The organism is Homoserinimonas aerilata (genome assembly GCF_006716125.1).
Classification (GTDB): Bacteria; Actinomycetota; Actinomycetes; order Actinomycetales; family Microbacteriaceae; genus Homoserinimonas; species Homoserinimonas aerilata.
In genome coordinates this window covers 1,832,657-1,889,112 of the sequence record NZ_VFOM01000001.1, presented here as the reverse complement: position 1 = coordinate 1,889,112, position 56,456 = coordinate 1,832,657, and the positions used below count along the sequence as shown (strand labels likewise).

52 protein-coding genes (2 of these 52 running past the window's edge) are annotated in these 56,456 nt (G+C 67.4%); 34 read left to right on the top strand and 18 right to left on the bottom strand.

Annotated features, from left to right (window positions below):
- The 7 genes from FB562_RS08850 to FB562_RS08820 form a co-directional block, all read left to right on the top strand.
- A protein-coding gene (locus FB562_RS08850) for an ABC transporter permease (RefSeq protein ID WP_141880772.1) crosses the window boundary here: on the top strand, window positions 1–1,097 show its 3' portion. It extends 172 nt beyond the left edge of the window; only the last 1,097 of its 1,269 coding nucleotides appear in the window; its start codon lies beyond the left edge, outside the window; its stop codon occupies window positions 1,095–1,097.
- Window positions 1,098–1,099: 2 nt separating this feature from the next.
- Entirely contained in the window at window positions 1,100–2,380 is a 1,281-nt protein-coding gene (locus FB562_RS08845) for an ABC transporter permease (protein ID WP_246081449.1), read from the top strand.
- Window positions 2,377–2,802 (top strand): cytidine deaminase, encoded by a 426-nt coding sequence (locus FB562_RS08840; RefSeq protein WP_141880770.1) that lies wholly within the window; start codon window positions 2,377–2,379, stop codon window positions 2,800–2,802. The genes FB562_RS08845 and FB562_RS08840 overlap by 4 nt, the downstream gene beginning before the upstream one ends.
- 23 nt (window positions 2,803–2,825) lie before the next feature.
- The gene (locus FB562_RS08835) at window positions 2,826–4,118 is read left to right on the top strand and encodes a thymidine phosphorylase (RefSeq protein ID WP_141880769.1); all 1,293 of its coding nucleotides are present in this window, start codon (window positions 2,826–2,828) and stop codon (window positions 4,116–4,118) included.
- Between the two features lie 159 nt (window positions 4,119–4,277).
- Entirely contained in the window at window positions 4,278–5,399 is a 1,122-nt protein-coding gene (locus FB562_RS08830) for an adenosine deaminase (protein WP_141880768.1), read from the top strand.
- Window positions 5,400–5,401: 2 nt separating this feature from the next.
- Window positions 5,402–5,848: a PTS sugar transporter subunit IIA gene (locus tag FB562_RS08825; RefSeq protein WP_141880767.1), complete on the top strand. Its 447-nt coding sequence runs from the start codon at window positions 5,402–5,404 to the stop codon at window positions 5,846–5,848.
- Between the two features lie 13 nt (window positions 5,849–5,861).
- Window positions 5,862–6,134: a PTS sugar transporter subunit IIB gene (locus FB562_RS08820; RefSeq protein ID WP_141880766.1), complete on the top strand. Its 273-nt coding sequence runs from the start codon at window positions 5,862–5,864 to the stop codon at window positions 6,132–6,134.
- A gap of 205 nt (window positions 6,135–6,339) precedes the next feature.
- Here the strand turns inward: FB562_RS08820 and FB562_RS08815 are convergent, their stop codons facing one another.
- Both FB562_RS08815 and FB562_RS08810 read right to left on the bottom strand, forming a co-directional pair.
- Window positions 6,340–8,001 (bottom strand): phospho-sugar mutase, encoded by a 1,662-nt coding sequence (locus tag FB562_RS08815; RefSeq protein WP_141880765.1) that lies wholly within the window; start codon window positions 7,999–8,001, stop codon window positions 6,340–6,342.
- Complete coding sequence (locus tag FB562_RS08810) at window positions 7,998–8,825, bottom strand: purine-nucleoside phosphorylase (protein WP_141880764.1); 828 nt, start codon at window positions 8,823–8,825, stop codon at window positions 7,998–8,000. The genes FB562_RS08815 and FB562_RS08810 overlap by 4 nt, the downstream gene beginning before the upstream one ends.
- A 316-nt stretch (window positions 8,826–9,141) precedes the next feature.
- Here FB562_RS08810 and FB562_RS08805 point away from each other — a divergent pair, with 316 nt between their 5' ends.
- Window positions 9,142–10,578, top strand: a complete 1,437-nt coding sequence (locus FB562_RS08805) for an NAD(P)H-quinone dehydrogenase (protein ID WP_141880763.1) — start codon at window positions 9,142–9,144, stop codon at window positions 10,576–10,578.
- Window positions 10,579–10,637: 59 nt separating this feature from the next.
- Complete coding sequence (locus tag FB562_RS08800; RefSeq protein ID WP_141880762.1) at window positions 10,638–11,585, top strand: L-lactate dehydrogenase; 948 nt, start codon at window positions 10,638–10,640, stop codon at window positions 11,583–11,585.
- Window positions 11,586–11,627: 42 nt separating this feature from the next.
- On the opposite strand, the gene FB562_RS08795 is transcribed toward FB562_RS08800, so the two are convergent.
- Entirely contained in the window at window positions 11,628–13,382 is a 1,755-nt protein-coding gene (locus FB562_RS08795; RefSeq protein ID WP_141880761.1) for an acetyl/propionyl/methylcrotonyl-CoA carboxylase subunit alpha, read from the bottom strand.
- Between the two features lie 108 nt (window positions 13,383–13,490).
- Window positions 13,491–14,135, bottom strand: coding sequence for a Maf family protein (locus FB562_RS08790; protein WP_141881167.1), 645 nt, complete (start codon window positions 14,133–14,135; stop codon window positions 13,491–13,493).
- Between the two features lie 65 nt (window positions 14,136–14,200).
- Between FB562_RS08790 and FB562_RS08785 the strand changes: the two genes are divergently transcribed.
- The 6 genes from FB562_RS08785 to FB562_RS08760 all read left to right on the top strand — a co-directional run bounded on the left by FB562_RS08785 (window position 14,201) and on the right by FB562_RS08760 (window position 20,134).
- Complete coding sequence (locus FB562_RS08785) at window positions 14,201–15,433, top strand: class I SAM-dependent RNA methyltransferase (RefSeq protein ID WP_141880760.1); 1,233 nt, start codon at window positions 14,201–14,203, stop codon at window positions 15,431–15,433.
- A gap of 156 nt (window positions 15,434–15,589) precedes the next feature.
- Window positions 15,590–16,267, top strand: a complete 678-nt coding sequence (locus tag FB562_RS08780) for a response regulator transcription factor (protein ID WP_141880759.1) — start codon at window positions 15,590–15,592, stop codon at window positions 16,265–16,267.
- The gene (locus FB562_RS08775; RefSeq protein WP_141880758.1) at window positions 16,257–17,561 is read left to right on the top strand and encodes a sensor histidine kinase; all 1,305 of its coding nucleotides are present in this window, start codon (window positions 16,257–16,259) and stop codon (window positions 17,559–17,561) included. Before FB562_RS08780 ends, FB562_RS08775 begins: the two co-directional genes overlap by 11 nt.
- Window positions 17,558–18,595, top strand: a complete 1,038-nt coding sequence (locus tag FB562_RS08770; RefSeq protein WP_141880757.1) for a hypothetical protein — start codon at window positions 17,558–17,560, stop codon at window positions 18,593–18,595. The genes FB562_RS08775 and FB562_RS08770 overlap by 4 nt, the downstream gene beginning before the upstream one ends.
- A gap of 112 nt (window positions 18,596–18,707) precedes the next feature.
- Window positions 18,708–19,289: a hypothetical protein gene (locus tag FB562_RS08765; protein WP_141880756.1), complete on the top strand. Its 582-nt coding sequence runs from the start codon at window positions 18,708–18,710 to the stop codon at window positions 19,287–19,289.
- Window positions 19,283–20,134, top strand: coding sequence for a hypothetical protein (locus FB562_RS08760; protein ID WP_221625370.1), 852 nt, complete (start codon window positions 19,283–19,285; stop codon window positions 20,132–20,134). The genes FB562_RS08765 and FB562_RS08760 overlap by 7 nt, the downstream gene beginning before the upstream one ends.
- 339 nt (window positions 20,135–20,473) lie before the next feature.
- On the opposite strand, the gene FB562_RS08755 is transcribed toward FB562_RS08760, so the two are convergent.
- Genes FB562_RS08755 through FB562_RS08745 form a run of 3 tightly spaced genes read right to left on the bottom strand, consistent with a single transcriptional unit; the run spans window position 20,474 to window position 23,223 of the window.
- The gene (locus FB562_RS08755) at window positions 20,474–20,791 is read right to left on the bottom strand and encodes an acyl-CoA carboxylase epsilon subunit (RefSeq protein WP_246081408.1); all 318 of its coding nucleotides are present in this window, start codon (window positions 20,789–20,791) and stop codon (window positions 20,474–20,476) included.
- Window positions 20,788–22,407 (bottom strand): acyl-CoA carboxylase subunit beta, encoded by a 1,620-nt coding sequence (locus FB562_RS08750; protein WP_246081407.1) that lies wholly within the window; start codon window positions 22,405–22,407, stop codon window positions 20,788–20,790. Before FB562_RS08750 ends, FB562_RS08755 begins: the two co-directional genes overlap by 4 nt.
- 45 nt (window positions 22,408–22,452) lie before the next feature.
- Window positions 22,453–23,223 carry an FkbM family methyltransferase gene (locus FB562_RS08745; RefSeq protein ID WP_141880753.1) on the bottom strand — a complete coding sequence of 257 codons (771 nt, stop codon included), beginning with the start codon at window positions 23,221–23,223 and terminating at the stop codon, window positions 22,453–22,455.
- A 129-nt stretch (window positions 23,224–23,352) separates the two neighbouring features.
- Between FB562_RS08745 and FB562_RS08735 the strand changes: the two genes are divergently transcribed.
- The 3 genes from FB562_RS08735 to FB562_RS08725 all read left to right on the top strand — a co-directional run bounded on the left by FB562_RS08735 (window position 23,353) and on the right by FB562_RS08725 (window position 26,231).
- The gene (locus FB562_RS08735; protein WP_246081406.1) at window positions 23,353–24,318 is read left to right on the top strand and encodes a biotin--[acetyl-CoA-carboxylase] ligase; all 966 of its coding nucleotides are present in this window, start codon (window positions 23,353–23,355) and stop codon (window positions 24,316–24,318) included.
- 3 nt (window positions 24,319–24,321) lie between these two features.
- Window positions 24,322–24,867, top strand: coding sequence for a PH domain-containing protein (locus FB562_RS08730; protein WP_141880750.1), 546 nt, complete (start codon window positions 24,322–24,324; stop codon window positions 24,865–24,867).
- Window positions 24,868–24,929: 62 nt separating this feature from the next.
- Window positions 24,930–26,231 (top strand): UDP-glucose dehydrogenase family protein, encoded by a 1,302-nt coding sequence (locus FB562_RS08725; protein WP_141880749.1) that lies wholly within the window; start codon window positions 24,930–24,932, stop codon window positions 26,229–26,231.
- Here FB562_RS08725 and FB562_RS08720 read toward each other — a convergent pair.
- Complete coding sequence (locus tag FB562_RS08720; protein WP_141880748.1) at window positions 26,130–26,804, bottom strand: GtrA family protein; 675 nt, start codon at window positions 26,802–26,804, stop codon at window positions 26,130–26,132. The genes FB562_RS08725 and FB562_RS08720 overlap by 102 nt on opposite strands.
- Window positions 26,805–26,919: 115 nt before the next feature.
- Here FB562_RS08720 and FB562_RS08715 point away from each other — a divergent pair, with 115 nt between their 5' ends.
- The 3 genes from FB562_RS08715 to FB562_RS08705 all read left to right on the top strand — a co-directional run bounded on the left by FB562_RS08715 (window position 26,920) and on the right by FB562_RS08705 (window position 29,958).
- Complete coding sequence (locus tag FB562_RS08715; RefSeq protein ID WP_141880747.1) at window positions 26,920–28,038, top strand: 5-(carboxyamino)imidazole ribonucleotide synthase; 1,119 nt, start codon at window positions 26,920–26,922, stop codon at window positions 28,036–28,038.
- A gap of 58 nt (window positions 28,039–28,096) precedes the next feature.
- Window positions 28,097–28,591, top strand: a complete 495-nt coding sequence (gene purE, locus FB562_RS08710; protein ID WP_141880746.1) for a 5-(carboxyamino)imidazole ribonucleotide mutase — start codon at window positions 28,097–28,099, stop codon at window positions 28,589–28,591.
- Between the two features lie 83 nt (window positions 28,592–28,674).
- Window positions 28,675–29,958, top strand: coding sequence for an LCP family protein (locus FB562_RS08705; RefSeq protein ID WP_246081405.1), 1,284 nt, complete (start codon window positions 28,675–28,677; stop codon window positions 29,956–29,958).
- Between the two features lie 116 nt (window positions 29,959–30,074).
- Here the strand turns inward: FB562_RS08705 and FB562_RS08700 are convergent, their stop codons facing one another.
- Genes FB562_RS08700 through rfbB form a run of 5 tightly spaced genes read right to left on the bottom strand, consistent with a single transcriptional unit; the run spans window position 30,075 to window position 33,828 of the window.
- Window positions 30,075–31,247, bottom strand: a complete 1,173-nt coding sequence (locus FB562_RS08700; RefSeq protein WP_141880744.1) for a glycosyltransferase family 4 protein — start codon at window positions 31,245–31,247, stop codon at window positions 30,075–30,077.
- On the bottom strand, window positions 31,244–32,110 hold the full coding sequence (gene rfbD / locus FB562_RS08695) for a dTDP-4-dehydrorhamnose reductase (RefSeq protein WP_141880743.1): 867 nt from the start codon (window positions 32,108–32,110) through the stop codon (window positions 31,244–31,246). Before rfbD ends, FB562_RS08700 begins: the two co-directional genes overlap by 4 nt.
- Before the next feature lie 10 nt (window positions 32,111–32,120).
- Window positions 32,121–32,534: a PIN domain-containing protein gene (locus tag FB562_RS08690; RefSeq protein WP_141880742.1), complete on the bottom strand. Its 414-nt coding sequence runs from the start codon at window positions 32,532–32,534 to the stop codon at window positions 32,121–32,123.
- On the bottom strand, window positions 32,531–32,782 hold the full coding sequence (locus tag FB562_RS08685) for a type II toxin-antitoxin system Phd/YefM family antitoxin (protein WP_141880741.1): 252 nt from the start codon (window positions 32,780–32,782) through the stop codon (window positions 32,531–32,533). The genes FB562_RS08690 and FB562_RS08685 overlap by 4 nt, the downstream gene beginning before the upstream one ends.
- A 50-nt stretch (window positions 32,783–32,832) precedes the next feature.
- Window positions 32,833–33,828, bottom strand: a complete 996-nt coding sequence (rfbB, locus tag FB562_RS08680; protein ID WP_141880740.1) for a dTDP-glucose 4,6-dehydratase — start codon at window positions 33,826–33,828, stop codon at window positions 32,833–32,835.
- A gap of 223 nt (window positions 33,829–34,051) precedes the next feature.
- On the opposite strand from rfbB, the gene FB562_RS08675 reads away from it, so the two are divergent.
- From FB562_RS08675 to FB562_RS08665, 3 genes are all read left to right on the top strand, one after another.
- Window positions 34,052–36,265 (top strand): cell wall-binding repeat-containing protein, encoded by a 2,214-nt coding sequence (locus FB562_RS08675; protein ID WP_141880739.1) that lies wholly within the window; start codon window positions 34,052–34,054, stop codon window positions 36,263–36,265.
- Between the two features lie 119 nt (window positions 36,266–36,384).
- Entirely contained in the window at window positions 36,385–38,160 is a 1,776-nt protein-coding gene (locus FB562_RS08670) for a cell wall-binding repeat-containing protein (RefSeq protein ID WP_141880738.1), read from the top strand.
- Window positions 38,161–38,268: 108 nt separating this feature from the next.
- The gene (locus tag FB562_RS08665; RefSeq protein ID WP_141880737.1) at window positions 38,269–39,183 is read left to right on the top strand and encodes a glycosyltransferase domain-containing protein; all 915 of its coding nucleotides are present in this window, start codon (window positions 38,269–38,271) and stop codon (window positions 39,181–39,183) included.
- An 11-nt stretch (window positions 39,184–39,194) separates the two neighbouring features.
- Here FB562_RS08665 and FB562_RS08660 read toward each other — a convergent pair whose 3' ends face one another.
- Window positions 39,195–40,157, bottom strand: coding sequence for a glycosyltransferase family 2 protein (locus FB562_RS08660; RefSeq protein WP_141880735.1), 963 nt, complete (start codon window positions 40,155–40,157; stop codon window positions 39,195–39,197).
- Window positions 40,158–40,234: 77 nt separating this feature from the next.
- Between FB562_RS08660 and FB562_RS08655 the strand changes: the two genes are divergently transcribed.
- Complete coding sequence (locus tag FB562_RS08655; RefSeq protein WP_141880734.1) at window positions 40,235–40,846, top strand: dTDP-4-dehydrorhamnose 3,5-epimerase family protein; 612 nt, start codon at window positions 40,235–40,237, stop codon at window positions 40,844–40,846.
- The gene (gene rfbA, locus FB562_RS08650) at window positions 40,846–41,721 is read left to right on the top strand and encodes a glucose-1-phosphate thymidylyltransferase RfbA (protein ID WP_141880732.1); all 876 of its coding nucleotides are present in this window, start codon (window positions 40,846–40,848) and stop codon (window positions 41,719–41,721) included. Before FB562_RS08655 ends, rfbA begins: the two co-directional genes overlap by 1 nt.
- A 78-nt stretch (window positions 41,722–41,799) precedes the next feature.
- On the opposite strand, the gene FB562_RS08645 is transcribed toward rfbA, so the two are convergent.
- Window positions 41,800–42,678 (bottom strand): glycosyltransferase, encoded by an 879-nt coding sequence (locus FB562_RS08645; protein ID WP_141880730.1) that lies wholly within the window; start codon window positions 42,676–42,678, stop codon window positions 41,800–41,802.
- Window positions 42,679–42,781: 103 nt separating this feature from the next.
- Here FB562_RS08645 and FB562_RS08640 point away from each other — a divergent pair, with 103 nt between their 5' ends.
- Both FB562_RS08640 and FB562_RS08635 read left to right on the top strand, forming a co-directional pair.
- Window positions 42,782–43,618: an ABC transporter permease gene (locus FB562_RS08640; RefSeq protein ID WP_141880729.1), complete on the top strand. Its 837-nt coding sequence runs from the start codon at window positions 42,782–42,784 to the stop codon at window positions 43,616–43,618.
- Window positions 43,615–44,355, top strand: coding sequence for an ABC transporter ATP-binding protein (locus tag FB562_RS08635; RefSeq protein ID WP_141880727.1), 741 nt, complete (start codon window positions 43,615–43,617; stop codon window positions 44,353–44,355). The genes FB562_RS08640 and FB562_RS08635 overlap by 4 nt, the downstream gene beginning before the upstream one ends.
- A 35-nt stretch (window positions 44,356–44,390) precedes the next feature.
- On the opposite strand, the gene FB562_RS08630 is transcribed toward FB562_RS08635, so the two are convergent.
- Window positions 44,391–45,785, bottom strand: coding sequence for a hypothetical protein (locus FB562_RS08630; RefSeq protein WP_141880726.1), 1,395 nt, complete (start codon window positions 45,783–45,785; stop codon window positions 44,391–44,393).
- A 168-nt stretch (window positions 45,786–45,953) separates the two neighbouring features.
- Between FB562_RS08630 and FB562_RS08625 the strand changes: the two genes are divergently transcribed.
- Window positions 45,954–47,303, top strand: a complete 1,350-nt coding sequence (locus FB562_RS08625; RefSeq protein WP_141880725.1) for a glycosyltransferase — start codon at window positions 45,954–45,956, stop codon at window positions 47,301–47,303.
- A gap of 43 nt (window positions 47,304–47,346) precedes the next feature.
- Here FB562_RS08625 and FB562_RS08620 read toward each other — a convergent pair whose 3' ends face one another.
- Window positions 47,347–47,961 carry an acyltransferase gene (locus FB562_RS08620; protein WP_141880724.1) on the bottom strand — a complete coding sequence of 205 codons (615 nt, stop codon included), beginning with the start codon at window positions 47,959–47,961 and terminating at the stop codon, window positions 47,347–47,349.
- A gap of 134 nt (window positions 47,962–48,095) precedes the next feature.
- Here FB562_RS08620 and FB562_RS08615 point away from each other — a divergent pair, with 134 nt between their 5' ends.
- A complete protein-coding gene (locus FB562_RS08615; RefSeq protein ID WP_141880723.1) occupies window positions 48,096–50,573 on the top strand; it encodes a glycosyltransferase in 2,478 nt (825 codons plus the stop codon).
- Here FB562_RS08615 and FB562_RS08610 read toward each other — a convergent pair.
- On the bottom strand, window positions 50,548–52,128 hold the full coding sequence (locus FB562_RS08610; protein ID WP_141880722.1) for a DUF2142 domain-containing protein: 1,581 nt from the start codon (window positions 52,126–52,128) through the stop codon (window positions 50,548–50,550). The genes FB562_RS08615 and FB562_RS08610 overlap by 26 nt on opposite strands.
- A 168-nt stretch (window positions 52,129–52,296) precedes the next feature.
- Here FB562_RS08610 and FB562_RS08605 point away from each other — a divergent pair, with 168 nt between their 5' ends.
- From FB562_RS08605 to FB562_RS08590, 4 genes are all read left to right on the top strand, one after another.
- Window positions 52,297–53,535 carry an acyltransferase family protein gene (locus tag FB562_RS08605; RefSeq protein WP_141880721.1) on the top strand — a complete coding sequence of 413 codons (1,239 nt, stop codon included), beginning with the start codon at window positions 52,297–52,299 and terminating at the stop codon, window positions 53,533–53,535.
- Window positions 53,536–53,616: 81 nt separating this feature from the next.
- On the top strand, window positions 53,617–54,687 hold the full coding sequence (locus tag FB562_RS08600) for an NAD-dependent epimerase/dehydratase family protein (RefSeq protein WP_141880720.1): 1,071 nt from the start codon (window positions 53,617–53,619) through the stop codon (window positions 54,685–54,687).
- Window positions 54,688–54,699: 12 nt separating this feature from the next.
- Window positions 54,700–56,016, top strand: coding sequence for a hypothetical protein (locus tag FB562_RS08595; protein WP_141880719.1), 1,317 nt, complete (start codon window positions 54,700–54,702; stop codon window positions 56,014–56,016).
- 11 nt (window positions 56,017–56,027) lie between these two features.
- A protein-coding gene (locus FB562_RS08590; protein WP_141880718.1) for a hypothetical protein crosses the window boundary here: on the top strand, window positions 56,028–56,456 show its start. The gene runs 1,443 nt beyond the window's last position; only the first 429 of its 1,872 coding nucleotides appear in the window; its start codon is at window positions 56,028–56,030; its stop codon lies beyond the right edge, outside the window.

Genomic DNA, 56,456 nt, shown 5'->3' with positions numbered 1-56,456 from the left:
ATGAGAAGGTGCAGGCGGCGAGTGGCTATTTCTTCTCGCGGCCGGGCGACATGCTCGGAGCGATCTGGCAGGCCGTCTCGGGTGCGTACTCGGCGCTCTTCCAGGGCTCGGTCTACAACTTCAGGCGTGACAGCTTCGCCGCAGGCATCCGGCCCCTCACCGAGACGCTCACCTTCGCGACGCCGCTCATCGCGGCGGGCCTCGGTGTGGGGCTCGCCTTCCGTGTCGGGATGTTCAACATCGGTGGCCGAGGGCAGATGCTCGTCGCCGCAGCGGCAGCCGGATGGGTCGGCTTCGGCTTCGACCTTCCCCCGGTCATCCACGTGATCGTCGCCGTGCTCGCCGGCCTTGCCGCAGGCGCCGCCTGGGGTGGCATCGTCGGGCTGCTCAAGGCGCGCACGGGAGCGCACGAGGTCATCGTGACCATCATGCTCAACTACGTCGCCCTGTACCTGATCGCGTTCCTGCTGCGCACCCCCGGTGCGCTGCAGGCTCCCGGCTCGAACAACCCGAAGACGCCGCCGATGAAGGACAGCGCGGTGTTCGTGGACATCCTCGGCCCCGGCTACAACCTGCACTTCGGGTTCATCGTCGTGATCGCCGCGACCGTGTTCGTGTGGTGGCTTCTCAATCGCTCGGCCATGGGCTTCCAGTTCCGTGCCGTCGGTGAGAACCCCAACGCCGCCCGCGTCGCCGGCATCAGCGTCAACCGCGTCTACATCTACGCGATGCTGTTCTCGGGAGCCCTCGCGGGCCTCGCCGGCGTCAACCAGGTGCTCGGAACGGTCACGACCGGCTTCAGCCAGGGCATCGACGCCGGCATCGGCTTCGACGCCATCACCGTCGCCCTCCTGGGGCGCTCGAAGCCGTGGGGCATCTTCGCCGCAGGCATCCTGTTCGGCGCTTTCAAGGCCGGCGGCTTCTCCATGCAGGCCGCTGAGGGCGTGCCGATCGACATCGTCGTCGTCGTCCAGTCGCTCATCGTGCTGTTCATCGCCGCGCCGCCGCTCGTGCGGGCCATCTTCCGGCTCCCCGAGCCGGGATCCACGCCCCGCAGGCTGCGCCCCATCATCACCAAGGAGGTGGCGGCGAAGTGAGCATCGACACGACTCCCCGCACCGTTTCCGGCCCCGTCGGCGACACGACCGTCATCACCAGCTGGAAGGCGCCGATCGCATTCGCGATCTTCACGGTGCTCGCGCTGATCCTCTTCGTCGTGGCCCGCCGCGAGGCAGACACGAGCACCTTCCGGCTCTCGACCCCGCGGGACTTCATCCAGATTCCCGAGATCGCGCTGCCCACCTTCGCCACCGGCATCGTCACGGTCGTTCTTCTCGCGGCGATCACGGCGTACTCGATCTGGCTCACCAGACAGAAGCGCAAGGTTCCGCTCTGGACGATCGTCGTGTTCGCGGCGCTGTTCATGCTCGGCTTCCTCTCCTGGGCGGGGGCCGGCGCCTCGCTGCCGATCTACGGTCTGCTCATCGGAACCGTCAGCCTCAGCGTGCCGCTCATCTTCGGTGCACTCGGCGGCGTTCTCTCGGAGCGGGTCGGCGTCGTCAACATCGCCATCGAAGGCCAGCTGCTCGCGGGCGCGTTCTGTTCCGCCATCGTCGCATCCGCCACCGGCAACCCGTTCCTGGGCCTCATCGCGGCATCCGTCGCAGGTGTTCTCGTCTCCTTCGTGCTGGCGGCGTTCTCCATCAAGTACTTCGTCGACCAGGTCATCGTCGGCGTGGTGCTGAACGTGCTGGTCATCGGACTCACGAGCTTCCTGTTCTCGCAGGTGCTCGCGCCGAACGCGAGCACGTTGAACAGCCCGCCCCGCTTCACCGACTTCCCCATCCCTCTGCTCAGCGAGATCCCCATCATCGGCCCGGCTCTGTTCCGCCAGTCGATCATCGTCTACGTCATGTACATCGCCGTCTTCGTGGTCTGGTACGGCATGTTCCACACCAAGTGGGGGCTGCGCCTGCGTTCTGTGGGTGAGCATCCGCAGGCCGCAGACACCGTCGGAATCAACGTCGCCAAGCAGCGCTTCTGGAACGTCTCGCTCGCCGGTGCCATCGCCGGCTTCGGAGGAGCCTTCTTCACGCTCGGCTCCGTCGGCGCGTTCAACAAGGAGATGACGGCAGGCATGGGCTTCATCGCCCTCGCGGCGGTCATCTTCGGGCGCTGGCATCCGCTCAAGGCCGCCCTCGCTGCGCTGCTCTTCGGCTTCGCCACGAACCTGCAGAATGTGCTCGGCATCATCGGCTCGCCCGTGCCCAGCGAGTTCATGCTCATGCTCCCGTACGTCATCACGATCTTCGCCGTCGCGGGGCTGGTCGGAACATCGAGAGCGCCCGCAGCCGACGGCAAACCGTACATCAAGTCATGAGCACGCCCGATGTGACCTCGGCCGACTGGGAGGCCCTGCGCACCGCAGCCACGGAGGCGATGCACAAGGCCTACGTGCCGTACTCGAAGTTCCCGGTCGGGGCCGCCGCTATCGCCGACGACGGCCGCATCATCAGCGGATGCAACGTCGAGAACGCGTCATACGGGGTGACCCTCTGCGCTGAGTGCTCGCTCACCTCCGCCCTCATCATGAGCGGCGGCGGGCGCCTCGTCGCCTTCACCTGCGTCGACGGTCACGGCAACACGCTCATGCCATGCGGTCGCTGCCGACAGCTGCTCTACGAACACTCCGCACCCGGCATGCTGCTCGAGACGGTGTCCGGCGTGAAGACCATCGACGAGGTCCTGCCCGACGCGTTCGGCCCCCGGCAGCTCGACGACTACGCCGCATCCGGCACCTGAACCACCCCACAAGGAGCAACACCATGGCCATCGAGCCGTTCGACGTCGTAGACCTCATCCACGCCAAGCGCGACAAGGGTGCGCTCAGCACAGCGCAGATCGACTGGATGATCGACGCCTACACGCGCGGGTACATCGGCGACGAGCAGATGGCCGCCATGACGATGGCGATCTTCCTCAACGGAATGCAGCGCGAGGAGATCCGCGACCTCACCCTGGCGATGATCGCCAGCGGCGAGCGGATGAACTTCGACGCGCTCTCGAAGCCGACGACCGACAAGCACTCCACCGGTGGGGTGGGTGACAAGATCACGCTGCCGCTGGCGCCGCTCGTGGCATCCTTCGGCGTTGCCGTGCCGCAGCTCTCCGGCCGCGGCCTCGGCCACACGGGCGGAACCCTCGACAAGCTCGAGTCGATCCCCGGCTGGCGCGCCGACCTGTCCAACGACGAGTTCTTCGCCCAGCTCGAGAGCGTCGGCTCCGTCATCTGCGCGGCCGGCGCCGGGCTCGCCCCCGCCGACAAGAAGCTGTACGCGCTGCGCGACATCACCGGCACGGTCGAGGCGATCCCGCTCATCGCATCCTCGATCATGTCCAAGAAGATCGCGGAGGGCACGGCGTCGCTCGTGCTCGACGTGAAGTTCGGCTCCGGCGCGTTCCTCAAGGATCCGGCCCGTTCGCGTGAGCTCGCCGAGACGATGGTCGCCCTCGGCAAGGACGCGGGCGTCGCCACCGTCGCGCTGCTCACGAACATGAATGTGCCGCTCGGCCTCACCATCGGCAACGCCAACGAGGTGCGCGAATCTGTGGAGGTGCTCGCCGGAGGCGGGCCGGCGGATGTCGTCGAGATCACGGTCGCGCTCGCCCGCGAGATGCTCGCCCTCGCCGGGCAGCCGGAGGCCGACGTCGAGGCCGCGCTGAAGGACGGCCGAGCCATGGACACCTGGAATGCGATGATCCGCGCCCAGGGCGGCGACCCTTCGGCAGCGCTGCCCGTCGCGCGCGAAACACACGTCGTCACGGCGCCCAGCTCGGGCGTGCTCGTCAAGCAGGAGGCGCTGCCCTTCGGCATCGCCGCCTGGCGCCTCGGTGCCGGCCGCGCCCGCAAGCAGGACCCGGTGCAGCACGCCGCAGGCATCGACCTGCACGCCAAGCCGGGCGACACCGTCACGGAGGGGCAGCCGCTGTTCACGCTCTCCGCCGACGAGCCGGCCCGCTTCGAGCGCGCACTCGAGGCGCTCGAGGGCGCCTACGAGATCGCGGCGCCCGGCACCGCGTTCACGGCCGACCCGCTCATCGCAGGCCGCATCGCCTGACCGGCCCCGCTCTCCCTTACTCGCACCTGCGCGCTCCTGCGCACCCATGAGCATCCGATTGGCGTACTCGAGGGCCACGGGCGAGAGCGAGTTGTGCGTATTCGACGCGGTTGGGTGAAAGCCGAGTGAAGGCGGCGCGAGGCACGGTAGATTTGAGTCATGAACACTGCGCCGGAGGATCTGCTGCTGCCGGGCGGCGGAGCGAGCATCACATCACTGCCCAAAGTCTCTCTGCACGACCACCTCGACGGTGGCCTGCGCCCGCAGACGATCATCGAGCTGGCCGACGCCATCGACATCGACCTGCCAGAGACGGATGCGGCGGCGCTGGGCGACTGGTTTGCCGAGAAGTCCGACTCCGGTTCGCTCGTCGAATACCTGAAGACCTTCGACGTGACCACCGCCGTCATGCAGACGAAGGAGGGTCTCGAGCGCGTCGCCCGTGAATTCGTGCACGATCTTGCCGCCGATGGCGTCATCTATGGCGAGATCCGGTGGGCTCCCGAGCAGCATCTCACGCGCGGGCTCAGCCTCGACGAGGTCGTGGAGGCGGTGCAGGAGGGGCTGGATGCTGGTGTGCAGGATGTCTCGTACGCCGGCCACAGCATCCGGGTCGGCCAGCTGGTGACAGCCATGCGGCACGCCGATCGCGGTCTCGAGATCGCGCAGCTGGCGGTGCGGCACCGCAACAACGGTGTCGTCGGTTTCGATTTTGCGGGCGCCGAGGCGGGGTTCCCGCCCAGCCGTGCACGTGATGCGTTCGACTATCTGGCGCAGAACCTGTTCCCGACGACGGTGCATGCGGGCGAGGCGGACGGCCTCGACAGCATCCGCGGGGCGCTTTTCGACGGCCACGCGCTGCGCCTCGGTCACGGCGTGCGCATCGCCGAGGACATCGAGATCGACAGCACCGACAACGAGAGCACCTATGTGACGCTCGGTCTGCTGTCGCAGTGGGTGAAGGACCGTCAGGTGGCGCTCGAGCTGAGCCCGTCGAGCAATCTGCAGACGGGCGCGATCGAGGCCTGGGGCGATGAGCTCATCGACCACCCCTTCGATCTGCTCTACCAGTTGGGCTTCCGCGTCACCGTCAACACCGACAACCGTCTGATGAGCAACACGACCCTGAGCCGTGAGCTGGCGCTGCTGAGCGACACCTTCGGCTACGACCTGGCCGACATTGAGACGTTCCAGCTGAATGCTGCCGCCGCCGCGTTCCTGCCGGTCGAGGATCGCATGGCCCTGGCCGACGCGATCAGCGCCGGCTTCGAGGACGTGTGACGATGGCTCTTCCGCCACTGACAGCCGAAGGTGTCGTGCTCGGCGCGGATGCCGCCGACTGGCGTGAAGCTGTGCGCCTGGCCGGTGCCGCGCTCACCGCGTCCGGGGCCACGAAGCCCGGATATTCCGACGAGATGATCCGCATGATCGAGGAGCACGGCCCGTACGTCGTGATCGCGCCGGGTCTCGCGCTCGCGCATGCGCGCCCGGGCCCTGAGGTCATCGCCGATGGTCTCGCGGTCGTCACCCTGGCCACGCCTGTTGCGTTCGGGCATCCGCACAACGACCCCGTGTCGGTGGTGCTGGGCCTGGCCATCAGCAATTCGGATGCCCACCTGGCATCCATCGCGGCGATCGCGAACATCTTCAACGACTCCGGCGCGATTGCGGCGCTGTCGGGCGCCAGCACGCCCGCGCAGGTGTTCGACATCCTCGGCGTCGGCGAGTGACGGGAGCGCACGCGTGAAGATCGTCACCATCTGCGGGGCCGGCATCGGCAGTTCGGGCATCCTCAAGGTCAACGCCGAGCGGGTGCTGAAGCGTCTCGACATCGAGGCGGATGTCACGGCCGCCGACATCGGATCGCTCGCGGGCGTCATCGACGACGCGCAGGTGATCCTCACGTCGGCCGAATTTGTTGAGGCGATCGGCCGCACCTACGCCGATGTCATCGTGATCGAGAACCACTTCGACACCCGGGAGCTGAGCGAGAAGCTCGAGCGGGCGCTCGGGTAGGCAGCTTCCGCCAGCGTCAGACTCTGCTGGTTGAGGGATTGCGAAGCGATCGTCCTCTGCTGGTTGAGGGATTGCGAAGCGATCGTCTTCTGCTGGTTGAGGGATTGCGAAGCGATCGTCTCGAAACCGGCATCGTGGTTGTTTGGAGCGTGGTCTCGAGGTGGCACCCTGGCGGGCACCACCTCGACCAGCGGGAGTGCCCGCGTCAGGCGATGAGCGTGCGGATGCCCGCATCCAGTTCGTCGACGATCGCCTGGGCTGCGGCGCGGCGCTCGTCTGCGCTGCCGTCGGTCGATGATGCGTCGATGTAGACCTTCAGTTTGGGTTCGGTGCCGCTGGGTCGCACGATCAGCCGCGCGCCGCTCTCCAGGTTGAAGCGCAGGATGTCGCTCGGCGGGAACTGCGCGAAGCCGTCACTGAAGTCGTGCATGCTGGCGACCCGCTGCGTGCCGATGTGGCTGGGCACATCCTGTCGCAGCCGCGCCATGACGCGCGTGATCTCGCCCAGGTCGGTGACGCGCACCGACACCTGGGAGGAGGCGTAGGCGCCGAATCTGTCGTCGAAGTCGCGCTGGTGCTGTTCGAGGCTGGTGCCGGATGCCTTCAGCTCGGAGACGAGGGAGAGGAAGTCGAGCGCGGCCGAGATTCCGTCTTTGTCGCGCACCTTGTCGGGGTCGACCAGGTAGCCGAGGGCTTCTTCGTAGCCGTAGACGAGGCCGCCGACGCGGGACACCCATTTGAAGCCGGTGAGTGTGTCCGCATAGTCGAGGTTGTACTGGCGGGCGATCTCGGAGAGCGCGGGGGAGCTGACGATGGAGGCGGCGAGCGTTCCGTCTTTGCCGGCCCATTGCATCCGCTGTGCTGCCCGCCAGCCGAGCAGTGCGCCGACCTCGTTGCCGCTGAGCCTGCGCCAGCTGCCGTTGTGCGGCACGGCGACGGCGAGTCGGTCGGCGTCGGGGTCGTTGGCGATGACGAGTTCGGCGCCGGCTTCGGCGGCGGTCGCGTAGGAGAGGTCGAGCGCGCCCGGCTCCTCCGGGTTGGGGAAGGCGACGGTGGGGAACGCGGGGTCGGGGTGCGCCTGCGCCTCGACGACGATCGGTTCGGGGAAGCCGGCTTCGGTGAAGACGCGGCGGGCCGTCTCGAGGCCGACACCGTGCATGGCCGTGTAGACGTAGCGCAGCGGCTGCGGTTCTGCGGGGGCGAGGGCGGCGGTGCGGCGCACGTACTCGTCGACGACTGTGTCGTCTGCGGTCTCGTAGTCGGTGGAGCGGGGCAGTTCGAGCACGTTCTGCTCCGCGGCGACGGCGGCGATCTGCTTCTCGATCTCCGCATCCGCCGGCGTGACGATCTGTGAGCCGCCGTCGGGGCCGCCGAGGTACACCTTGTAACCGTTGTCGTCGGGCGGGTTGTGTGACGCGGTGACCATGACACCGGCGCTGACGCCGAGCTCGCGCACGGCGAAGGCGAGCACGGGGGTCGGCAGCAGGCGGGGCAGGATGATGGCGCGCACTCCGGCGCCGGCCATCAGTTCGGCCGTGTCCGTCGCGAAGATCTGCGAGTTCTTGCGGCCGTCGTAGCCGATGACGACGCTGGGCGTCGTCTCGCGGGAGAGCAGGTAGGCGGCGAAGCCTGCGGCCGCCTGCGAGACGAGCACCCTGTTCATGCGGGCGGGGCCGGCTTCGATGCGGCCGCGCAGGCCGGCGGTTCCGAAGACGAGGCGCTCGTCGAAGCGGGAGTGCAGTTCGGCGACTGCTGCCTCGTTGCCGCCCTCGGCATCCGCAATCAGGGTTTCGAGCTCTGCCCGCGTCTCGGCGTCGGGATCCTGGGCGCGCCAGGCCTTCGCCTGCGCGATCAGCTGCTCGCTCACAGCGCACCCACGATCTCGGCGAGCAGCTTGCTGATGACGGGCTCCGCCTCGCGGCCGGCCTCGATGACCTCCTGATGGCTGAGAGGGGTTGTCTGGATGCCCGCCGCCAGGTTGGTGATGAGCGACAGGCCGAGCACCTCCATGCCGGCCTGGCGTGCGGCGATCGCTTCGAGGGCGGTCGACATTCCGACGATGTGGCCGCCGATGGTCTTCGCCATCTGCACCTCGGCGGGTGTCTCGTAGTGGGGCCCGCGGAACTGCACGTAGACGCCCTCGTCGAGGCTCGGGTCGATGCCCTTCGCCACGTCACGTAGGCGACTCGAGTACAGGTCGGTGAGGTCGATGAAGGTTGCGCCCTCGAGCGGCGAGTCGGCCGTGAGGTTGATGTGGTCGCTGATGAGGACGGGCGAGCCGGGCTTCCAGCTTTCGCGGATGCCGCCGGCGCCGTTCGTGAGGATCATGGTCGTTGCGCCTGTGGCCGCCGCCGTGCGCACGCTGTGCACGACCCGGCGCACGCCGTGGCCTTCGTAGTAGTGGGTGCGGGCGCCGATGATGAGCGCGCGCTTGCCGTTCGGCAGCAGCACGGAGCGCAGCGAGCCGACGTGGCCCTCGAGGGCGGGCCTGCTGAACCCGGTGATCTCGGTGGCGGGGATCGTGGCGGTGGTCTCCCCGATCAGGTCGGCCGCTTTCGCCCAACCGCTGCCGAGCGTGAGGGCGATGTCGTGCCGTTCGACGCCGGTCTTCTCGGCGATGTCGGATGCGGCTGCCGCGGCGATCGCGAAGGGGTCGGCCGCGGGGTCGTCGAGGGGGTTGTTCTGTTCCATCAGGCCACTCTATTAGCCGTTGGGCCGCGCGGAAATGCCTCGCGCATCCGGTGCCCCATCGCCCGCCGTGGGGCGCTGCCGAAAACGAAGGAGATCGTGCCGAAAAGTGCCGCGTGGGGCGCCTGTGGGGCGCATCCGGGCACGATCTCCTTCGTTTTCGGCAGGGCGCCCGAGATTTGCGGCAGGGGCACCAGCGGGTTTTGCGGAGACGCCGCGCGAGACGGGCTCCGGATGCGCGTGGCGCGGCCCGAAACACGGCGCACGGCCCGCCGCGCCGTGGTTGGTTGCAGGCCCGCGCCTGCGAGAGAATGGAGCAATGGCCTACAAATTTGAGCGCAAGCAGCGGATCGCCATTCTCGGGGGAGGGCCGGGCGGTTTTGAGGCCGCTCTCGCCGGGGCCCAGCTGGGCGCCGAGGTCACGCTGGTCGAGCGTGTCGGCGTCGGCGGTTCCGCGGTTCTCACCGATGTCGTGCCCAGCAAGACGCTCATCGCCACGGCGGAGGCGGCGAAGGCCATCAGCGACGCCGGCGAGCTGGGCGTGCAGTTCTTTGCCCGTGATGACCGGGATCGCCCGGTGCGCCCCGAGGTGGCCGTGAATCTGCGGGCCGTCAACCAGCGGCTTCTGCGGCTCGCCCGCCAGCAGTCGGAGGACATGCGGTCGCAGCTGACCCGTGCCGGAGTCACCATCGTGCAGGGCGACGGGCGCCTCGACGGGCCGAACAATCTGCTCGTGTCGACGGGCAAGGGCAGGGCCGCGAAGGATTTCGACAACATCGAGGCTGACACGGTCGTCGTCTCGGTGGGGGCGAGCCCGCGCATCCTCGATTCTGCGAAGCCCGATGGTGAGCGCATCCTCACCTGGACGCAGCTGTACAGCCTCGATTCGATCCCCGAGCATCTCATCGTCGTCGGTTCCGGTGTGACGGGTGCCGAGTTCGCTTCCGCCTACACGGCGCTCGGCGCGCAGGTGACGCTCATCTCGAGCCGCGACCAGGTGCTGCCGGGCGAGGATGCGGATGCCGCCCGCGTCATCGAGGATGTCTTCACCCGGGCGGGCATGACCGTCATGAACAAGTGCCGCGCCGACAGTGTGGTGCGCGACGGCGACGGCGTGCTGGTGACCTTGTCGGATGGCCGCACGGTGGAGGGCAGTCACTGTCTCATGGCGGTCGGCTCTGTGCCCAACACGAAGGGCATCGGCCTCGAGGAGGCGGGCGTTCAGCTGACCGAGTCTGGTCACATCCGCGTCAACCGGGTGGCGCGCACGAGCATGCCGAGCATCTACGCGGCCGGCGACTGCAGCGACTTCCTGCCCCTCGCATCCGTCGCCTCGATGCAGGGCCGCACGGCCGTCTACCACGCGATGGGCGACGCGGTGAACCCGACCGAGCTGCGCAATGTCACCTCGAACATCTTCACGCAGCCCGAGATCGCGACCGTCGGATGGACGCAGCGGCAGATCGAGGAGGGCATCGCCCAGGGCGACATCTACAAGATCCCGCTCGTGCAGAACCCGCGCGCCAAGATGATGGGGCTCAAGCACGGCTTCGTGAAGCTCTTCGCCCGCACCGGTTCCGGCACCATCATCGGCGGTGTCGTCGTCGCGCCGCGCGCATCCGATCTGATCCTGCCCATCTCGATCGCCATCGAGCAGCGGCTCACGGTCGACCAGGTGGCGAACGCCTTCGCCGTCTACCCCTCGCTGTCGAGCAGCATCACGGATGCCGCCCGCGCCCTGCACATCGTCAACTGAGCCGGCCCAGAAGCTGATCGGTTCTCGCACATGCCCGGCCGGTTTGCAAGACTGACTGCATGAGCGTGATCGAGAATTCGAAACTGGCTGTCATCGGTGCGGGAAGCGTCGGGGCGAGCCTCGCCTATGCGGCTCTCATCCGCGGTTCTGCGCGCAGGGTGGCGCTGTACGACATCAATGAGGCCAAGGTGGATGCCGAGACGCTCGATCTCGCACATGGCACCCAGTTCACGGGGTCCAGCGAGGTGGAGGGCGGGTCCGATCTGGCCGTCGTCGAGGGCGCTCACGTGGTGGTGGTCACCGCGGGAGCGAACCAGCGGCCGGGGCAGACGCGCATGGATCTTGCGGGCACGAATGCGCGCATCCTGGAGGGACTGATGCCACAGCTGCTGGAGCGGGCGCCGGATGCCGTCTACATGCTGGTCACAAACCCGTGCGACGTTCTCACCGTTGTGGCCCGCCGTGTCTCGGGTCTGCCGGCGGAGCGGGTCTTCGCCTCCGGCACGGTGCTCGACACTTCTCGGCTGCGCACGCTGCTGGCCCGGCGTGCTGGGGTGGCGACATCGAGCGTGCACGCGCACATTGTTGGTGAGCACGGCGACACCGAGTTTCCGTTGTGGTCGTCGGCGACGATCGGTTCCGTGCCGCTGCTCGACTGGGCGCAGGGGCGGCCTGTGGGGCGCGACGAGCTGGACCGGATCGCCACCGAGGTGCGCGAGGCTGCGTACAAGGTCATCGCCGGCAAGGGCGTCACGAACTATGCGATCGGGCTCTCGGGTGCTCGTATCGTGGAGGCCGTACTGCGGGACGAGCGCGCCATCCTGCCGGTGAGTACGGTGCTGGGCGACTACCGCGACATCGGCGACGTCGCCCTGTCGGTGCCGAGCGTCGTTGGCGCGTCGGGTGCCGTGCCGATCGCCGAGACCCCGTTCTCTGTCGATGAGGACGCGCGGCTGCACGCCTCGGCGGATGCGATCCGCGGCTCGCTCGCACAGCTCGGCTACTGAGGCGCGCGGCCGGGTTCAGGCTGCCAGCGCGTCGTCAGCGGACTAGACGATGTTGAGCAGCAGATGACCGGATGACACGGTCGCGCCGACGGCGGCGTTGATGTTCGTGACCACGCCGTCCTTGTGGGCGGTGAGCGGCTGCTCCATCTTCATGGCCTCGAGCACGAGGATCAGGTCGCCCTTGACGACCTTGTCGCCTTCGGCGACGGCGAACTTGATGATGGTCGCCTGCATGGGCGCCTTCACGGAGTCGCCGGTCGCGGTGGAGACGGATGCGCCGGCGCTGCGGCGGGGCGGCGCCGCGAGGGCGCGCGAGGCTCCCCCGGCGGTGGGCGTGACGCGGCCGGGCAGGCTCACCTCGACCCGCTTGCCGTCGACCTCGACGACGACGTTGCGGCGTTCTGCGGGAGCGGCGGCCGGCTCCAGTTCGCCCGTCCACGGTTCCAGCTCGTTGACGAATTCGGTCTCGATCCAGCGGGTGTAGATGCTGAACGGCTCCTCGGTGAAGGCTGGGTCGCGCACGATGGTGCGGTGGAAGGGCAGCACCGTGGGCAGGCCGGCCACCTCGAACTCGTCGAGCGCCCTGCGTGCGCGCTCAAGCGCATCCGTTCGGCTCGATCCGGTGACGATGAGCTTCGCGATCATGGAGTCGAACGCGCCGCTGATGACGTCGCCGGTGGTGACGCCGCTGTCGACGCGGATGCCGGGGCCGCCGGGCACGCGGAACACGTGGATGGGCCCGGGGGAGGGCATGAAGTTCAGGCCCGGGTCCTCACCGTTGATGCGGAACTCGAAGGAGTGGCCGCGCGGCTGCGGGTCGTCGTAGTCGATGGTGCCGCCCTCGGCGATGCGGAACTGCTCGCGCACCAGGTCGATGCCTGTGACCTCCTCAGACACCGGATGCTCGACCTGCAGCCGGGTGTTCACCTCAAGGAACGAGATGGTGCCGTCCGCAGCCACAAGGAACTCGCAGGTGCCGGCGCCGACGTAGCCGACCTCACGCAGGATCGCCTTCGACGACTCATACAGAAGCCGGTTCTGCTCCTCGCTGAGGAACGGCGCGGGCGCCTCCTCGACGAGCTTCTGGTGGCGGCGCTGCAGGGAGCAGTCGCGGGTGCTGATGACGACGACGTTGCCGTGAGCATCCGCCAGGCACTGGGTTTCGACGTGGCGGGGCTTGTCGAGGTATTTCTCGACGAAGCACTCGCCGCGGCCGAATGCGGCGATCGCCTCACGGGTGGCCGACTCGAAGAGCTCGGGCACCTCCTCGCGGGTGCGGGCGACCTTGAGGCCGCGGCCGCCGCCGCCGAATGCTGCCTTGATGGCGACGGGAAGGCCGTGCTGGTCGACGAAGTCGAGCACCTCTTCGGCGCCGCTGACCGGGTTGAGGGTTCCGGGCGCGAGCGGGGCGCCGACCTTCTCGGCGATGTGGCGTGCGGAGACCTTGTCTCCGAGCTTCTCGATCGCTTCGGGCGACGGGCCGATCCAGATGAGGCCGGCGGCGATGACGGCGCGGGCGAAGTCGGCGTTCTCGGCGAGGAAGCCGTAGCCGGGGTGCACGGCGTCGGCGCCGGAGCGGCGCGCGATGGAGAGGATCTTGTCGATGACGAGGTAGGTGTCGGCGCTCGTGGTGCCATCGAGCGCGTAGGCCTCGTCGGCGAGGCGGGTGTGCCGGGCGTCGCGATCCTGGTCGGCGTACACGGCGATGGAGCCGATTCCGGCGTCCTTCGCCGCCCTGATGATGCGGACGGCGATCTCGCCACGGTTGGCGATGAGGACTTTGGAGATGCGGGGCATAGTTCTCTAGCTTATTCGGCCCTTTGGCTCCGTTTTTGGCCAAGCCCCACAAAAATGGCGGATGCCACGCTGTGCCTGTCTACAAGCGCGGCCACGGGCAGGCGCGCGTCAGCGGTTCCAGAGCCGCGGCCACGCGACGCCGAAGTGTGTGCGCAGCAGGCCGCGCAGCGCCGGCACGGACAGCCCGATGACGGTGCTCGGGTTGCCGTCGATGTGGCTGATGAACGCCTGGCCGAGGCTGTCGATCGTGAATGCCCCGGCGACGCTGAGCGGCTCGCGCGTGGCGATGTAGGCGTCGATCTCGTCGGTGTCCACATCGGAGGCGAACGTGACGGCGGCGTCCTCGACGATGCCGGCGGCCTCGCCCACGACCCCGCCGCGGTGGTCGATGAGCCAGTGCCCGGAGTGCAGCACGCCGGTGCGGCCGACCATTTTCGCCCAGCGTTCGCGGGCGACGGATGCGGTGTGCGGTTTGCCGAGCACGTCGCCGTCGAGTTCGAATGCCGAGTCGCCGCCGAGGATGAAGCCGTCGATGGGTTCGCCGTCGACGAGCTGCCCGATGACGGCCTCCGCCTTCGCCCTGGCGAGTTCGCCGACGACTTCGGCCGCGCTGAGCGGTGCGCGCCCCACAGAGAGCGCCTCGACGACGGCGTCCTCGTCGACGCCGGGGCTGATCAGGCCGGCCGGTTCGATGCCGGCGGCGCGCAGCGTGGCGAGCCGGGCCGGCGAGGTGGAGGCGAGGTACAGGCGCACGCCACCCTCAAAGCCCGCGGCGGGCGCTGTGTTCTCTGTCAGCACGGTGCTCCTATGCTCGAGGGATGGGTGAAATGCTGGGTGCGGAGTTCGAGGTCGACGTTACCAATATCGCGCATGGCGGTATCTCGGTGGCCCGCCATGAGGGGCGCGTTGTGTTCGTCGCCGACGCCATCCCGGGTGAGCGGGTTCTGGTGCGGGTGACGGATGATGCGAAGAAGTCGTTCTGGCGTGCCGAGACGGTGTCGGTGGTGTCGCCGAGTGAGCACCGGCAGCCGCACGTGTGGGCGGAGGCTTCCGTCGACCGCGCCCCCGAGCGGCGGGCGGGTGGTGCCGAGTTCGGTCATATCGCTCCCGGCCACCAGCGGGAGCTCAAGCGTCAGGTGCTGGCGGATGCCCTACAGCGCATGGCGGGCGTCGACAGTGATGTGCGGGTGGAGGCGATCGATGGCGAGCCCGACGGTACCGGCTGGCGCACGCGCCTGCGCCTGCATGTGGCGAAGGATGGCACGCTGGGCCCCTTTGCGGCCCGCTCGCACACGGTGATCCCTGTCGACAGTGTGCCGCTGGCGTCGCCCGAGGTGGCGCGCCTGACCCCGCTCGATGAGCGCTTCAATGGCGCGACGCATGTCGACATCGTTGCGCCGTCGGGCAGCAACGCCTTCGTTCTGGCGGGCGATTCGACGTCGAAGGGGCGCCCGAAGCCGCACAGGGTGACGGAGCTGGTGGGTGAGCGCGAGTTCGCGGTGGATGTGCGCGGCTTCTGGCAGGTGCACCACGGTGCGGCGCAGACGCTGACCTCTGCCGTGCAGGATGCGATCGATGGCGATCTGTTCGACCCGCGGGCATCCAATCATGATCTGTATGGGGGTGTGGGTCTTCTGGCGGCCGCCGTCGCGGACCGTTTCGGCCCGACGACCCGCATCACGACGGTTGAATCGGATGCGTTGGCCACCGATCATGCCGCGTCGAACCTGGTCGAGTGGCTGGGGTCGCAGGCGGTCACGTCGCGCGTGGACCGGTACCTGCAGGGTCTGCGCGGCTCGGCCACGTCGTGGCGGGGTGCGACGGTGGTGCTGGATCCGCCGCGGTCGGGTGCAGGCAAGGAGGTCGTGGATCATCTGGTCGGGCTGGAGCCGGCGCAGATCGTCTATGTGGCCTGTGATCCTGTGGCGCTGGCCCGCGATGTGGCGCTTCTGCGCGAGCGGGGCTGGGAGTTGTCGCGCCTGCGGGCGTTCGATCTGTTCCCGAACACGCACCATGTCGAGGCTGTCGCGACCCTGGTGCCGGCCGGCTGATCTGTGACGCGCAGCGTGACCGCGCACGCTTTGGCCGTCGAATGGTGTCGTCGCGTCGGTAGAATGGGATGCGCACGGTGGCGGCAATTCCCGGACCCCCACGGGAGCCCCTGCTTGGCGTGAGTTCCACGGCACAGAGAGCGAGACCCGTACGCGATGAGCGACACCACCCGGCCCCCTATCCGCGTTTCCGTCGTCGACGACCACGAGTCGGTTCGGCTCGGCCTTCGGGCCGCCTGTCTCGAGGCGGGCTTCGATTTCGTGACGGCCGCCGCATCCGTTCAGGAGTTCGAGGAGAACCTCCTCGGTCGCGAGAACGACGTCGTCGTGTTGGATCTGTCGATCGGTGACGGTTCGACGGTCACCCAGAATGTGAAGCGGGTGCAGGCCACCGGGTCCGCCGTGCTGGTGCACAGCATCGCCGACCGGGTCGCACTGGTTCGCGAGGCGCTCGCCGCGGGCGCGGCAGGGGTCATCCCGAAGTCTGCGGCGACACAGATCGTGATGACGGCCATCGAGACGGTCGCGCGCGGGGATGTGCTCAACAACCTGGAGTGGGCGACCGCGATCGATGCGGACAGTGACTTCGCGAAGGCGCAGCTGGGCCGGCGTGAGCGTGAGATCCTGCACCTGTACGCCTCCGGGCTGCCGTTGAAGCACGCCGCCGAGCAGCTGGGTATCGGCTATTCGACGGCTCGTGAGTATCTGGACCGCATCCGCATGAAGTATGTGGAGGTGGGTCGCCCCGCACCGACCAAGGTGGATCTGCTGCGGAGGGCCGTCGAGGACGGCATTCTGCCGGGTATGGACGCCGATGGCGTCGATGACGACTGACGGGCATCCGTCTCCTCGTCTGACCGTGTCGAGGTCGGGCGCACCTCTTGGGATGCCGTCGCGCCGTCGGCCGGTGAATGGGGCCCGCCTCGAGGTCGTCATTTCTCGTGCGGTGGCCGCGTTCGGTCTGCTCTTCGGGGCTCAGGCGGTGCCGGCGCTGTTCGCTCAGCAGCCGTTCGTGGAGCCGAGCTGGTGGGCGGGCACCGCGATCAGTTTCTACGGCCTGCTCCTGCTCGCCGTCGTCGCCGCGATCGCGCGGGTCGGCGTTCGCACCGTGAATGCGGTGCTGGCCGCAGTGTTCCTGCTGTTGCTGGTGTTGTGGGTTCCCTCGATCGCCGGCCCCTCGTGGGGGTCTGACGACCGGCCGTGGCTGTGGTTCCTGATGACGGTTGCGACGGCGGCGGCGGCGGTCGCGTTCCCGGTGTGGGTGGCGACCGCCTATCTTGCGCTCGCCCCGGCCCTGTACGGGGTCGTGCGCGCCAGCCCGTACGGTGGGTCGGCGCCCCTGGGCCTTGTCGGGCTCGACGTGCTGTACGCGATCCTGCTGGGCGGTGCGGTGCTCGTGATCATCACGATGCTGCGCTCGGCGGCCGCCTCCGTCGATGCCGCGCAGGCGACGGCGCTCGAACGCTACGGTCGGGCGGTGCGCGAGCACGCCACCGAGGTGGAGCGGGTGCAGGTCGACTCGATCGTGCACGACAGTGTGCTCACCGCGTTCCTCACGGCGGGCCGGGCCGACACCGCCGAGCAGCGCGAGCTGGCGGCGACGTTGGCGCGCAACGCGATCGCCCACCTCCGGGAGGCGGAGGCGGCGGCTCCCGATGATGACGCGACTGTGGACATCCGCTCGGTCGTCGACCGCATATCGGAGGCGAGGGGCGGCATGACGATGCCGTTCCACCTCAATCAGAGGGCCGCGTTGACGGGCACGCTGCCGGCGTTGGCGGCCGACGCCGTGGTCGCGGCGACCCTGCAGGCGATGGTGAACAGCCTCCAGCATGCGGGGGAGGGCAGTGTCGAGCGTTGGGTGACGGCGGAGGAGTCGGATGCGGGCGGCATCCTGATCGAGGTGGGAGACACCGGTGTCGGCTTCGATCTGCGGGGCATTCCTGCCGAACGGCTGGGCGTCCGGGTGTCGATCCTTGAGCGGATGTCGGGGGCCGGGGGGTCTGTCGAGATCGTCTCGCGCCCGGGCGAGGGCACGGTGGTGCGGCTGCGGTGGCCGGCGGATGTTCTCCCGACGCCAGGCGGTGCGGCATCCGTTCTCGTCGGCCCAGAAGGGAATCCGTCGTGAACATCGCCGTGCCCCGCTACGTGATCGTCGGCCTCGGTGCCGTCTTCGCCGGCTACCTTCTGGTGCTGGCGCTCTCCTCCGTGGACTCGGGCTCGAACCCGCCGCTCTATTTCGCGGCGATGGGCCTGTTCGCGGTGGCGAGCATCGCCTGCCTGGCCCCGCTGTCGAAGCGGATGTCATTCGTCGTCGCCCTGGGCGCGGTGGCCGTCAGCATCGCCCTGCCGATCATGGTGGCCAGTCAGCTCGACCTGGGCCGCCCGCTCGGGTCCGACTATTCGACCTGGTATGTGGCGGGCGTCGGCGCGCTGATGGTGTTCATCTCGGCGCGCGGCCACCTGCTGCTGGCGTGGTTGGGTGTTGCGGCGCTCGTCGTGCACACGATCCTGTGGGCGGGGCCGGGCGCGCTGGGCCTTCTGGGCGTGTTCGGCAGCGTGCTGTGGGTGGGCGTGTCTCACATGCTGCAGTCGTCGCTGCGCAAGGCGGAGAAGGATGCGCGGGCCTACGCCGTCGCAGAACGGGAGACGGCCGAGTGGCAGGCGGCGCAGGAGGCGCACCTGTTCGAGCGGCAGTTCCGGCTCGAGAAGACGGGGCGCATGGCGTTGCCGATGCTGCGGCACATCGTGGCGACGGGCGCGCAGTTGACGCCGGGGCATCGGCAGGAGTGCCTCTTCCTGGAGGCTGCCATCCGTGACGAGATCCGCGGGCGCACGCTGCTGAGCGACGCCGTGCGGGAGCAGGTGATGATCGCCCGCAGGAGGGGCGCGACGGTGAACCTGCTCGATGAGGGCGGGCTCGATGATCTGGCCGAGGGCGACCAGGGGCGCATCCGCGCGGAGGTCGCCCGCGCGATCGGCAGGAGCAAGGCCGAGACCATCGTGGTGCGCACGGTGCCGCCCGGCTCCGACACGGCCGTCACCGTCGTCGGGCTCGCCTCCAGCGGCGTCAACCTGCTCGGCCACTCCGCGGGCAACGGCAACGACGAGAGTGACGATCCCGACATCGAACTCTGGCTCGAGATCCCGCGCACGGTCTGAGCGGCGGCCTCTCGCTGCGTTCGCGGTGCCTGCTGCGCGTCCAGCGTTTGCTGCCTGCCCCGGCTGTGGAAAACTTTCGCTGCCCGATCCGCGAATCCGCTACCGTCACGGCATGCCCCCACGCCCTGCCGCCTCGACGCGCTCCCGTGCTCGCGTCGTGCTCGTCGCGAGTCTCCTCGCGCTCTTCCTGCTGGTGCTGTTGCTGATCAACGGATGCACGCCGGCAGCCCCGCAGGCCACCCCGAGCCCGCAGGCCCCCGCTGTGGCCTTCGCCTCTGAGGAGGAGGCGCTCGCGGCGGCGGAGAAGGTGTTGGAAGACTATCTAGCCATGGCCGACCTGATTCTTCAGGAGGGGGCGGCTGACCCAGAACGAATTGCCCCGCTGGTTACGGAGAAGTGGCTCGAGGTGGAGCTGGCTGGTTACGCGGAGATGAGAGATCTCGGAGTGAGACAGGAGGGAATTTCCGCTGTCTCCGCGACCAGATTCCAGCAGATGTTCCTACAAGGGTCAACGACGTCGGTGATGATCTACGCGTGCATCGACTACGACGAGTCAATGCTTGTCGACGGTTCAGGCGAGCGCATCGGCACCACCGAACCGAACACGACGGTGGAAGTGACTTTTGAAGCGGCCCCCGAAAGCTCGCTCAAAGTTGCGGCTTGGGAAAAATGGGGAAAGGGGTCGCTGTGCTGAGATTCTTGATTGCTCTGGGTGCGAGCGCCATAGTCATGATGGTTGGCGTGGTTGTGCCGCAGATGGCAACCGCTGCTGGGTGTAGTTATCAGGCCGAGAGGCTCGGAATTTGCGCACAGAAGGTGACCGCCGATGTCGACGTCGGTGGGGCGACGCTGAGGGCGGAGACCCCGGCGGGTCCAGGCGCTGCGAGCCCCGGGGGCGCAGGCAAGCTGCCCGGCCGGAGTGCCCCGTGGGTCGTGCTCGAGTGGTGGGAGCGGCAGCCGGGTGAGTCGGCCGAGCAGTATCAGCGGCGCATGCAGTTCGAGGCGGTGAGCCCGCAGGCGCGGGTGGCTGTGCCTGACGACCCGGCGGCGGTGACGTTGGCCGACATCGCGTCGTTCCGCGCGCAGGAGGCTGTTCCGCGGATGCAGCCCGCTGGGTGGATGGTGGTGGGGTTGGAGACGAACTTCTATGCCGAAGCATCCGCCCACACCGTCGACGGCGTTCTGCTCGGGCAGCAGGCGACCGTGCGCTTCACACCGATCGGCTACGGCTGGTCGTACGGGGACGGCAGCGATGCGCTGCTCGAGACGGCCGGAGGGTCGTGGGAGTCGCTGCGGGTGGCGGAGTTCGCACAGACGCCCGCCAGCCACGTCTACACGCAGCGCGGTAGCTACCAGATTGTGCTCACCAGCTTCCACACGGCCGAGTATCGCTACGCGGGTGCCGACTGGGTGGGGATCCCGGGCACGGTGCGCGTCACATCCGAGCCCATCACGGCCAGGGCATACACGGTCAGGACGGTGCTGGTGGATGAGGACTGTCGGCAGAGTCCGGGTGGTCCGGGCTGCCTCGTTCCCTGAGGGCGAACCCGCACCGGGGGACAAACGGGGCAAGGAGAAAGGGCCGGGAGCGATGCTCCCGGCCCTGAAACCCCGAGTCAGGGCGATAACCCGAATATCGCCCTGACTCGCCCCCAATCCATTGGCCCGCTTACCCTAGTCGGCTAATGGATGGTGGTGTGACTCTTAGAGTGACACCTAGCACAATCAATACTGCAGTGATTTGAGACTACATGAAAGTCGTCATTTTGGGGGACGTTCGGGGTACAAAATTGACGAATTTTTGCCCTATTCCGCCGAATCGCACCCCGCAATCGGGGTACAAGGGGTCAAAAGTGACCCGGACGAGGGTCACAAGAGTCAGGCGGTGAAGCCCCGCCACGCACCAGCACCCGGATGCATCGGGGTACGAATTCCGCGCTGGCTGCGACTCCACGCAGACGGCTGCGGTTCGGGCCCGTCATCGCCCGCCGACGCCAACTCGTCGATCGCGGCCGTCACCACGGCGGTCACCGCAGCGACCTCGGCCGCGGACGGGTTGCCCCCGACGATCGCGACAACAGGCGCGACCGTGGCCGGCGCGTCCATGCCGCCCACGGCATCCGGAGCATTCACGGCAGCAGACGAGTCAGACGAGCCAGAGGCATCAGGCGCATTCGCGGGGGCGGCGGAGGTCACAGCGGAATGTTCCCGTGCTTCTTCGGCGGCATGCTCTCGCGCTTCGTCTTGAGCGTGCGCAGCGCCTTCGTCACCAGCACACGCGTGGCGGCCGGCTCGATGACGCCGTCGAGCTCGCCGCGCTCCGCAGCGAGGAACGGGCTGGCCACGTTGTAGGTGTACTCGTTGGCGAGGCGGGTGCGCACGGCGGCGACGTCCTCGCCGTTCGCCTCGGCCGCCTTGATGTCGCCGCGGTACAGGATGTTCACGGCGCCCTGGCCGCCCATGACGGCGATCTCGGCGGTCGGCCAGGCGTAGTTGATGTCCGCGCCCAGCTGCTTCGAGCCCATGACGATGTACGCGCCGCCGTAGGCCTTGCGGGTGATGACGGTGACGAGCGGCACGGTCGCCTCAGAGTAGGCGTACAGCAGCTTGGCGCCGCGGCGGATGACGCCCGTCCACTCCTGGTCGGTTCCCGGAAGGTAGCCGGGCACGTCGACGAGGGTGAGGATGGGGATGCTGAACGCGTCGCAGAAGCGCACGAAGCGTGACGCCTTCTCGCCGGCGTCGATGTTGAGGGTTCCGGCCATCGCGTTCGGCTGGTTCGCGATGATGCCCACCGGGCGGCCCTCGACGCGGCCGAAGCCGATGACGATGTTCGGGGCGAACAGCGGCTGCACCTCAAGGAAGTCGCCGCCGTCGACGATGTGCTCGATGATGGTGGTCACGTCGTACGGCTGGTTGGGGCTGTCCGGGATGACCGTGTTGAGCCTGCGGTCGTCGTCGGTGATCTCCAGCTCCACCTCGCTCGCGTAGGTGGGCAGCTCGGCCAGGTTGTTGTCGGGCAGGAACGACAGCAGGGTGCGCGCATAGTCGAGCGCGTCATCCTCGTCGCTGGCCAGGTAGTGCGAGACGCCGGAGACCTTGTTGTGGGTGAGCGCGCCGCCGAGCTCCTCCATGCCGACATCTTCGCCGGTGACCGTCTTGATGACATCCGGGCCGGTGACGAACATCTGGCTGGTCTTGTCGACCATGATGACGAAGTCGGTGAGGGCGGGCGAGTAGACGGCACCGCCCGCGGCAGGGCCCATGATGATGGAGATCTGCGGGATGACGCCGGATGCCATGGTGTTGCGTCGGAATATTTCGCCGTACTTGCCGAGCGCGACGACACCCTCCTGGATGCGCGCGCCGCCCGAGTCGAGCATGCCGATGATGGGGATGCCGAGGCGCAGCGCCAGATCCATGACCTTGATGATCTTCTCGCCGGCGACCTCGCCGAGGGAGCCGCCGAAGATGGTGAAGTCCTGCGAGTAGACGGCGACCGGGCGGCCGTGGATGGTGCCCGTGCCGGTGACGACGGCGTCACCGTAGGGGCGCGACTTGTCCATGCCGAAGGCGTGCGTGCGGTGGCGCACGAACTCGTCCAGCTCGACGAAGGAGCCGTGGTCGAGCAGCAGTTCGATGCGCTCGCGGGCGGTCTTCTTGCCCTTCGCGTGCTGCTTCTCGATGGCCTTCTCGCCGCTCGCGGTGACCGCCTCGTGGTAGCGGTTCTTCAGATCGGCGAGCTTGCCCGCGGTCGTGTACAGATCGGGGGCGGCATCGCCTGCGGCGGGGGAGGTGTTCTCGGCAGTCACCCGCATCACTTTACCGGCAGGGGGTGCACCGCCTCTGGTGAAAAGCTACAAAGTCGGGCGCGCGAATGCTGCGTCGGTGGCAAAGAGGTAGTTGCGGATGCCGAGGGTCACCCGCTCGGTCGGGGCCCAGTCGCCGCCCGACCACGTGTACATCCGGTATTCGGGCCAGCGGGCCCGGATCTCGTCGGCGAATGCGTTGGCGTCGCGCCCGTAGCGGCCGATGTGGCGGTCTTCGATCTCGAGCAGCAGGCTGGGCCGGTTCGTCTCGATGGCGTTCTGTGCGCCCTCGAGCACGTTCGGCTCGAAACCCTCAACGTCGACCTTCATGAAGCTGACGGTGTCGATGCCGTGCGTTTCGCACCACGAGTCGACGGACACCATCTCGGTGGTCCAGGTTCTGGTGTGCGCGGCCTGCGGGGTGAGCGCCCGGTCGGTTCCTGTTCCGACATGCGTGTGCCCGTAGATGGGAACCCCGAAGCGCACCGGCAGAAGCATGGGGTGCTCGCCGGGCTGCGGGCCGACGGCGGCCTGCGCGAGGCGGATGTTGCGGCCGCCGGTGATCTTCTGAACAGCCCTGAGCATCCGCTGCCCGCGTTTCTGTGGTTCGAAGGCGTTGACGCTGCCGTTCGGGCCGACGATGGCGGCGAGCGGGAACGTGTACATGCCGTAGGCGGCGCCGACGTCGAAGACGTGGTCGCCGGGGCGCACGACGGCGGCGAGGCCGAGCAGTTCGGGCTCTGCGGCGTTCATCCGGGCGGAGGCGCGCATGATCGAGTGGACGGCGCGGGCGCGGGCGCTCGTTGCGGGTGGGGTCACGCGCTCATAGTAGCGGCCCGCCGAAAACGAAGGAGATCGTGCCGCTTTCGACCCCGATGGCGCCCTGCGGGGCACATCCGGCACGGATGTCCTTCGTTTTCGGCAGAGCCCCGGGGGAGAGGCGAGCGGATGCGCGGGGCCGGCGGATGCGCGGGGCCGGCAGAGCGCGGTCGCTACGCTGGGCGGATGCTGCTGCCGCTGAGTACACCGCACGCCACCCGACTTGAGGCGCTCGCCGAGTGTGGCTCCACGAACACGGTGCTGGTCGCGCACGCCGCGGAGGGCTGGCCCGAGTTCTCGGTCGTCGTCACCGACAACCAGACGGGCGGCCGGGGGCGACTCGGCCGCAGCTGGGTGGCTCCGGCCGGGCAGACGCTCGCCGTCTCCGTGCTGCTGCGCCCCACCTTCTCGCTTGAGGCGTTCGGCTGGTTGCCGCTGATCGCCGGCGTCGCCATGGCGCGTGCCGTGCGCGAGGTGCTGGCGTCGGCATCCGAAGCCGCGCCGGAATCCAAAGCCGAGTCCAAAGCGTCCGAGTCCAAAGCCGAATCCGTCGCATCCGAAGCCGCCGCAGGCCTGCGCCCGCTCGTCACGCTCAAGTGGCCGAACGATGTGCTTATCGGGGTGCGCGACGCCGATGCGGGCAGAACGGAGAAGAAGGTCTCCGGGCTGTTGGCCGAGTTGGTGCCGTCGCCGGGCAGCGGTGCGCCGGCGGTCGTGCTCGGGGCGGGGTTGAATCTGACGATTCCGGCCGATGGGCTGCCGGTCGACACGGCGACGTCGTTGACGCTGCACGGGGCTGACGCCGACGGCCTGCCTGACCGCGCGCTGTCGGCGTATCTGCGTGAGCTGCGCGCACTCTACGGTCTGCTGCAACAGCATGATGGCGATGCGGATGCCTCGGGCATCCGTCGCATGGTCTCTGAGGAGTGCGCGACGCTGGGCCGTTCTGTGCGCATCCAGCTGCCGGGTGGCGGTTCTGAGACGGCACGCGCCGTCGAGCTCGACACGGCGGGCCAGCTGGTGGTGCGGCGGGCGCGGGATGGTGCGCTTCAGTCTGTCGCCGCCGGTGACGTCACCCATCTGCGGTATGAATGACTCATGTCTTCGGAGTTCGTCGAGCCCGGTTCTGAGGGGGAGCGCGTTGTCGCCCGCCTCAGGCCGCATGCGCGCGCTCTGTTGTTCCCTGCGCTGCTGCTGATCGTCGGCTCGGGCGCGCTCGCCTACTTCTCGAATTTCTTCGCGGAGGACTGGCAGAATCTGGCAGTGACGGTGGGCGGCACCGTGCTGCTCCTGCTGATCTTCTTCGTGCCGCTGTTTCGCTGGCTGAGTCGGCGCTATGTGGTGACGAGTCGGCGCATCATCATGCGGCACGGCACGTTCACGCGCAGCCGGCAGGAGCTGCTGCACAGTCGCGGCTATGACGTGACGGTGCGCAAGGGTGCACTGCAGTCGATGTTCGGCAGCGGTGACGTGCTGATCAATACGGGCCTCGATCATCCGGTGGTTCTGCGCGATGTTCCGCACGCCGATCTGGTGCAGTCGACGCTGCACGATCTGATGGAGAAGGGCATGAACCCGATTGCGGCTCGTCGCCAGGCTGAGGCGTCGCATCCGGATGAGACGAAGGCGTGGGGCAGACGCTGACCGTTCGTTCGGGTGGGATATCGTACGGTGGTCTTCCCACCTGAGCGCGAAGGACGGATGCTGTGAAGATTTCGGTTATCGGTTGCGGTTATCTGGGCGCGGTGCATGCCGCCTGCATGGCGGAGCTCGGGCATGAGGTGATCGGCATCGATGTGGATGCGGCGAAGATCGCGCTGCTGGCGGAGGGGCATCCGCCGTTCTTCGAGCCGGGCCTGCCGGAGCTGCTGCTGTCGGCGTCGGCGAGCGGCCGCCTCCGTTTCAGCACGGATGTGGCGCAGATCGCGGAGGCGCGCGTGCATTTCGTGGCGGTGGGCACCCCGCAGCTGGAGGGCAGCAATGCGGCCGATCTGCGGTTCGTGGATGCGGCGATCGAGTCGCTGCTGCCGCATCTGAAGCCGGGCGATCTGGTGGTGGGCAAGTCGACGGTGCCGGTGGGCACGGCGGCGCGGCTGGTGGGGCTCGTCGAGTCGACGGGCGCGTCGCTGGCGTGGAATCCGGAGTTCCTGCGCGAGGGTTTCGCCGTGAAGGACACTCTGGCGCCCGACCGCCTGGTGTACGGAATCGCGCCCGGCGATGTCACGGCGGAGGCGCTGCTCGATGGGGTGTACGCGTCGGCGCTCGCGGCGGGCAGCCCGAAGGTTGTCACCGATTTTGCGACCGCCGAGCTGGTGAAGGTGTCGGCGAACGCGTTCCTGGCGACGAAGATCTCCTTCATCAACGCGATGGCGGAGGTGGCCGAGGCGACGGGCGCGGATGTGACGCAGTTGGCGGATGCGATCGGCTACGACGCCCGCATCGGTCGCCGTTTTCTGAATGCGGGGCTGGGCTTCGGCGGTGGCTGCCTGCCGAAGGACATCCGGGCGTTCATGGCGCGGGCGGAGGAGCTCGGCGTCGACCAGGCGCTCAGCTTCCTGAGCGAGGTCGACGGCATCAACATGCGTCGGCGCGAGCGCATGGTCGACCTGGCGAGGGAGGTCGTCGGCGGCGATGTGGCTGGCAAACGCATCGCCGTTCTGGGGCTCGCCTTCAAACCCGATTCGGATGATGTGCGCGATTCCCCGGCACTGGATGTGGCCCTGCGCCTGACCGAGCTGGGCGCCGATGTTGTGGCGACCGACCCGCAGGCTCTGGAGACGACCCGCCGCCGCGCGCCCCAGCTGGTCACGGTCGCGTCCGCGCAGGAGGCGGCGACGGGGGCGGATGCGGTGCTGCTGCTGACGGAGTGGCGCGAGTTCAGAGAGCTCGACCCGGTGGCGTTGGCGTCACTCGCCCGGGTGCCCGCGATCGTCGACGGGCGCAACTGCCTGGACCCTGTGCAGTGGCGCGAAGCCGGCTGGACCTACCGAGCCCTCGGCCGCCCGTAGCCTCCTGCGGTTTCGAGACGGCACTTCGTGCCCCTCAACCGGCGGTGTCCCCCTGCTGGTCGAGGTGTCGCGCTCTGGCACGAGTGTTCTGCTGGTCGAGGTGTCGCGCTCTGGCGCGACAGTCTCGAGACCGGCAACCCCCGCACGCCCACCCTCCGGCGCAAAAACCCATACCCGGTACAGCCAGAATCTGAACAGCATCCCGAGCACGAGTCCGACCCCGTTGGTGGACACGTTGTCGGCGAGCAGCGTGGTGAGCCCGAGCAGGTAGTGCGACACCCACAGGCAGCTGAGCGGGATGGCCATGGCGGCGACACTCACGATGGCGAAGCGCAGGCCTTCGCCGACGGGGTGGGCGCGTTTCTCGCGGTGGAAGGTCCAGTACCTGTTGCCGATCCAGTTGGCGGCGATGGCGATCGAGGTGGAGGCGATCTTGGCGAGCACGGGCCCTTCGCTGAGCACTTCGGGGGCCAGAATGGTGGTGCGCAGCAGGTTGAACACGGTCAGGTCGATGACGAGGCCGACGGTTCCGACTACGCCGAAACGGCTCAGCTGCGTGACCAGATTGCGCAATTGTTGACCCCGGCGATAGGCGAAGATAGGTGTAGCGCCCGAGTCTAATCGCACCGGGCCTAGCCTTTGCTGCCTGCTGTGGCGGGGCATCCGTTCTGACGTTCCGGAGTGTGCCATGACTTTCACCGTTGGTGTCATCGGGGGCGGGCAGTTGGCCCGCATGATGGTTCCGCCTGCGATCGCGCTCGGTCTGAGCATCCGGGTGCTCGCCGAAAACGAAGGAAGTTCTGCCGATATTGCCGCTACGGCGGTCGGCGACTACCGAAATGTGGAGGATGTCCTTCGTTTTGCGCGGGGGGTCGATGTGGTCACCTTCGATCACGAGCATGTTCCGCAGCCGGTTCTGCGCGCGCTGGTTGATGCGGGCGTCGTGGTGAGGCCGGGGCCGGATGCTCTGCAGTTCGCGCAGGACAAGATTCTGATGAGGCGCAGGCTGAGCGAGCTGGGAATGCCGGTGCCGGTGTGGGCGGCCGTGTCGTCGGCCGAGCAGCTGGATGCGTTCATCGCCGAGAATGGCGGCGCCGCAGTGGTGAAGACTCCGCGCGGTGGCTATGACGGCAAGGGTGTGCGTGTGGTGCGCAGCGGCGCCGAGGCCGCGGACTGGTTCGAGGCGGTCGGTGAGCTGCTGGCGGAGGAGCTGGTCGACTTTCGGCGCGAGCTGGCGCAGTCGGTGGCGCGCCGGCCGTCGGGTGAGATCGTGGCGTGGCCTGTCGTGGAGAGTGTTCAGCGCGACGGCGTGTGCGCCGAGGTGATTGCGCCGGCGCCGCGCTCGGCGGGGCGCCTTGCCGATGTTGCTGAGAGCGTCGCGGTGGCCATCGCGGAGGGGCTGGATGTGACGGGCGTGCTCGCCGTGGAGATGTTCGAGACGACGGATGACCGCCTGCTGATCAACGAGCTGGCGATGCGGCCGCACAACAGCGGGCATTGGACGATTGAGGGGTCCACGACCAGCCAGTTCGAGCAGCACCTTCGGGCGGTGCTGGATCTGCCGCTGGGCGCGACGGGCGGGCGCGAGCCGTGGACGGTCATGGTGAACGTGCTGGGTGGGCCCGCAGGGGAGTCGCTCGACGCGCGCTTCGTGTCGGCGATGGCGGAGCATCCGATGGTGAAGCTGCACGGGTACGGCAAGGAGTCTCGGCCCGGCCGCAAGGTGGGGCATGTGACGGTGGCGGGCGACGATCTCGACGACCTCGTATACCAGGCGCGAGCGGCGGCAGCCCACCTCGCCGACTGACAGGCGGCCCTGCGTGTTGCACAGTGAGCGCGAAGCCGCCGCCGCTACTATCGTTTCCATGCCCGAATCCCTTGTGTCGATCATCATGGGCTCCGATTCCGATTGGCCTGTCATGGGCGATGCGGCCGCTGTGCTCACGGAGTTTGGTGTCGCCCACGAGGTGGAGGTTGTGTCGGCGCATCGCACGCCCGATCGGATGATCGAGTTCGGCAGGCAGGCCGCTGGCCGTGGCATCCGGGTCATCATTGCGGGTGCGGGCGGTGCCGCGCATCTGCCGGGCATGGTCGCGTCGGTGACTCCTCTGCCGGTGATCGGTGTTCCGGTGCCGTTGGCGCGGCTGGATGGCATGGATTCTCTGCTGTCGATCGTGCAGATGCCTGCGGGCATCCCTGTCGCGACGGTGTCGATTGGTGGCGCGAAGAATGCGGGCCTGCTGGCGCTGCGCATCCTGGGTTCGTCGGATGTGTCGCTGCGTGAGGCGGTGGCCGCCTATGCGCTTGACCTTGAGAAGCAGGTCGGGCAGAAGAATGCCGCGCTTCAGGCGAAGCTGTAGTCGGTGGCGCTGAGTCAGATCGTGAGCCTGCTGTGAGTGCTTCTTCGCCGGTGAGGCACCCGGATACGTCGTCGCGGGGTCTGATGACGAAGCGCGCCTGGTGGCTTGTGGTGTTGAATCTGTTCATCCCGGGCACGGCGCAGATGCTGGCGGGCAACCGCAGGCTGGGCCGTTTCGGCGTGTCGGCGACGTTCTTGTTGTGGGCGCTGCTGCTGGTGGCGTTGCTGGTGTTTCTGCTGAATCGCACTTTGCTGATCATGGCGGCGACGAACCCGATCGTGTTGACGGTGGTTCAGGTGCTGCTGTCCGCCTATGCGGTGCTGTGGGTGGTGTTGACGCTTGACGCTCTGCGTCTGGTGCGTCTGGTGCGGGCGAGTTCGGGTGCGCGTCCGTTCATCGCCGGGCTGGCCGTTGTGGCGTTGGTGGCGGTTGCGGGTGGTGCGGCGTATGCGGGGCACCTTGCGGGGGTGACCCGTGACACGATTTCGTCGGTGTTCGACAGCGGCGACTATGCGGAGCCGATCGATGGCCGCTACAACATCATGCTTCTGGGCGGCGATGCCGGCCCGGACCGGATGGGTCTGCGGCCCGACAGTATCTCGGTGGTGAGTGTCGACGCCGAGACGGGCTCGACGACGATCGTCGGCCTTCCGCGCAATCTGGAGCATGCCACCTTCTCGGCCGGGTCGCCCCTGTTCGATGTGTGGCCGACCGGTTACGACTGCGGCGATGAGTGCCTGCTCGGCTACCTGTACACGGTGGGCATGGAGAATTCGGATCTGTACCCGGATGCTGAGGCGCACGGCAGTAATGCGGGCGTCGAGGCGATGCGCGATGCGGTCGAGGGTGTGACGGGTCTGACGATGCAGTACTACGTGCTGATCGACATGCAGGGTTTCTCTGATCTGGTGGATGCGCTGGGCGGCATCGATGTGACGGTTCCGGAGCGTCTCGCCTACGGCCCGGTGACGGCCACCGAACCGTACGGCTATTTCGAGGCCGGCCCGCAGCATATGGGTGGCGAGTCGGCGCTCTGGTATGCGCGCTCACGGTTCGATGGCAATGACTTCGAGCGGATGGCGCGCCAGCGTCAGGTGCAGGAGGCGATCATCGCGCAGGTGGATCCGGCGAATGTGGTGACGAAGTTCGAGGCGGTCGCGAATGCGGGCGCGCAGGTGGTGAAGACGGACATCCCGCAGGTGATGTTGGGCCTGTTCGTGGATATGGCGTCGAAGGCGCGGGGGTTGCCGTTGAACACGGTGGAGATCGCACCTCCGGATGTCGACACGGCCAACCCCGATTTCGAGGTCATCCATTCGATGGTGCAGGGCGCCCTGCTGAGCCCCTCGGCCCCGCCCGCGCAGTAGCGCCGCCGCCGCTGGTCGAGGTGCCCCGCCACCACCACCTGCTGGTCGAGGTGTCGCCGTCTACGGCGACAGTCTCGAGACCGGCCCCCGACGAAACCAAGTGAAGCCGCGACCCACTACAGGTCCGCGTGCAGCTGCCACACTTTCTGTGCTGAGTCGGCCCAGCTGAATGCTTTGGCCCGGTCGAGTCCTTGGTAGCGCAGCCGTTCGGCCAGGCCCGGCTCGGTCACGACGGAGTTGATCACCTGGGCGAGCCGCCGCGGGTAGGCATCCGGGTTTTCGTGGGGGACGGCGATTCCGGCGCCTGCGGCGACTTCGACGAGTGATGCCGTGTCGGCGTGCACGACGGGGGTTCCGAGGCTGAAGGCTTCGACGATGGAGAGGCCGAAGCCTTCGGCAACGCTCGGGTAGGCGAACACGGTGGCCCGGTCGAGTATGACGGCGAGGTCGGCGTCGTCGAGGTAGCCGAGGGTGCGGACGCGGCCGGTGGGCAGCCCTGCTTCGGCGGCGACCGCTTGTGCGTCACGGCCGCCCCATGCCGTGGGGCCGGTGATGAGGAGCGGCAGGTCGACGGAGTCGGCTTCGCTGAGGGATGCGATGAGCGCGTCGAGTCGCTTGCGCGGTTCGAGGGTGCCGGTTGTGAGGATGTACTGCTCGGGCAGGCCGAGTTTTTCGGCGCGAGCGTCGGCGTCGACGGGCAGTTTCAGTTTGGAGCTGACGGCGCCGCCGATGACTCGGATGCGGTCTCCGAAGTCCATTATTTCGTTGAGCAGGTTCGCGACGGCGTGGGTGGGGGTGACGACGGCGTCGGCGTAGCGGTGGGCGCGCTTGACCATCGATTTGTAGAGCGCGGCGCGGCCGGGGCTGAGGGCTCCCGGATGCGTCCAGGGCGCGATGTCGTGCACGGTGACGACGGTCTGGTTGCCGATTTCGTTGAGGCGGTCGTGCCTGCCGAGCGGGGCGAGGGGTGTGGTGGAGTGCACCATGGCTTTGGCCCTGCGCCAGGTGCCGTCTGCTGTTCGTCCGGGGAGGGCGGTGAGCCCTGCGCGCCAGGCGAGGGCGAGTTCGCGCCGCGGGAGGGGCATCCGGATCAGTTCTGTCATGCCGGGCAGGAGGGTCTCGAGGCGGTCGTGGTCGTCGTCGACGGTCGCTGAGACGATGCCGGTGACGTCGCAGCCGGGGGGTGCTGTCTCGATGAGCTTGCGGGTGAGCTCTTCGGTGTATCGCCCGATGCCGCCCGGCACGGGGGCGACGATCGGGTCGACGATGACACGGAGGGTTGTGCTCATGGGGTCACCGCGGGGGTGTAGTCGGCTGCGGAGAGTGCTTCGGCGAGGGCGGGGCGCCAGTCGCGCAGGGGGGTGAGCCCGGCGGCGGCCCAGGCGTCGTGGCCGAGTACCGAGTAGGCGGGCCGGGGGGCGGGGCGCACGAATGAGGCGCTGTCGGTGGGGGCCACGCGTTCGGCGTCGAGGCCGCTGAGGGTGAAGATCTCGCGCGTGAAGTCGTACCAGCTGGCCTGGCCGCTGTTGGTGCCGTGGTAGATGCCGGCGGGCGCATCCGAGTCGATGAGGGCGACGATCTGGCGCGCCAGGTCGAGCGTCCAGGTGGGCTGGCCGATCTGGTCGGTGACGACGCTGACGGTGTCGTGGCTGCCGGCGAGGCGCAGCATGGTCTTGACGAAGTTGGGGCCGTGCGCGCCGTAGAGCCAAGCGGTGCGCACGATGTAGGTGCCGTCGGGGTTGGCGGTCTGGGCGAGTCTCTCGCCGTCGGCTTTGGTGCGGCCGTAGGCGGAGACGGGCCCGAGCGGCGTGTTCTCGGCGTAGGGGGTGGTGGCGGTGCCGTCGAAGACGTAATCGGTGGAGACCTGCACGAGGCGGGCGCCGTTCTCGGCTGCCGCGGTGGCGAGGTTGCCTGCGCCGGTGGCGTTGACGGCGTGGGCCGCGTCTTCGTTGCTTTCGGCGTCGTCGACCTTGGTGTACGCGGCGGCGTTGACGATCACGTCATGGTCGGCGGATGCTGCGCGCACGGCGTCGAGGTCGGTCACGTCGAGCGCGTCCCGCCCGAGGGCGGTCACGTCGTGCGTGGTGTCGGCGAGCACGGCCTGCAGGTCGTGGCCGAGCATGCCGTTCGCTCCGGTGATGAGGATCTTCATGGTGCGGTTCCTAGACTTTGATGACGGCGGGGCCGCCGAGTTCGTGGATGAGGTCGAAGTCGTCATCCTGTGTGATGACGGGCAGGTCGTGGGCGAGCGCGATGGCTGCGATCCAGAGGTCGTTGACGTTGGCTCGCCGTCCCGCAGCGCTGACGGCCTGCCGAAGGCGACCCCAGTGTGCGGCGGCGTCGCCGTCGACCTGCAGCGTGACGAGGCCGGCGATCGAGTCGAGGGTGGACAGCCTGACCGCGCGTACGTCCGAGGCCTGTGCGGCATGCACTCCGGCGTACAGCTCGCCTCGGGTGATCACCGAGACGTACTGCTCCAGGGGCAGTGCCCCGTGGTCGAGGTCTCGGTGTTGTTCGACGGCGATGAAAACGCTCGTGTCAAGCAGTCCCTGTCGCACGGAGAGGGCCGCCGTCATTCGATCGGGCCGAGGTCGTCGGTCGTGTCGTCCCAGGTGTCGTGGGGGTGCGGTTCACGAACCGGGTGTTTCGGGCGCATCGCGAGCAGATCGTCGACGGTGAGGAACTTCTTCAAGGATGGCTTCACCGCGGTCAGGGTGGCCGCGGGCACGCCGTTGACGGTGATGACCACCTCTTCGCCCCGTCGGGCGCGCTCGATGACGTCTGCCGTGTGATTGCGCAGCTCGCGAACGGGAACCTGGGTCATACCCTCAGTGTAGCCGCGCGTAGCACGTCCCCCAAGCGGGGGTGTTGGGGCTACTGCCCCTGCGCCTTGTAGCGGGCCTCGGTCGCATCCTTCTGCGGTGCCCACCAGGCTTCGTTGTCGCGGTACCAGGCGACGGTGTCGGCGAGGCCGGCTTCGAAGTCGGCGTACTGGGGCTCCCAGCCGAGCTCGGTGCGCAGGCGGGTGGAGTCGATTGCGTAGCGCAGGTCGTGCCCGGGCCGGTCGGTGACGTGGTCGTAGGCGTCGGAGGGCTGGCCGAGCGTGCTGAGGATGAGCTCGACGACGTCTTTGTTGTTCTTCTCTCCGTCGGCACCGATGAGGTAGGTCTCGCCGATGACACCCTTCTCGAGCACGGTGAGCACGGCGGAGGAGTGGTCGTTGGCGTGGATCCAGTCGCGCACGTTCTCGCCGCTGCCGTACAGCTTGGGGCGCTCGCCGCGCAGAACGTTGGTGATCTGACGCGGGATGAACTTCTCGACGTGCTGGTAGGGCCCGTAGTTGTTCGAGCAGTTGGAGATGGTGGCTTTTACTCCGAAGGAGCGCACCCAGGCGCGCACGAGCAGGTCGCTGCCGGCTTTCGTGGAGGAGTAGGGGCTCGATGGGTTGTAGGGCGTGGTCTCGGTGAAACGTGCCGGGTCGTCGAGCTCGAGGTCACCATAGACCTCGTCGGTGGAGATGTGGTGGAAGCGGATGTCGTGCTTGCGTGCCGCCTCGAGCAGCGTGTAGGTGCCGATGATGTTGGTCTCGAGGAAGGGTCGCGGGTCGTCGAGGGAGTTGTCGTTGTGACTTTCGGCGGCGTAATGCACTACGGCGTCGTGGCGGGCGAAGAGTTCGTTGACGAGGGGCGCGTCGGTGATGTCGCCCTTGACGAACTCGTAGCGCTCGGCGGGCAGCCCCTCGAGTGAGGCGAGGTTGCCCGCGTAGGTGAGCGAGTCGAGCACGGTGACGCTGTGGTCGGTTTCGGCGAGCACGTAGTGCACGAAGTTCGAGCCGATGAAGCCGGCGCCGCCGGTGACGAGGATTCTCATGAGGAGTTGTTCTGCTTTCGCTTGCCGATATGCCGCACAAAGCTTATCGCGATCGTCTCTGGGAGCTGCCGGAGCCCTCTCTGGCCTGTGAATTGTGACGTCCCACGCTTCGGGGGCTACCGGCGATACCGACTTGATGTCACAGTGACCTTGTCGATGAGCATCTCTCCCCTCACTGGGCGGCCGCTCTCATCCCTTTCGGACCAACAGTTAAGGAACCGCCATGATGCTCTCCCCGGCCGGCGACAGGAGAAGCGCACGCGCGGCCGCACGCGCCGCAGTCATGCTGGTGGCGGGGGCGCTCGTTCTCCCTCTTCTGGTCGCGGTGGCGCCGGCGGAGTCTGCGGAGGGCACTGCGGGGGGTGCTGCGACGCAGGCGGCCCCTGTGGCTCAGGCCGAGGCATCCGCTGATCGGGTGTCGTACGGCGACGACATGGTCGACCCGTCCGCACTCCTCGAGGCGGGCGAGGAGTATGTGCCGCGCGCTGAGAGCCCTTTTCGTGAGCGAATTGTCCGCGGGCATTTCGCCGATGTCGCGGTGGTCGCGCCGCGGGGTTCCATCGGGGGTTCCGGCTTCGTCTCGGATGCTCGCGTGAACGAGATCGTCGCGGGGGTCGCGAATTTCTGGACGACGCAGTCGAACGGTCAGGTCACGTCTCTCACGCGTGACACGCCTATCCGTCGTTTCACATCGGCGTACTCCTGTAGCCAGACTATGGAGATCTGGAGTGCGATGGCCGCGGAGTTCGGGCAGCGCGCCGTCGACTATGTGTCGCGAGACTCTCGACACCTGATCGTTTTGGTGCCGAAGGGCTGCGGCTCGGTTGGTCTGGGCACCGTCGGAGTAGTCCCCGGCGAAACGAGCGCGGGTAACGGCGGCCTCGTCTGGGCAACCTTGGATGGCATCACCGATGTCGACACGGTGGCGCACGAGCTCGGGCACAATCTGGGGCTCAATCATTCGAACGTCCACTACTGCCACGACGCGATGACCTCGGAGGGGCGACTCATTGCGCCCCCGAGCACCTTCGCCCCGGGCTGTGTTGATGTGGAGTACGACGACTCCTACGACATCATGGGCGGTGGCATCATCGTCAACGGCAAGGGCAACACCCAACCGCCTGCGCTCAATGTGACGCACAAGCAGCTTCTCGACGCTGTGGCTTCGGACGAGCTGAGGTCGGTGAACCAAACGACAACGGTGACGCTGAACTCGACCGGCACGAGCGGCCTGCGGGCCCTTTCCATCATCGACCCGCGTACGGGGCAGCGGTATTTCGTCGATTTCAGGGGTGGTGCGGGAACGGATGCGGCGGCTCTCTACGCTTCGGGCGCACTCGACTTCTGGGGTGCTGGCAAGGGGGTGCGTGTTCTCACGATGCGGTCGGATCAGTCATCTGTCGTCCTCTCGCGGCCGGGTGATGGCCCGCTGGTGTCGGTGGCGGGGGAATCCTGGGAGTCGCAGTCCAGGGGGCTGAAGGTTCGGGTGGACAGCACGACGGCCACGACGGCCACCCTGACGGTGACGCTCGACAGCTTCACCTCACGTGTCTCGGGCGTCGACCGTTATTCGACGGCTCTCGCGATCGCCGAGGCGGGCTATCCGAGCACGGCCCCGATCGTCTATGTGGCAACGGGCGTCAATTTTCCGGATGCCCTGGCGGCGGCCCCTGCGGCGGCGGTGAAGGGCGGCCCGCTGCTGTTGACCCTCCCCGAGCAGCTCCCCGCGACGGTTGCGGCGAAGATCAAGCGACTCGCCCCGGCGAAGATCGTCGTCGTGGGAGGGCCGAATGCGGTGTCGAACACGGTGCTCGCCCAGCTGAAGGCGATCCAGTCGAACACGGTGCGGCTGTCGGGCGTCGATCGTTTTGCGACGGCTCGCGCGATTGTGGAGGACGCGTTCCCAAGGTCGACGGATGCCTACATCGCGACGGGCCGCAACTATCCGGATGCGCTCGCCGCGGCGGCAGCGGCAGGGGCTCAGGCCCGGCCGGTCGTGTTGGTCGACGGCAATGCTCCGGCCATCGACCCGTCGTCGCTGGCGCTCCTCAGAAAGCTGGGGGTCGTGCGGGCCACGGTCGTCGGCGGCACAAGCGTCGTGTCGTCAGGGATGCAGGCGTCGTTGACGAACTCCGGTGTCGCGGTGACGCGGCGCGGCGGCGTCGACCGCTTCCAGACGGCCCAACTCGTCAACGAGTCGGCGTTCGCGACGACGGGCGCGACCGAGGCGTTCTTCGCGACCGGCTACCAGTTCCCGGACGCGCTCGCCGGTGCGGCGCTCGCGGGTGCGCGCAAGGCACCCCTCTACCTGGTGCCGGCCACCTGCGTGCCCTCCGCTGCCGCGAATGGGATGACGAAGCTGGGGGTCGTAGGCGCGACCCTGCTGGGCGGCGTGAACGCCCTCGGCGACGGGGTCGCCATGATGAAACTCTGCTGAGGTGTGCTCCCACAGGATCACCATGGTTGACACGCTTGGTTGACACGCCCGTGGGGCATGGACTATCGGGGCAGACTGGTTAGTATCGTTCTCGGCGGAAGCCGGATCGGGGTACAGGCATGCTGCAGGTTGCGGGAGCGAAGAATCGACGCCAGAGTCGGCAGCGGGGAGGCTTCGCACGCCTTGCGACGGTTGTCATCGCAGCCGTCGTCGCGACCATCGGGCTCGTCGCCGCGCAGCCGCCGCAGTCTGCGGCCGCGCTCAACCCCGCAGATTTCCAGCCGGGGTACATCATCGATGACGCGAAGTTCTTCGACGGCAACGCGATGTCGGAGGCGGCGATCCAGGCCTTCCTGAACTCGCAGGTGGCAGCGTGCCAGAACGACCGCTGCCTGATCAATGGCGGATTCCCTTCTTATGACAAGCCGCGGAGTGCGATGAACAGCGGGGCAGAGATCTGTGCCCCCTACGACAACCCTCGTGCCGACGGACAGATGGAGCTTGCGGCCGCCATCATCTACAAGGCTCAGAAGGCATGCGGAATCAGCGCCAAAGTCCTTCTGGTCACGCTGCAGAAGGAGCAGGCACTCATCACGAGTGCGGCTCCTGGAATCGCAGCCCTGAACAGAGCCATGGGGTATGCCTGCCCGGATACCGCGCCGTGCGCTCCAACGACGCTCGGATTCTTCAATCAGGTGTACAAGGCTGCCTGGCAGTTCAAGGTCTACAAGCTCGACAACAGCTACTTCAGGTACAACCTCGGCCCTGAGACGATTCAGTGGCATCCGAATGCAGCGTGCGGGAGCACCGTCGTTGACATCAAGAACTATGCGACTGCGGCGCTCTACAACTACACCCCGTACCAGCCGAACGCTGCCGCAATGGCCAGTTACCCGAGGACTGGCGACGGGTGCTCGTCCTACGGCAACCGCAATTTCTGGTTCTTGTACAACAACTGGTTCGGCCCAACGGTCGGCCCGATCATCCCCACGGAGCGTGTGAGCACGAGCGATCGGTACAACACGGCGCTGGACATTTCGAAGCGATACTTCAGTCCGGGGGTGCCGGCCGTCTATGTCGCGAACGGCGAGAACTTCCCGGATGCGCTGAGCGCCGTCCCCGTGGCCGCCGCCCAGGGCGCGCCGCTGCTGCTGGTGAGCGGGTCGACGGCTGCGGCGTCGATCGTGAACGAGATCGTGCGTCTGAAGCCGGCGAAGATCGTCGTCGTCGGAGGGCCGTCGGCGATCCCCGATTCCGTCGTCGCACAGGTGAAGGCTGCGCTGCCGACGGCCGCGCTCAGCCGGGCGACGGGGGTCGACCGCTATCAGACTTCGATCCAGGTGGGCGAGGCCCTCGGAGCGATGAAGTCCGGCAGGGCATACATCGCGACGGGTGCCAACTACCCTGACGCTCTCTCGGCGGCGGCGGCGGCCGGATACCAGGATGCCCCGCTCCTCCTGGTCGACGGGGCCGCGTCTGTCGTGCACCCGGCGATCGCGGATGCGCTGGCTCGCTGGGGCGTGACGAGCGTCACGATCGTGGGTGGTCCGAATGCGGTCTCGGCTGCGATGCAGGCGTCGATCGACGCGCTGCCGAACGTGTCGATCGCCGCACGCCATTCGGGGTCGGACCGCTACGACACCTCCGTGAAGGTCAATTCGGCGGTCTTCGGCTCGTTCCCCAGCGCATTCGTCGCAACGGGTGCGAATTTCGCCGACGGCCTCACGGGTGGCGCGGTCGCCGGCCGCGACGGCACACCGCTGTATCTCTCGCTGCCCGACTGCGCGCCGCGGGGGATGATCTCCCACATGCAGGCGGGCGGCGCCACAAAGGCGATCCTCCTGGGCGGCACGGCAGCGCTGAGCGACCGCGTTCTGAACCTGATTCCCTGCTGATCCCGGCCTTCGAGCATCCGCATGGAAGCCCTTTCAGGGGGTGCCGTTGCCTTGCCCACTGCGCGCGGCTCTCAGTAAGCTGCCAGAAACCGTTGAGAGGACGATGACGTGACTTCGGTAGCTCCGCGACGCGTGGTCTATTCGGCGCTCATGGGGCAGTACGAGAAGCTCAACGAGCAGCCCGTCGCCCGCGAGACCGACATCGACTTCATCTGCTTCACCGACGATCCCGAGCTCACCAGTGAGACGTGGCAGATCCGACTGGTCGAACCTCGCCTGCCGATGGACAGCATCCGCAGCGCCCGGTATTTCAAGACCCGCGGGTTCATGCTGCTCGGCGACTACGACGAATCGCTCTGGATCGACAACAGTGTGCGGCTGCGGTCGACGCCCGACGCGATCCTGGATGCGTGGTTGGCGGATGCCGATATCGCCATCCCGCAGCACAGCTTTCGCAAGACGGTGATCGGCGAGTTCGACACGGTCGCAACCGATGGTTACGACGACCCGGCGCGCGTCTACGAGCAGCTCATCCACTATTCGTCGCTGCGGCCCGAGTCGCTGCAGGAGCTTCCGTACTGGACGGCCCTGCTGGCCCGCCGCCACACGCCTGAGGTTGATGCGGCCATGTCGCTGTGGAGCGACCACATCATGCGCTATTCGCGCCGCGACCAGCTGTCGATCAACTTCGTGCTCGGCAGTGCGGGTCTCCCCGTGACCGCCATCGGCATCGACAACCTGAGCTCCGAGTGGCACGAGTGGCCGGTGCGCGCCGACCGAAAATGGCACGTCACCCAGGATCGTCTGGCGAACGCGCTTCGGGTGCCGAGCGTCGAGCTCGGCAAGCTCGAGAACGATCTGCGACTGATGAAGGAACAGATCGGCGCAGTCGAGACGATGCACACGGATGTGCTGGAGGCTCGCGAGAACGAGCTGCACCACCTGTACCGTTCGACGCTGTCGTGGCGGCTGATGGCCCCACTGCGCGCCGTGTCGACCTGGATGGGTCGCGGCCGCAGGTAGCAGCGAGTGCGTCAGTCGTGCCGCAGCGGAACGTGCTCCGGATGCTGCAGCCAGCTGAAGAACTGCTCCTTGCGGTCGAAGATGGCGTGCCCCTGGTCGAGTTCACTCAGCACGAACTCGACGGGCGTGGCCACCATCTGCAGCGGCCAGCCGTTGCGCGTGCCGTAGTGGCTCATCCACATGTCCTCCATGAAGAGGAACTGCTGGGGGATGGCGGTGAAGAAGCGGTCGTCGTCGACGAGGGCGGAGTCCACGATGCTGCCGCCGGTGCCCACGTGGTCGGCGCGGTCGCCGGTGCTGACCAGCTGTGTGCGGTTCCAGTAGGCGCCGTCGTTGGTCCACGCCCACAGGCCTGAGATGGAGCGGGGGGTGTAGGCAGCGAGCAGGTCTGCGACGAAGCCGCGGCCGACGTTCTCGTCGTCGTCGAGCATGATGAATGGCCCGCTGTAGCCTCGCCGCAGCAGCTCCCGGGCCGCGACGAATCGGGCCATCCCTCCGATGTTGGTGGGCGAGGTGAAATATTCGACGCTTGCGAGCGCGCCGCTGGCGGTGTACCCCTCGATCGCTGCCCTGTAGCGGCTGTCATCGGCGGGCTGGTTGTTCCACAGCACAAGCCGCAGGGGCCGCTCGGCCTGCTGCGCGTCGATGATCCGCAGCACGTCGTCGATGCGGTCGGGCCTGTTCCAGAGGCAGACGACTATGGCGACAGAATCGGGGGAGGGCCTGCCCAGCAGCTCATCGAAGCCGACGCGCGACGCGAGCAGCGATGCGTAGCCGCGAGCCAGCCTTCTTCGGCGCGGGGCATCCGCCAACCACTGTGCGCCTGCCGCGACTCCGCTGCCGGCAGCTGCGGTTGCCGTGCCTGCGGCGCGTGCCCTGCGGCGGGCGGCACCGGCAAGCCTGAGGCTCGCGCGCGCGGGCCGCTCCAGCCTCAGACGGCGTGCGATGGCGGCGACTTTCTGGCGAAGGGGCATGGGCACCTTTCATGGTCGGACTCCGCATCCCATCATGCCCGAGGGAGCGTCGAGGATGGCCTTGCTAGACTCCCGATGTGCAAATCCGTGAGCTTTCTATTCCGGACTCCTACGAGATCACTCCCAAGCAGTTGGGCGACGACCGTGGCGTCTTCCTCGAGTGGTACCGATTCGACAAGCTGGGGGAGGCCATCGGGCACCCGCTTGACCTTCGGCAGGCCAACACCTCGATCTCGAAGCGCGGCGTCGTCCGTGGCATCCATTTCGCGGATGTTCCCCGCGGGCAGGCAAAATATGTCACGGTCACCCACGGTGCCGTGCTCGACTTCGTGATCGACATCCGTGTCGGCTCGCCGACGTTCGGCCAGTGGGATTCTGTGCTGCTCGACACGACGGACCGTCGGGCGATCTACATCGCCGAGGGGCTCGGCCACGCCTTCGTCGCGCTGACCGACGACGCAACGGTGAGCTACCTCGTCAGCGACGTCTACAACGCGCCGGCCGAGCACGGCATCAACCCGCTCGATGAGGCTGTCGGGCTGGTGTTCCCGCCCGAGGCGGGCGAACTGTTGCTGTCGCCGAAGGACACGGATGCTCCGGGTCTTCATGAGGCGGCCGAGAGCGGCCTGCTGCCGCGCTTTGACGATGTGCGGGCCTTCTACGACTCGCTGGATGGGAGGGCCGGCTGATGCGCGGCATCATTCTGGCCGGAGGTTCCGGCTCGCGACTGTGGCCGATCACTCAGGGCATCTCGAAGCAGCTGATGCCCATCTACGACAAGCCGATGATCTACTACCCCCTGTCGACGCTGATGATGGCGGGCATCGACGAGATCCTGGTGATCACGACCCCCGAGTACAACTCGCAGTTCCGTGCGCTGCTCGGCGACGGCAGCCGCCTCGGCATCAGCATCGAGTACGCCGTTCAGCCTTCGCCCGATGGGCTGGCGCAGGCGTTCATCATCGGTGAGGACTTCATCGGCGACGACAGTGTTGCGCTCGTGCTCGGTGACAACATCTTCCACGGCGCCGGGCTCGGCTCGGCGCTGCGCCAGCACGGCGAGATCGAGGGCGGGCTCATCTTCGCCTACCAGGTGGCCGACCCGGCCGCCTACGGCGTGGTCGAGTTCGACGATGACATGGCCGCTGTCTCCATCGAGGAGAAGCCGGCGAAGCCGAAAAGCAACTATGCGGTTCCCGGCCTCTACTTCTACGACAACTCGGTTGTCGAGATCGCCAAGTCGATCGAGCCGAGCGCTCGTGGCGAGCTGGAGATCTCGACCGTCAACGAGCGCTACCTCAACGAGGGCAGGCTGCGCGTGCAGGTGCTCGACCGGGGCACCGCGTGGCTCGACACGGGCACGTTCGAGTCGATGATGCAGGCATCCGAGTATGTGCGCGTGATCGAGGACCGTCAGGGCTTCAAGATCGGCTGCATCGAGGAGATCGCCTGGCGTGCGGGCTGGGTCAGTGATGAGCAGCTGGCCGAACTGGCGGCCCCGCTCGAGAAGAGCGGCTATGGCGCATACCTGCAGCGCCTGCTCGCGGCGAAAGCCGCCCGCTAAGGTTCTGCGCCTCCGGTGTGAGGTCAGGAGCGCGACCGCTGCGTCGGCATGCGCCGCAGGATCTGTAACTGACGTCGGTCAGCTGTTGCGGCGTGCCCGGCGGCCTTCGATGAAGGCGCGCGCGGCGAGGCCTGTGCGCAGTGCGACGCGCACGGGCCAGAGCAGCGGGCCCGTGTACTTTCGCGACAGGAACCGGCTGGCGCTCTTGTGGTGCTCGCGCAGCATCCGCTCTGATGTCTCTGCGGTGGAGTGTGCCCCCGTGTGCACGACCCGGGAGTTGGGCCGGTAGACGTTGCGGTAACCGGCTTTGCCGAGTCGTGACCCGAGGTCGACGTCTTCGAAGTACATGAAGTAGCTCTCGTCGAATCCGCCGAGCCTGTCGAGGGCTTCGCGTCGCACCAGAACGCAGGCGCCGGAGAGCCAGCCGGCGTCGCGCGCGCTTTCGTCCCACTCGTTGCGGTATGCCCTGCTCCACCGGTTACTCGGCCACAGGTTGGCGAAGAGTGCATGGCCGACGCCCATCCGCAGTGACGGCACGCGCCGGGCCGACGGGTAGAGCTCGCCCTCCGCGGTGAGGATGGCTGGGCCGACCGATCCGATCCGCTCGTCTTCGTTCGCGGCGTCGAGCAGCGCATCGATGGAGCCTTCACCGAGGATCACGTCGGGGTTGCTGACGAGCACCCAGCGGATGCCCGGGTCAAGCTTTTCGACGGCCCGGTTCACGGCGCCGCCGTAGCCCGGATTGTCGGCCAGCGGAACATACTCGGCGCCGTGGGCGGTGGCGAGGGCGGTGACGCCGCCGTCGACGGAGGGCTTGTTGTCGGCGATGACCAGCTGGTACGAGCGTCGCGTCGAGGGGGCCACCGAATCGAGGAAGGCGGGGAGCACCCGTTCGGATCCGAAGCTGACGGTGACGATGCCCAGCGTGGGCGACTCGTGCTCGGATGAATTGTTCATTGAGGCTCTGATCTTACCGTTCCCGTGCTGTCAGGATCTGTCAGGCAGTTCTGCGCTAGATTGGTCTCCGGCTGTCTGCCTGTCGCCCATCCAGTGAGGCTCGATGCATTATCTGAAGGAATTCCTCTCCGCCCGAGAGCTCCTTGCAAACCTCACTCTTCGCGAAGTCAAGGGCAAGTACAAGAGAACAGTCTTCGGACAGCTGTGGTCTCTGGTCAACCCGCTCGCGGTGATGCTCGTCTACACGCTTGTCTTTGGCATCCTGTTCCAGCTGCCGCCTCAGATCGGTGACCCCAGCGGTATCGAGTACTACGCGCTCTGGCTGCTCTGCGGCCTCCTCCCGTGGCTGTTCTTCGCCGGGGTACTCAACGCGGGAACGTCGGTGCTCGTCGGCAACGCCGGGCTCATCCAGAAGGTCTACTTTCCGCGGGCTGTGCTGCCTCTCTCTGTTGTCGGGGCGGTCGGTTTCAACTGGCTGTTCGAGATGGCTGTTCTTGCGATCGTTCTGAGCATCGCGGGTGCCTTTGTGCTGCCGTGGCTGCCCCTCGTGGTCGTGACGATGCTGCTGTTGGCGCTGTTCGCATCCGGTATCGCGTTGTTGCTCTCCATCGCCAACGTCTATTTCAGGGACACGGAGCATCTTCTCTCCATTGCGATGCAGATGTGGATGTATCTGACGCCCATCATCTACCCGGTGTCACTCGTCGAGGTGCAGTCGGAGAAGCTCGGCGGTCTGCTGGGCACTCCGGTGACCATTCTGGACATCTACCTGCTGAATCCGATGGCCAGCTTCGTGGGCGTCTTCCGCAGCCTGCTCTACGACAACAGGCTGCCGGATGGCGCCGAGATGCTCACCTGCGCGATCTGGGCGGTCGGCGTGTTCGCGATCGGCTTGGCGGTCTTCGCCCGTAAGGAGAAGGGCCTGGCTGAGGCACTATGACCGATATCGCCGTCAACATCACCGATGTCAGCAAGAAGTTTCGTCTCTATCATGAGCGCAACCAGACGCTGAAGGCCGCCATCATGCGGGGGCGCACCTCCGTGCACGAGGACTTCTGGGCACTCAACGATGTCTCGTTCGATGTGCCGCGCGGCTCCACCTTCGGCCTCATCGGCAGCAACGGTTCGGGCAAGTCGACGCTGCTCAAGTGTCTGGCCAAGATCTACACACCCGATCGCGGCAGCATCACGCACAACGGCAAGATGGCGGCGCTTCTCGAGGTGGGCTCCGGCTTTCACCACGAGCTGTCGGGTCGCGAGAACATCTACCTGAACGGTTCGATCCTGGGGATGTCCAAGAAGGAGATCGACAGGAAGTACGACGAGATCGTCGAGTTCTCTGGGGTCGAGCGTTTCATCGATCAGCCGGTCAAGAACTACTCCTCGGGCATGTATGTGCGTCTGGGTTTCTCGGTGGCGATCCATGTCGAGCCGGACATCCTGGTCGTCGACGAGGTTCTGGCCGTCGGTGACGCCGAGTTCCAGGAGAAGTGCTTCAAGAAGTTCCGTGACCTGAAGACGAACGGCAAGACGGTCATCCTGGTCAGCCATGCCATGTCGACGGTTCTCGACATGTGTGACCATGCGGCGTGGCTGAGCAAGGGCGAACTGATGATGGCCGGGCCCGTCAAGGAGACGGTCGACGCCTACAAGAGCTCGCTCAACCTCGGAGAGTAGTCGAGCAGCCGGCTAACCGAGCAGCCGAGCACGCGTCAGCCGTACAGGCCGATGACGGAGAAGGTGCTCACGGCGATGCCGTAGCCGAGCACGATCCATGCGGCGATGTTGTTTCGCGCGATCATTCCGATGGCGAGGAGCATCATGGGCGCCATCCCCAGCGTGTAGCGGGGGATCACCGGGGCCACCTCCCCGAGGAGCAGTTGCAGTGCGATCATGAGGGCCGGCGCGAACAGGGTCGCGGAGATGATCACGGCGATGCTCCATGCCCGGTTCATGTCGTCGCGTCGTTCTGCGAAGAACCAGCCGATGATGCCGGCGACAAGCATTGCGGAGTATGGCGCCTGCATGATGGCCACCCACGAGATGTCGGGGCCGACACCATCCCGAGGCAGCAGGAAGGTGAACAGCGAGGCGATGACGGCCTGAGGGGTGAGGTCTATGGAGATGCCCTGGTCGGGGCCTTCGCCGATGCTCGACGCCTTCCAGATCACCAGCCAGATGAGTTCGGCGGCGATGGCGATCGCGGCGACGACTGCGCTGACGACGCCCATGCGGCGGGGCGAGGGGTGCGGTGCATGGTCGCCGGCGCGATGGCGGAAGAACGCGTGCACGAGCAGTGCCACGACGACGATGCCGACCGCGAAGATGTTGGTGATCTTGAGCCACACGGCGATGGCGGATGCGATGGCGAGCCATGGCGCGTGGCGCCCGGTCTTCGCGAATCTGACGGCGAGCAGGCCGAGGGTTGCCCCGGCCAGCAGGCTGGGCGCATCCGTGCTGATGAAGGTGGATGCGTAGAAGGTCGTGACCAGACCGATGTAGCTGAGCCCCAAACCGAGGATGAGGATCGGCCTGAGCCGGAACTCGCGGAGGAACATGGTGAGCACGATGAGCCCGCCAGCGAGCCAGAGGGCGCTGACCGCGCGGCTCGTGGTGAGCATGTCGACCCCGGTGACGAAGTGGGCGACCGAGGCGACCGCCCATGTGGTGGCGAAGTAGGCGGGTGTGTACGGGTCGGCTGAGGTCTTGCCCTCCTGCGGGTACACCTCTGGCTCGTCGTACACGCCGTCGAGGCCGGTGCAGGGTTCGCCTCTGGCTCCGAAGCCGTCGCCGAAGCAGGCCATCATGCTGAGCGCATCCTCGCCGATGTATTCGCCCTGGTGCACGTAGAGCTGGCTGGGCACCTTGGTGATGTAGTCGTAGTAGACCCACTCGTCGTAGGGCGAGAACTGGTGGGAGTGCTGGGCCAGATTGCTCACGCACATGGCGAGCGCCACCAGCACGAGCACGATGGTCACCCAGAACTGCTTCACCCAGCCGCGGAAACCCGTTGCGGGTGTGCGATCGGTGCCGAGGAGACGGCCATCCGATGTCTCGACCGCGGTTGCATTCGAGAGTTCGGGCCGAGCGCGACGGAACAGCTTCATCGTGGGTGTGACCGGAGCCTTTCGGGCGGGGATGGGGCAGAGAACGGGTCATAGCCTAACCGCTGATCCTCAGCTGTTTCCGATAGTCGGCGGGGTGCGGAGTGTTAAGATCGGGTGCCGCTCTGCACTTCCGCGTCTGCGGCTCCCCGCCAGTTAGGACGATCATCCATGCCCCAGCGCCGACACGTTCTGGTCGTCACCGCTGACTCTCTCTCCACTCGCATGGCAGGTCCGGCGATTCGTGCTTTCGAGATGGCGAAGCAGCTGTCGAAGGTGGCGGATGTGCGGCTTGTCTCCACGACGTACGCCGCGTTGGAGCATCCGGATTTCGAGATCATCGACGCCACAGCGGGAGGGCTTGTCTCGAGCGTCAACTGGTCGGATGTGATCGTGTTCCAGGGGCACCTGCTGGCGTCGTTCCCGTGGATCAAGGAGACCGACAAGATCATCGTCGCCGACATCTACGACCCCATGCATCTGGAGCAGCTCGAACAGGGCAAGGACCTCGGCGAGAAGGAGCGGCTGGCGGGTTCGATCGATGTCGTCGGTGTGCTCAACGACCAGATCCAGCGCGCCGACTACATGCTGTGTGCGTCCGACAAGCAGCGTGACTTCTGGTTGGGCCAGCTGGCGGCCATGGGCCGGGTCAACCCGGTCAACTACGACCACGACCCGAGCCTGCGCAAGCTGCTCGATGTTGCGCCGTTCGGTTTGGACGACACCGCGCCCGTGCAGCGTCGGCACGCCATCAAGGGCGCCATCCCGGGCATCGGCATGGACGACAAGGTCATCCTGTGGGGTGGCGGAATCTACAACTGGTTCGACCCGCTCACGCTCGTGAAGGCCGTCGCGGCGCTCGCGGAACGGCACCCGAACGTGCGCCTGTTCTTCTTGGGCGGCCAGCATCCGAACCCCGCCGTGCCGAAGATGCGTATGGCTTTCGAGGCACAGCAGCTGGCGGAGCGGCTGGGCCTGCTCAACAAGATCGTCTTCTTCAACGAGGGCTGGGTTCCGTATGAGGAGCGCGCCGATTTTCTGCTCGACGCCGATCTGGGTGTGAGCACGCATCTCGACCATCTCGAGACGGCCTTCAGTTTCCGCACCCGCATCCTCGACTACCTGTGGGCGTCGCTGCCGATCGTCAGCACCGAGGGGGACACCTTCGCCGAGCTGATCGCCGCGCACCGCCTCGGGCAGGTTGTTCCGGCTGAGAATGTCGCCGCGCTCGAGCGGGCCCTCGAGGAGGTGCTCTTCGATGAGGCCGGGCATGCCGCGACGAGGGCCCGCGTCGCCGAGTTCGCCGAGTCGATGCGGTGGCCCATCGTGCTCAAGCCGCTCGTCGATTTCTGCCTCACGGGCGAGCGCGCCCCCGACCTGATCGAGAACGTCGAGCTCACCGGCATGGTCAAACTGCGGGAGCTCCGCACGCGAGTCGAGGGTCTCGAGTCGAGCTTCTCGTGGCGCGTCACCAAGCCGATCCGTTCTCTCAGTGACGTGGTTAAGAAGCTGCGCAGCTGAGCAGCTTCGGATGCGTTGGGGCTGCGGCGCGCGGCTGCTGCGCCTAGTCCGGCAACACCTCGACGAGCTCATCGGATGATGCCTCACGATACTGTGCTCCGGTGACAGGGCATTCCCACAGGCCGTCGCCGAGCGCCGTGAGGGGTCGCCCTGCGCGGCCGACCCATCCGATGCGACGGGCAGGGCTGCCGACCATGAGGGCGAAGTCAGGGACGTCTTTCACAACGGTCGAGCCGGAGCCGATGAGTGACCAGGCCCCGATCGTGACGGGGGCGATGCAGACGCTCTTGGCGCCGATCGAGGCACCTTCGCGGATGGCGACGCCGACGGGCGTCCAATCGTCGGCGGACTTGGGGCTGCCATCCGGGTTGACGGCGCGCGGGAACTCGTCGTTGGTGAGCACGACGGCGGGCCCGATGAATACCCCGTCGGCGAGTGTCGCCGGCTCGTAGACGAGCGCGTGGTTCTGCACCTTGCAGTTGTCGCCGAGGCTGACGCCGGGGCCGATGTAGGCGCCGCGGCCGATCGTGCAGTTCTCGCCGAGCACGGCGTTCTCGCGCACCTGGGCAAGGTGCCACACCTTTGTACCTGCGCCGATGGTGGCTGTCGCCGCGACGTCGGCCGTCTCGTTGATCATGGTGGCGGGCTCGGGTGACATCGTGGCTCCCTGGGCATGGTGAGGAGAATTCGACTGGAACCCCATCGTACTGTCGGCCCGCTCCCGAGCAATGGGTCTCAGCCGCCGATTGGTAGACTCCGGGAGGTCCGAAGCCCCTCATCCGAAAGGCCCCCATGCCCAAGCTGCGACCGGGTGTCGTCTCTGTCGTCCTCGTGAACTTTCGGGGTGCCGATGACACGATCGAGGCGATCGGCCACCTGGGCCGGGTCGACTGGCCGCAGGAGAAGCTCGAGATCGTGGTCGTCGAGAACGGCTCGGGCGATGACAGCGCCGAGCGCATCCGGGCGGCCGCACCGCACGTGAACCTGGTCGTCTCCGCGACGAATGACGGCTTCGCGGGCGGATGCAACAGGGGCGTGGCCGCATCCAGTGGCGAATTCATCGCGCTGCTCAACAATGACGCGCGCCCCGACGAGCAGTGGGTGCGCGCCGCCGTCGACCGTTTCGCCCAGGATGACGCGATCGGCGCAGTCGCCAGCCGCGTACTCGACTGGGATGGCACCCTCGTCGACTACATCGGCTCAGCCATGACCTGGTACGGCATGGGCTACAAGCCGTTCACGGCGGAGCCCGTGCCGAGCATGCCGAGCAAGGCGCAGGATGTTCTCTTCGGCACCGGGTCGGCCATGTTCGTGCGGCGCCACGTCTACGACGCCCTCGGTGGTTTCGACGAGCGCTACTTCATGTTCTTCGAAGACGTCGACCTCGGCTGGCGGCTCAACCTGCGCGGCTGGCGTTACGCCTACGAGCCCGCCTCGCTCGCGTACCACAAGCACCACGCCTCCATGGCTGAGTTCGGGCCGTACAAGGAGACGTACCTGCTCGAGCGCAATGCGCTGTTCACGCTCTACAAGAATCTCGAGGAGAAGGCGCTGCACGAGGCGCTTCCGGCGGCCATCGCGCTCTCCATCCGCCGCGGCGTGACCCGCAGCGAGCTCGACTCCACCGCCTTCGACCTGCGCAAGCCCGGCGGCGACGACCAGACTGCCATCGAGATCCCCAAGCAGGCCGTCTCGGCCATGTACGCGATCGACCAGTTCACCGAGAACCTGCCCGGCCTGCGCAGGTCGCGCGACGAGGTGCAGACGACTCGTACCGTCAGCGACAGCATGCTGTGGCGGCTGTTCGGCGAGGTCGACGCCCCCGTGTACCAGGCCGAGAACTATCTCGACGGCTACACCAACCTGGTCACCGCCTTCGATGTGCTCGAGCCAACCCAGCGCACCCGCGTGGTCATCGTCACGGGTGACCCCATCGGCAAGAAGCTGGCCGGCCCCGCCATCCGCGCCTGGAACATGGCCGAGTTGCTCTCGCACGACAACGACGTCACCCTCGTCACCCTCACGGGTGCGGAGCCCATCGACGCACCATTCCAGATCGTGCATGTACGCCCCGGCGACGACAGCAGCTTCGGCAAGCTGGAGCAGTGGGCGGATGTCATCGTCTTCCAGGGTCACGCCATGGCCGTCTTCGAGACCCTGCGGCAGAGCGACAAGATCCTCGTGGTCGACATCTACGACCCCATGCACCTCGAGCAGCTCGAGCAGGGTCGCGAGCTGCCCGCAGCGCAGTGGGCGCAGCAGGTGAGCGACGCGACGGATGTTCTCAACGAGCAGCTTGAGCGCGGCGACTTCTTTCTGTGCGCATCCGATCGTCAGAAGATGTTCTGGCTCGGCCAGCTCGCCGCCCTCGGCCGCATCAACCCGGCCAACTACGACGGTGACCCCGATCTCGACGGCCTCATCAGCATCGCGCCGTTCGGCCTCTCCTCGACGCCTCCCGAGCACGAACGCGATGTTCTCAAGGGGGTGCTGCCGGGCATCGGCACCGACGACAAGCTGCTGCTGTGGAGTGGCGGCCTCTACAACTGGTTCGACCCGAAGACGCTCATCAGGGCCGTCGCCGCAGTCTCGGAGCGCCGCGACAATGTGCGCCTCTTCTTTCAGGGCACCAAGCATCCGCACCCCGGCGTGCCCGAGATGGCGATCGTCGCCGAATCTCGCGCGCTCGCCGAGGAGCTCGGCGCGCTCGACCGCTCGGTCTTCTTCAACGCATCCTGGGTCGACTACGCCGAACGGCAGAACTACCTCACCGAGGCCGACGCAGGCGTCAGCACCCACTTCTCGCACATCGAGACGACGTTCTCATTCCGCACGCGCATCCTCGACTACCTGTGGGCCGAACTGCCCATGGTCGTCACCGAGGGCGACCACTTCGCCGAGCTCGTCGCGGCCGAGAACCTCGGAATCGTCGTCGAAGCCGGCAACGTCGAGCAACTCGCAGAAGCCCTCGAAAAGGTGCTCTTCGACGAGGCCTTCATTGCCGAGGCGAAGGCCAACATCCACAGAGTTCGCGAACGCTACTACTGGCAGGCCGCGCTCGCGCCTCTTGTCGACTTCGTCGCCGACGCCCACCACGCGGGCGACCGCAGCGCCCTCAGCGCACGCAAAGCTGCCGGTGCCGCTCGCGACCGCAAGCGTCGCCGACGCACGGGGCTCGCCCGCGACATCGAGCGCGCCGTCTACTACCTGCGCACGGCCGGGCCGAGCGCCGTCATCGGCAAGGTCAAGAAGAGGCTGAAGCGCCGCTGAGCTCGCGCCGCAACTGCCGCGCGAGCAGCAGGGCGGATGCGGCGGCAGCGATGGCGAAGAGCACCAGGATCACGATGGTTCCGCCCGGCGGCTGCCATTCGGGTGACCGCACGAAGTCGAGCCAGGAGTTGTCTTCGCCGACGACGTAGCGGCGCAGCACGGCCGTGAACGTGTACAGCTGCGACAGCGCCAGGGCCGCGATCACGATGACCGTCGCCCTGCGCGCCGATGACCCGCCCTGTGCGGCCCAGGGGAGGGGGCGGATGTTCGTGGCCACGAATGCGGCCGCCGCGATCAGCAGGCAGGCGAACAGCGGAAAGTTGTAGCGGCCCTGCCAGATGAACCCGCCGCCGGTGATGTAGATGCCCTGGATGATCGCCGGAAGCAGCAGGAACGCGGCGAGGAGCGCGACGGTCACCCCCAGTTCCCGACGGCGCAGGAGTGCGCCCGCGGCCAGCAGCAAGCCGCCGATGAGGGTCGCCCAGACGAACTGCGCCATGAGCGGAGCCGGGGTGTCCATCCAGCCGAAGAACCCGATCAGCTGGGAGCCGAACTCGAAGGTGCGGGTGAGGGTGAAGACGAAACCGTAGGCTGCCGGCGCACCCGTGCCCGGGTACACGGGCGCATCGCTGTCTCCTATCCCTGCGGTGAGGGAGCTCGTGCCGATGACCCATGCGACGGAGAATCCGGTCACGACGGCGACCCCGGCGATCGCCGCGATGACCGCCCGGGTGGCGAGAAGTTCGCGCAGGCGTGGCCAGGGCAGTAGAAAGAGGGGAACGATGATGGCGACGGCGAGCCAGACCGGCGAGAGGCCGCGCGAGTTCACAGCGGCGAGGGCGGCGACGACAAGCACCGCCGATCTGCCGGCGAGCAGGGCGGCGCTCGGCTCGCGCACGATGCTGAGCATCGCCACGAACACCGCCAGAATGCCTGTCGTCTCGACGCCGTTCGGGTTGATGGTTCCGGCGAGGAACAGCAGCATGGGGGTCGCGATGACCGCCAGCGCGAGTGTCGGGATGGCCGGGCGCCGCCAGGTGGCCACCATCATGAATGACAGCGCCAGGAACACGGTCGTGAACAGGGCGCTCATGATGCGCATCGCGTAGACGCCGACTTCGCTGTCGAAGAGCAGCGACGGCCAGCCGGTCACGAGGTAGTACACGGGGTTGTAGAGCCCCGCCGTGGTGGTCGACAGGACGATCGCGCCCGGGTCGCCCGGGGCTGCTGTCGAACATCCGGCCGACACCTGGTCGTTGAAGGCGTAGCAGGTCTGCGCGTGCGTCCATGCGATGTACTGGGGAACGTGCACGACATGCCCGAAGTCGCCGGGGGCGCCGATGAATTCGCCGCGCACGACGGATGCCGCCTTCACCAGGTGGGCCGGTTCGTCGGGCGCCGCGCCGATGGGGGTCGCGAGCGCCCAGAGCGTGCTGAGAACGAAGAGCGCTGCCCATGCCGTCCAGAATGTGCGCCAGTGGCGCCGGATGCCGTGCTCCTGCGGTGCCGTCACCCCCGACCTCGAGATGGTGGGGGTGTCGCCGGGAGTGGGCATGGGCCGTCCTGATCAAGAGGGGGTTTATGCCCGTCGAAGGCAGGGCAATCCCGCCCATTGTATTAGTCTGTAGGCCTGTCCGTCGGGCGACGTCGGCCGAGGCTGTGGTGTCGCCGCCAGGTTCCGTCTCGGGCGCATCCCCAGCATCCAAGGAGTTTTCCGCTCATCATGACCTCCGCATCCACCGCCGAGGGGTTGCCGCCGAATCCGCCGGCCCCGGCAGAACGCAAGCCGTTCCGCAGCCTGTCCGACGGCATGGCGGGGCACCGCAACTCGCTCGGGGTGCTGCGGTTGGTGCTCGCTGGCCTCGTCATCTTCTCTCACGCGTTCCCGCTGGGCGGCTGGGGCGACGATCCGATGCGCAGCTGGACGCGCAACCAGGAGTCGATCGGCGGATTCGCGGTGGTTGGCTTCTTCGCCATCAGCGGCTACCTCATCGCCAAGAGCGGCGCAGGCAGCGACATCCTGCAGTTCATGTGGCGTCGGGTTCTGCGCATCTTCCCGGCGTTCTGGCTCGTACTTATCGTCGGCGCCGTCATCGTCGGGCCCATCGTCTGGCTCATGGACGGCAACCGCCCCGGTGGTTACCTGACGAACCTGGGCGCGGGCGGCCCTGTCGGCTATGTGCTGCTGAATGCCGACCTGACCATCAGGCAGTGGGGCATCTACGACATCTTCATCTCCACGCCCTGGGGAGAACGGGGCGGCGCCAGCGCCCTCAACGGCTCGCTGTGGACGCTCGCCTACGAGTGGAGCTGCTACCTCATCATCGCGCTCTTCGTTCTGCTCGGAATTCTGAAGAGAGCCAAGTGGATCGTGCCGCTGGTCACGCTGTTCTACTTCGGCGTCGCCCTCTCCACCATCGTCGCGCCTGGCTTCGCCGCGTCGATCTTCCCGGCCTTCGGTGATTCGTTCCGCATCACTCTCACCCTGATCTTCCTCATCGGATCCTGCATGGGCCTGTATTCGCGCAGCATCCCGCTCGACGACCGGCTGGGCATCCTGAGTGCCATCGTCGTCGTCGCGAGTCTCGCGCTCGGCGGCTGGATCATCGTCGGCTACCCGGCATTCGCCTACCTGCTGCTGTGGGGGGCGTCGCGCCTTCCGCAGCGGGTGCAGTGGATCGGCGCCAAGAACGACTACTCATACGGGGTGTACGTGTACGGCTTCCTCGTGCAGCAGTTCACGGCCTACCTGGGCTGGCACCACTGGGGTTACGTGCCCTGGGTTCTGGCGACCATCATCGTGACCGGCGGATGCGCCTGGCTGAGCTGGCATCTCGTGGAGAAGCGGGCCATGCAGCTGAAGGATTTCGGCCCGGGCCGGGGCATCCGGTACTGGTTCGATTGGGCGCGTCAGCGCTTCGGCCGAAATTCTGAGAAAATCAAGGCTGCCCCGCAGGAATGAGCGGCCGGGCGCGCACGGCAGCGTCAGCGTCACCACAGCGTCAGCGTCACCACAGCGTCAGCGTCACCACGAGGAGAACAATTGCAGTCATCGCAGCTCGGCACCGTCCTTGTCACCGGCGGAGCCGGATTCATCGGTTGCGCACTCTCGCAGCTGCTTGCCGGGAAGGCGCAGCGCTGGGTGGTGCTCGACAGCCTCCACCCGCAGGTGCACCCGTCGACTGAGCGCCCCGCCGAGCTGCACTCTGCGGCCGAGCTGGTCGTCGGCGACGTCACGGATGCGGCTGCCTGGGATGCGCTCCTCGCCGATGTGAAGCCGGATGTCGTCGTGCATCTGGCCGCGGAGACGGGAACCGCGCAGTCCCTGCACGAGGCGACGCGTCACGCCGACGTCAATGTCGTCGGCACGACCGCGATGCTTGACGCTTTCGGTCGTGCCGGCCACACACCATCTCACTTCGTGCTCAGCAGCAGCCGCGCCGTCTACGGCGAGGGAGAGTGGCAACGCGCCGACGGCAGCACCTTCCTGCCCGGCCAGCGCTCGCACGCGCAGTTCGAGCGCGGCGAATGGGACTTCGCCGGCGCCAAGCCGCTGCCGAGCGCGGCCGCCCGCACCTGGCCGGCACCGACCAGCGTCTACGGCGCGACCAAGCTCGCCCAGGAGCACATCCTCTCCGCCTGGACCGGCTCGCACGACAGCGCGCTCACCATCCTGCGCTTCCAGAACGTCTACGGGCCGGGCCAGTCGCTCATCAACCCGTACACGGGCATCGTCTCGCTGTTCTCGCAGATGGCGATGCGCGGCGAGAGCATCCCCGTGTATGAGGACGGCCGCATCACCCGCGACTTCGTCTTCATCGACGACATCGCGAGCTCCCTCGTCGCCGTCATCGAGCATCCGCCGGTCGCCGACGGCGTGCCGCGCTTCGACGTGGGCTCCGGCGTGGGCACCACCATCCTCGAACTCGCGCAGTCGATCGCGCGGTTCCACGGCGCGCCCGAGCCGAAGATCAACGGCGCCTACCGCGACGGCGATGTGCGCCACGCGGAGGTCGACATCAGCGACTCCCTCGACAGCCTCGACTGGAAGCCCGAATGGGATGTCGACCGCGGCGTCGCGGCGCTGCAGGAGTGGATCGCGGCGCGGGTCTAAGGCGCAGAACCCGTGGAGCCCGACCTGAGCGGTGAGCCGGATGGCGCGCTGCCCGCCGCCGTGCCGGTGAGCGCCGTGCCATCGAACGATGGCGGATCGAGCGGTGCCACCCTCATTCTGGGCGCCACCGTCGTCGCCGGCGTGGCCGGCTACCTGGTCACCTGGCTCGTCAACCTGATGATCGGCCCGGCCGCCTACGCGCTCTTCGCCATCTTCTGGGGCGCAATCTACCTCGTCATCGGGGCCCTCTCCGGGGTTCAGCAGGAGATCACGCGGGCGACGCATCCGATCGAGCCGGGCAGTCGCGAGAAGGCCAGCCGCGCCCGCAATTTCGCTGTGACCGGCGCCCTCCTCGTGGCTGTCGTCGTCATCGCATCCGCCCCGCTCTGGGTCGACCGAGTGTTTCCGGATGCCGGATGGGCGCTCGTTCTGCCGCTGGCCGTGGGCGCCGCCTCCTATGTGCTCGTGGCGACGCTGTGCGGCTCGCTGTACGGGGTCACGCAGTGGCGCTCGCTCGCCCTTCTGATCGGCTTCGACGCACTTCTCAGGCTGGCCCTGCTGGGTGTCGCGCTGCTGTTCACCCACGACATCGTCGTGCTCGCGTGGATGGTGGCGCTGCCGTTCCCGCTCACGATCGCGCTGCTCTGGCCGGTCGTGCGTGGTGGCTTCGTGGGCCGCAGCGACATCGATGTCGGCTACCGGGCGCTCACCTGGAATGTGGCCCGCACGGTGCTCGCCTCCACGGCGACCGCGATGCTGGTCAGCGGTCTGCCCCTGCTTCTGGGCGTGGCCGCCGTCGGCGTCGACCAGAGCCTCCTCGGCGAGCTGCTCTTCACGATCACCCTGTCGAGGGCGCCGCTCATCGTGACGGTCATGTCACTGCAGAGCTACTTCCTGCTGCAGTTCCGCAACAACCCGGCGACGTGGGCGCGCACCTTCCTGCGCATCCAGGCGGCCATCGCCCTCGGCACGATCGTGATCGGCGCGCTCGGCTGGTGGCTCGGGCCGGCTGCATTCGCTCTCGTGACGGGGCGCCCCAGCACGATCGACGGCTCATTCATCGCCGTGCTCGTTGTCTCGTCGGCGCTCGTGGGATCGCTGTGCCTGAGCGCCCCGGCCGTGCTCGCCAAGGGGCAGCACTTCATCTACTCGCTCGGCTGGGTGGTGGCGGCGATCGTGACGATCGCCGCGCTCGCCCTACCGATCGGTTTCATCGACAGCGTCATCGTCGCACTGCTCGCAGGCCCCGTGGCGGGCCTGCTCGTGCACCTGGGCTGGCTGCTCGCCGTGCGAGGCAGGGTCGGCGCGAGCACGATGGCGGCGCCGTGAGCGAAACACACGTGACCGTAACGCAACGGAGCCATCGTGCCCGGCTCGCCCTGGTGGCGGCCCTCGCCCTCGCCATCGCCGCAGCCGCGATCTGGGCCGTGTTCGGTGGGCCCATCGGCATCCTCCTCCTGATCGCCCCTGTGCCGTGGATGTTCGCCATCGGTGCGCGCCGCGGCGTCGCCCTGGCGATCTCGGCACCGCTCCTGCTCAGCTGGTGGCTCCTCGCCGCGGTGCTCGCCGCGACAGCAGCGACGGGCGTGCCCATGCTGGCGGCGGTCATCACCCTGTGGGCCATCATCGGGCTCGGCGGTGCGGCGGCCTGCGTGAGCAGGGTCGACGTCGTGCGGCTGCCGTCTGCCGCCTCACTCGTCGCCTGGCTCCCGTCACTTCTCGGTGCCGTCATCTGGTTGGGCACGGTCGTGGCCTCGCACGTGGTTCCC

What these genes read in the sequence shown, in the direction of transcription:
- FB562_RS08835 (WP_141880769.1), top strand. Translation starts at nt 2,826, where the DNA reads ATGGCCATCGAGCCGTTCGACGTCGTAGACCTCATCCACGCCAAGCGC.
- FB562_RS08675 (WP_141880739.1), top strand. Translation starts at nt 34,052, where the DNA reads ATGATGCTCTCCCCGGCCGGCGACAGGAGAAGCGCACGCGCGGCCGCA.
- FB562_RS08640 (WP_141880729.1), top strand. Translation starts at nt 42,782, where the DNA reads ATGCATTATCTGAAGGAATTCCTCTCCGCCCGAGAGCTCCTTGCAAAC.
- purE (WP_141880746.1), top strand. Translation starts at nt 28,097, where the DNA reads ATGCCCGAATCCCTTGTGTCGATCATCATGGGCTCCGATTCCGATTGG.
- FB562_RS08670 (WP_141880738.1), top strand. Translation starts at nt 36,385, where the DNA reads ATGCTGCAGGTTGCGGGAGCGAAGAATCGACGCCAGAGTCGGCAGCGG.
- FB562_RS08630 (WP_141880726.1), bottom strand. Translation starts at nt 45,785, where the DNA reads ATGAAGCTGTTCCGTCGCGCTCGGCCCGAACTCTCGAATGCAACCGCG.
- FB562_RS08705 (WP_246081405.1), top strand. Translation starts at nt 28,675, where the DNA reads ATGACGAAGCGCGCCTGGTGGCTTGTGGTGTTGAATCTGTTCATCCCG.
- FB562_RS08685 (WP_141880741.1), bottom strand. Translation starts at nt 32,782, where the DNA reads ATGACCCAGGTTCCCGTTCGCGAGCTGCGCAATCACACGGCAGACGTC.
- FB562_RS08635 (WP_141880727.1), top strand. Translation starts at nt 43,615, where the DNA reads ATGACCGATATCGCCGTCAACATCACCGATGTCAGCAAGAAGTTTCGT.
- rfbD (WP_141880743.1), bottom strand. Translation starts at nt 32,110, where the DNA reads ATGAAGATCCTCATCACCGGAGCGAACGGCATGCTCGGCCACGACCTG.
- FB562_RS08610 (WP_141880722.1), bottom strand. Translation starts at nt 52,128, where the DNA reads ATGCCCACTCCCGGCGACACCCCCACCATCTCGAGGTCGGGGGTGACG.
- FB562_RS08795 (WP_141880761.1), bottom strand. Translation starts at nt 13,382, where the DNA reads ATGCCCCGCATCTCCAAAGTCCTCATCGCCAACCGTGGCGAGATCGCC.
- FB562_RS08735 (WP_246081406.1), top strand. Translation starts at nt 23,353, where the DNA reads ATGCGCGGGGCCGGCGGATGCGCGGGGCCGGCAGAGCGCGGTCGCTAC.
- FB562_RS08830 (WP_141880768.1), top strand. Translation starts at nt 4,278, where the DNA reads ATGAACACTGCGCCGGAGGATCTGCTGCTGCCGGGCGGCGGAGCGAGC.
- FB562_RS08715 (WP_141880747.1), top strand. Translation starts at nt 26,920, where the DNA reads ATGACTTTCACCGTTGGTGTCATCGGGGGCGGGCAGTTGGCCCGCATG.
- FB562_RS08690 (WP_141880742.1), bottom strand. Translation starts at nt 32,534, where the DNA reads ATGACGGCGGCCCTCTCCGTGCGACAGGGACTGCTTGACACGAGCGTT.
- FB562_RS08785 (WP_141880760.1), top strand. Translation starts at nt 14,201, where the DNA reads ATGGGTGAAATGCTGGGTGCGGAGTTCGAGGTCGACGTTACCAATATC.
- FB562_RS08700 (WP_141880744.1), bottom strand. Translation starts at nt 31,247, where the DNA reads ATGAGCACAACCCTCCGTGTCATCGTCGACCCGATCGTCGCCCCCGTG.
- FB562_RS08805 (WP_141880763.1), top strand. Translation starts at nt 9,142, where the DNA reads ATGGCCTACAAATTTGAGCGCAAGCAGCGGATCGCCATTCTCGGGGGA.
- FB562_RS08825 (WP_141880767.1), top strand. Translation starts at nt 5,402, where the DNA reads ATGGCTCTTCCGCCACTGACAGCCGAAGGTGTCGTGCTCGGCGCGGAT.
- FB562_RS08810 (WP_141880764.1), bottom strand. Translation starts at nt 8,825, where the DNA reads ATGGAACAGAACAACCCCCTCGACGACCCCGCGGCCGACCCCTTCGCG.
- FB562_RS08800 (WP_141880762.1), top strand. Translation starts at nt 10,638, where the DNA reads ATGAGCGTGATCGAGAATTCGAAACTGGCTGTCATCGGTGCGGGAAGC.
- FB562_RS08780 (WP_141880759.1), top strand. Translation starts at nt 15,590, where the DNA reads ATGAGCGACACCACCCGGCCCCCTATCCGCGTTTCCGTCGTCGACGAC.
- FB562_RS08660 (WP_141880735.1), bottom strand. Translation starts at nt 40,157, where the DNA reads ATGCCCCTTCGCCAGAAAGTCGCCGCCATCGCACGCCGTCTGAGGCTG.
- FB562_RS08775 (WP_141880758.1), top strand. Translation starts at nt 16,257, where the DNA reads ATGACGACTGACGGGCATCCGTCTCCTCGTCTGACCGTGTCGAGGTCG.
- FB562_RS08605 (WP_141880721.1), top strand. Translation starts at nt 52,297, where the DNA reads ATGACCTCCGCATCCACCGCCGAGGGGTTGCCGCCGAATCCGCCGGCC.
- rfbA (WP_141880732.1), top strand. Translation starts at nt 40,846, where the DNA reads ATGCGCGGCATCATTCTGGCCGGAGGTTCCGGCTCGCGACTGTGGCCG.
- FB562_RS08615 (WP_141880723.1), top strand. Translation starts at nt 48,096, where the DNA reads ATGCCCAAGCTGCGACCGGGTGTCGTCTCTGTCGTCCTCGTGAACTTT.
- FB562_RS08625 (WP_141880725.1), top strand. Translation starts at nt 45,954, where the DNA reads ATGCCCCAGCGCCGACACGTTCTGGTCGTCACCGCTGACTCTCTCTCC.
- rfbB (WP_141880740.1), bottom strand. Translation starts at nt 33,828, where the DNA reads ATGAGAATCCTCGTCACCGGCGGCGCCGGCTTCATCGGCTCGAACTTC.
- FB562_RS08620 (WP_141880724.1), bottom strand. Translation starts at nt 47,961, where the DNA reads ATGTCACCCGAGCCCGCCACCATGATCAACGAGACGGCCGACGTCGCG.
- FB562_RS08730 (WP_141880750.1), top strand. Translation starts at nt 24,322, where the DNA reads ATGTCTTCGGAGTTCGTCGAGCCCGGTTCTGAGGGGGAGCGCGTTGTC.
- FB562_RS08765 (WP_141880756.1), top strand. Translation starts at nt 18,708, where the DNA reads ATGCCCCCACGCCCTGCCGCCTCGACGCGCTCCCGTGCTCGCGTCGTG.
- FB562_RS08645 (WP_141880730.1), bottom strand. Translation starts at nt 42,678, where the DNA reads ATGAACAATTCATCCGAGCACGAGTCGCCCACGCTGGGCATCGTCACC.
- FB562_RS08840 (WP_141880770.1), top strand. Translation starts at nt 2,377, where the DNA reads ATGAGCACGCCCGATGTGACCTCGGCCGACTGGGAGGCCCTGCGCACC.